Raw genomic sequence first — 57,671 nt, 5'->3', positions numbered from 1 at the left:
ATAATACCATGTCCGTCTGGTAATTGAACAGCTGTATCTTTAATACTTTCGATACGTTGTACTTCTTGTAGTTTATGATTGTACACGAAGTAACGAGGATCTTCCTGGAAAGGTTTGATTTCTAAAGTGATTAAGTTTCCTAAATCACCATAGCGAAACTGACCGTCATCTAAGGTTTGATCTATATGTTCAACAGGCTCAGAAAGAATTCCTTTTCCGTCGTCTGTATTGTCTTCAATTTTTATGGTTAAATCACCACCAATGGTTTCCACAAAAACTTTGTCAAGAACAGAAATGTGAGAATGCGTTCCATAGCGATGCATATCACGAGTTACTTCTTGCCATTTGAATTCATGTTGCGTAGGAAATTTGTATTCATGTTCACTACGATTATCTATATACTGAAGTTGATTATCGTTAATTAACCATTTAAAGGTTTTAATATCCTTTGTGTTTTCGCTTAATTGAAAAACCATGTGTAAATAGTTTCCAATGATGGCAAATTTTGAGAAAATGGTATTTCTATAGTATTTATATAAGTTGGTAAAATCACTGATGAAAGTTTCATCATGAATCATGTCTAAAGACTGTAAATGAAAATGATTTTCTTTAAACTCATAAATACTAAATACATCTGAAAGTTTAATATCTGTACGTAAACCAAAATGTACGTTATATCCAAAAATTGAAGTGTTTCCAAAAGAAACAATATCTCTTGCGATACAGTTATTTTCAGTGTTTATTCTATCGTTAGCAATTAATTTGGTTTCTATATTACCAAAAACATGTTTTCTTGCATCATTTAGCTTATGTAATCGATCTTGTAGTTCTTGCTTTTGTTTTTGCAATCTACCTTGAATGATTTCATATGTTCCTCCGTCTAATTGTTGATTGTTTTGGTTTTCCATGTATTTTTTTGTGTCAATTCTTTGATGTCACTTCGAGTGAAATTATTTGAGTGAAAAAGAAGAATAATTTAGTTTCGAGAAGTTTTCGTTAGTTGAATTAATCTCGATACGATTTTACTTCGTTATCACTTCGTAAAAATCACCTGAATCAACATTTTTGTTTTGAACTTTATTGTCACTTCGAGTGAAATTATTCGTAATGAAAAGGAGTATAATTTTTTATCGAGAAGTTTTCGTTAGTTGAATTGTTCTCGATACGATTTTACTTCGTTATCACTTCGTAAGAATCACTTGAATCAACATTTTTGTTTTGAACTTTATTGTCACTTCGAGTGAAATTATTTGAGTGAAAAAGAAGAATAATTTAGTTTCGAGAAGTTTTCGTTAGTTGAATTGTTCTCGATACGATTTTACTTCGTTATCACTTCGTAAGAATCACTTGAATCAACATTTTTGTTTTGAACTTTATTGTCGCTTCGAGTGAAATTATTCGTAATGAAAAGGAGTATAATTTTTTATCGAGAAGTTTTCGTTAGTTGAATTGTTCTCGATACGATTTTACTTCGTTATCACTTCGTAAAAATCACTCGAACTGACATTTGGTATTTTAATCAAATTTCTTTTTTGCTAAATTAGGTAGTAATTCATATTGATTATTTATTAAAGCTTCTTTTTTGGCTTTAGACCATTTCTTAATTTGTTTTTCTTTTTCTATTGCTATTTCAATATTCGTGAATTCACAATAGTAAACTAGTTGTATTGGTCTTCTAAAATAAGTATAACTACCTTTATGTAATCCTTTTTTATGTTCTAAAAGTCTTTGATTAAGATTTGAAGTTACTCCAGTGTAATATGTTTTATCAGAACATTGCAAAATATAAACATAGTAAACTGTCATAACTTTTTTGAACTTTTATTGTCACTTCGAGTGAAATTATTCGGAATGAAATGAAGAATAATTTTTTATCGAGAAGTTTTCGTTAGTTGAATTGTTCTCGATACAATTTTATTTCGTTATCACTCTATAAAATCACTCGAACTGACATTTATATTTTTATATTAAGACAACTTCTTGTCAGATAATCCTAATCCTTTAGCAAGGTTAAAAAGGTTACTGAATAATCCTTCTTCATCAGAAGTGTTAGCTCTATCTTTTAAGTCCATTAAAAGATTTGCTACAGTTAAGTTTTTGATGTCTTCAGAAGAGATTCCGTATTTGTTGGCGAAATCTTTTACTTTTTCTAATAAGTTTCCTTTAACATCATCACTACCTAAAATAGCATCTTTTACATCTTGAATATTATCACTATGTTGAACTAATCTATCGATTCCTTTAGCCTTAGTAATTTGTCCGATAATTTGATCGAAGAACATTGTTTCTCCACCAACGATATCAATATTGGCAGCTCTTAAAGCATCACCAATAACTTGTGCTTGTGCATCTGCGATATCTTTCTGGATTTGAATTTGAGCTAAGTCTACTTGCAATTCTTTCTCTAAGCGTAACTTGAACTCTTCGTGCTCTTTACCAACACCGTCTAATTTCTTCATTGCTTCAGCTTTCTCTTCGATACCAGCAGCATCTGCAATTGCTTTTTCTTTAATTACTTGCGCTTCAGCTAAACCTTCTTCTTTAATAGCTTCAGCTTTAGCTAAAATTCCAGCAGCTTCAGCTTTCGCTTTTTTCTCAATAATTGTAGCTTCTACTAATCCTTGACGTTCATTAGCATCTGCTTTTGCATGCATCACTTGTGCTTCAGACATACCAATTGTAGCTTCTTCTTTAGCTTTTGCTTCTGCTAATGTTTTACGAGCTTCTGCTTCTTTTTCACTTGCTTCTTTTTGAGCTTGAGCTTCAATATTAATTTCCTCAGCTTTTTGTTTAGCAGCTTCTTTTTGTGCTTCAGCTTCTTTAATAGTTTTAATTAATGCTTCTTCTGCATTAGCTTCAGCAATAGTAATTTTAACTTGTTTCTCACGATCTGCAGTTTTGAAAGCTTCGATATCTTTCATGTTTTCTTGCTCTTCAACTACACCTTTCTCTAACATTACGCGATCACGTATCACATCTTGAATGTTTTTCTTTTCTACTTCAACGACTTTCTCTTTTTCAATTTGTGCTAAAGTTACAATACGCTCTCTCTCTGTAGCTTCTAACATTCTGTCTTTTTCTACTCTTTCAGCTTCTACTGCATCTGTTCGTAATTTGTTTTTCTCAGCAACGATAACTTGACGTTGTTTGTTTTCTTCTGCTACTTGTAGTTTTTCTTCAGTTGCTATTCTTGCACTTTCAGATTTTAAACGCTCTTCCTCAGCTACTTTTAAAGTTTCTGCTTCTTCACGAGCTTTAATATTTGCAATTTCACGTTTTTGTTGTTCTTCTTTTTCCGCTAATTGCTTGTCTAATTCTAAGATTGCTTCGCGAGCTTCCACATCTTGTTTACGAATTACTTTTTCTTCGTCTCTTTTAATTAAGTTCGCTTGGATATTTTGTGCTGCTGTTAATTCAGTAATTTTCTTAATACCTTCTGCATCTAAAATATTATCAGGTTTCAAAAAACTAACAGGAGTTTGTTCTAAATAATCAATAGCACAATCTTCTAAAGTATATCCGTTTAAATCTGTACCAATAATATCAACAATTTCATCTCTAAATTCACGTCTAGCTTCGTATAATTCGGTGAAATCAAACTTTTTACCTACAGTTTTTAAGGCTTCAGAGAATTTTGCTTCAAATAATTCTTCCAAAGTTTCTATATCAGAAGCTCTTTCACAACCAATAGTCTGAGCCACCATTTTAATAAAATCTACTTCATTGTTAACACGAACAAAGAAAGCTACTTTAATATCTGCACGCATATTGTCTTTACAAACAAGTCCGTCGTCTCCAATTCGTTCAATTTGAATTTTCTTTACAGAAATATCCATGATTTCAACACGGTGAAAAACAGGAACTACATACATACCTCTATCGGTTGCGACTTTTGTTCCTTTAAATCCAGTACGAACTAAGGCTTCTCCTTGTGGTACTTTCTTGTAAAACATTGCAATAATTGCAAAGTATACTATAATAATGAATAGAATTATACCAAGGCCAACACTTAAAAGTTGAATAATTGAATCTGTCATAGTAATTAATTAGTTTTAGTGATTTTTATTTGTTTTAAATTTAATTTTTAAAAGTTTATATCTATGCTACCTGATTTATATTCTTGTGCATAATAGAATAGTTTATCGTTGCTTTGTTTGATAATTAGTATCTGAGAATTATAACTTATTTCTTTTCCATCTAAAGATTTTATATTGATATTAAGTGTATTTCCATCTACTTTAATTTCAGCCCTTCCTAACTTTTTATCAGATATTTTAGATAAACTTGTTCCTTTTCGTCCAATAATTTCTGCTGGTGCATCTCCATCCTGATTAAGATTTTTAAAAAATGCTTTAAAAGGAGTAGTGAAGATTTTTGTGACAAATAGTGAAGGGAAAAAACTTCCTAACATTATAATGAAGCCAAAAGTACTATTGTAGCTATGAGTAATTGTTGTACCTAAAGTAGTTATAAGCCACCATATGAAAATCCAAGATGTAAATGTGAACATAAATGGTAAACCAACAAAGTTGAAGTAGATTAATAGTACTTGCCACCATTTTAAAGGTTTTCTTCTTTTGCCTACAATATCTTCTTGATTAACTTCTGTATTAGCTACATCATGAAAGTCGATATCGCTTCCTTCGATACCAGTACCTATATTAGAATCTAAGTCTACATCAATATCAGCATCTACATCGACATCGATATCTACGTCTACATCAACATCTAAATCGAAGTCTACACCTGAGATCATGGTAATAAGCCAATAAGTCAAAAGTAGAATTAAAAGAATGGTTAATGTGATGTTTACATTAGAAAATACAATATCGGTTAATGTCATAGCTAGTTAGTAATATGTGTTAGTTTTTTATTCTATAAATTCTAGTTTTTGTTTTTCAATTCCTCTAAATTATCAAATGATTTCTTTAATCTTTTTGTCATTTTATCTAAATCAGAAGTTTTACCTGATAATTTGATTTCAAAATTATCAATTTTAACTTTTGAATCGTCTATTTGAGCTTTATTTTCATAAATAAATGCAATTGTAATTTCTTGATCATCGTCATTCTCTTTAAACATTTCTTTTAAAGTGTTCCAATTAAAAGTTTGTAACTTTTCTATACTAGATGTCTTTAGTTCAAAGTTTGTAGTAGCAGACTTAGATTTTTTCTCTTCAGTATTTTGACCATAAGAAGTAAAATTTAATAAAGAAAGAATGGTAATTAATATAATTTTCGTTTTCATAGTTTTTAGTTTGTGGTAGAAGAATTTAATCTTCAAAACCTAATTGTTTTTTTAATTGAGCCAAATTATCTTCAGCGGTTTTATTTTTAGTATCAGTAAGCTCGTTTAACTTTTGATCTACAGTTTTCGATGATTTAGACAAATCTCCATAGGCCTCAGCTAAAGCTTCTTCTTGTTGTACTTTTTCTTTCATGCGCTCTAGCATAGCAACCGTTCCAGAACTATCCATTTCAGCCATTTGCTTATTCAAGTTTTTTGTTGCTTTAGAAACTTTAACACGAGCTTTAAGAGTTTTTAATTCATTTTCCCATTTACTTATTGTTCCTTTAATTTCTTGAACATTTCCTTCTAATTGAGCAACAGAATTGTCAAAGCTAGTGGCTTCATTTTTTGCATTTTCTATTTGCAAATGTATTTCTTGTTTCTTTAGTAAGGCTTGTTTAGCTAAATCATCTGCTTCATTGAACTCTAATTCACCATTTTTAGCCTTAGTAAGTACTAACATGGCTTTTTGTTCGTAATCATTGGCTTTAGCTGTAAATTCTTCAATGTCATTTTTAGCTCTAATAGCAAGAGCTTTAACTTGTGCTAAAGATTCGAGAGATTTTTCAAGATCAACACGCAAATCGCGAATACCTTGTTCCGTCATTTTAATAGGATCTTCCATATTGTCTATTGCAGCATTGGCTTCTGCTTGTCCTATTTTAAAAAGTCGTTTAAAAAAATTCATAATTTCTAATATTTTGAGAAATTAATGATTTGCTCAGAGTATTCACTAAGTAACAAACTTAAAGAATTTAAACTGGCTTCTAATTCATTAATATCTAAGTTTTCTAATTGTAATGTGTCTCTAAAAATGACACGTTCACCTGTTTCATCAAGCACAAAAGCTCCATGAATTATATCTCTATTTTTTTGAAGTAATGCTTTAAACATAGCTTCGTTTGGTTGTGTTGCTTTAAAAATAAATTGTTCCATGACTAGTATAGGATAAGCAACACCAATAATTAAGTTTTTTATTCCAAAATTCTCTTTTTCAATAACAAAAATCCCATCAGATTCGATCTCTTTACTAATTGTAAAGTTTAATTCTAATAAAAAGTTTTTCGTTTTATTAAAGTGAATGTTCATTAGCAATTGGTTATAATTAGATAGTTTATATATTGATTTTCTTTTAAGGTAAAATAATAGATACCATAAATACTGCAAAATGTAAAGTTAATAGAATCATAATAAAATAGTTAATAGTTAAGTGACCTTTTTTTTCTAGAAAAATTAGCAATTTTCGTTTTTATTAGCTAATATTGTTAGTGTAAAGATACTAAATATTTTAATATTTGCAAATAAAATTAGCAAAACATGTCTTTTTTTGGAAGAAACATAAAAAAAATTAGAGGAGTAAAAGGATTGAGTCAGAAATCTTTTGCGGAATTGTTTGATTTAAAGCGAGCTACATTAGGAGCGTATGAAGAAGGTAGAAGTGAGCCTAAAATAGAAACGATAATTAAGATTGCTAATTATTTTAGCATTTCAATTGATAGTATGCTAACTTCTGATTTAACAGTGAATGAATTATTGCGTTTTAAAGAGGATTTAATTCTTGATAATAATGTACACGAAAAGGAAAGTTTTGTTAATATACCTTATGTTTCTGAAAAAAATGTTGAGAATTATTGTAAGCATTATAACAATCCTTCTTTTTTAAATGACTTGTCAATAATTAGTTTACCAATAGAAATTGATAAAATTTTACGAGCATTTACAGTTACAAATTTAGAAATGACAGATCATGACAAAGGTTTGTATCCTAAAGATATTGTTATTGCAGAAAAAATTGCAGAAGAAGATTTTGAAAATTATGGAAATGGAGAGGTAGTTATTGCTGTTTTAGAGAAAGAAATTATACTAAGAAAAATTTACTTTATTTCTGACAAAGTGGTTTTTAAAGCAGAACACAAAAATATTGAAGAAAAAATTTTTTCGAAAACAGATATAAAAGAGTTATGGCAAGCAAAGTATACTTTTATAAAGCGTTTGCCTGAAATAGGTGATGAGGTTGAAAATAAACTACTATTCTTAGAGAAAGAATTATTGAAGCTTAAAAATCGAGGTTAAGCTTTATAATCATTATTAATTCCTAAACTAAAACCAAACCTAGTTTCATTTTCGCTTCCTAATCTGTGAATAGCTATTTTACCAAGTCCTATTTTACTAAATTCGTTAAAGGTAATATCTTCTTCTTCGAAAAAGAGTGTTCCTTTATATGGTTTTTTTGGAACATATTCACTGGTATTAATATTTTGGTAAACATTAATAGAGACTACTTTGTTATCGTCTTTTAAACTACTTGATATTCCAAAATCATCCCAGATAATATATTTATTGCTTGAGTTGATTGTTCTTGAAGGTTCACCAAAAATTTCGACTAAATTTTTAAATTCAGTAGGAAAAGTAAGTGGAGTTCCATTAACTAATATACTGTCTGTATTACAGTTTATAATAAAGTATTTTTGTTTCTTCTTCTTAAAAATAGTAAACATAAAATTAATTTATGATTTTTCTACTAGAACAAAACTATAAAATAAATAGAGTATAAACTGTATAAAAGAAGTAATTTTTAATAGATATTTTTTAGTTTATTAATAGTAAGTTAATACTGTTACTTTTAATTAAATTTGCTATTAGAATTTACACAGATTTTAAACATTAAAGTATGAATATACCTCAAACTAGCTTTCCCAGAGTAGTTATTATTGGTGGAGGTTTTGCAGGATTAGCCGTTGCAAGAGGTTTAGAAGATAAAGAGTTACAAGTTGTTCTTTTAGATAAACATAATTACCACACATTTCAACCTTTATTATATCAAGTTGCTACGGGAGGTTTAGAGCCAGATAGTATTGCTTTCCCTTTAAGAAAAAGATTTAATGATATCGAGAACTTTTATTTTCGATTGGCTGAAGTTTCAAGGATTGATTCTGAAAATAAAAAAGTAAAAACTTCAATAGGTAGTTTAAGCTATGATTATTTAGTTATTGCTACTGGTTCTACAACTAATTTCTTTGGTAATAAAAATATTGAAAAACATACCATGGAAATGAAGACGATTCCTCAGTCTTTAAATATTAGAAGTCTAATTCTAGAGAATTTTGAAGAAGCTTTATTGACTTCTGATTTAGAAGAACGAAAAAAGTTAATGAATTTTGTGATTGTCGGTGGTGGACCTACAGGAGTTGAATTGGCTGGGGCATTAGCGGAAATGAAAAAGGAAATTTTACCAAAGGATTATCCAGATTTAGATATCCGTTTGATGAAAATCAATTTGATTCAAGGTGCAGATTGTCTTTTGAAAGGTATGAGTTCACAAGCTTCAGAGAAAGCAGAAGATTTTTTAATCAAGTTAGGTGTTGATGTATGGAAAAATCTAAGAGTTCAGAATTATGATGGAGATACAGTAACTACCAACGGAGAAGATCATTTTAAAGCAAGTACTGTAATTTGGGCAGCAGGAGTTAAAGGAGCTTCTATAGATGGGTTGCATGCTGAATGTGTTGTTGAAAGAGCAGCAAGATATAAAGTAGATGAATTTAGTAGGGTAGTTTCTGTTGATAATATTTTTGCTATTGGTGATGTTGCGTGTATGAATACAGAAGCTTTTCCTTATGGACATCCAATGATGGCGCAACCAGCAATTCAACAAGGAAAATTATTAGCTAAGAATATATTAGCGCTTCAAAATGGAAAAAGCATGAAGCCTTTTGTTTATAATGATAAAGGGTCTATGGCTACAATCGGTAGAAATAAAGCTGTAGTAGATTTACCTAAATGGAAATTCCAAGGAGTTTTTGCTTGGTTCGTTTGGATGATAGTTCACTTATTTTCACTAATCGGTTTTCGAAATAAGGCAGTAGTGTTTTTAAATTGGATGTATAATTACATACGTTTCGATAGAGAAACAAGACTAATTATCCGTCCGTTTAAGCAAAAAAATAAATACTCATTTGAGAGTGATAAATAAAAAAAATCCCAAGTAATTAACTTGGGATTTTTAGTTTTGTTTTAAACTTATTTATTCGACTCCTGTTGAAATCGTAGAAATAGAATTGTCTTCATTAACAATGATCTCGTATTCGGAGCAAAAATCCATTTCAACAGTTTCTACAACTTCTATATCGTTCTTTATTACAATAGTAAAAGTTATTGTTCCAGAATCGTAACTTCTGAACTCTGAAGATTTACCAGATTCTACATTGTTAAGATTTTCTGTATTACCTCCTGAAGTTTTAATTTGAACACTTACTTCTTCAGTTCCCATGTTTGTAATGCGAGCTCTTGGGTTTTCGTTTTTACAATCTGAGCAAGAAGTGAAGTTAAAAGTTAAAATTAAAATTAAGAAAAAGGAATAAAATCTTTTTAATAATTTCATTAATCAGTATATTTTGGGGTTATATTTTGCGAATATAATATTTTTAAAATTAAAAGAAGTTTTTGATTGTTAACAACAACCAGAATTTGGATCACAACTAAAACCTTGACTTTGAATTTCTGATAATTTTAATTTAGGTTTTTGTTTTGGTGAAATACCGCATTGGTCTTCGGCTAAACAAGCTGTAGCTGTATTCACTAGTAGGAAATTTTTTCCATCGAAATCTAAATCATATTTACCGATAGTTGTTCCTTGGTATTCAACTTCTATTTCTACATCCTTAAGGTTTAAAGTCTTTTCAGAAAGTTCTATAATATGAATTAATTTTTCAGGATGTAACCTATGATTATAATCATTAGCATTCCATAATTGAAAATTTATTTTTTCTTCTTTACGGAGTACTCCTCCACAATCAATAAAATGCTTGGTAATTTTTCCAACTTCTGTTACATGAAAATGTTCAGGAACCAAATTGCCATCTGGCAATTGAAAAGCTATAGTGTTTAATTCTTTTAAGTGTTTTTTTATTTCGGTAAGTTTCATAATCGTTTAATTTAATTGAGATAAAACAAAATACATTTCAGACGCAATTTGATTGCTTCTTTCTAAATATGTTTGAATTTGTTTGTCGGTATTGTCAGAAATTTTTGGGTCTTCATAAGTGATAGCAATTCTTTTATCTGTACCAGACACGAACGGACATCCTTCATCAGCTTGCGAGCAAGTCATCACTGCAGCAAACTTTGAACTTGGGTTAAAGGAATCGTCATAACGTTTAGAAAAACCAATAATAGGATGAGAAACTTCATCATATTTAATTGCGTAAACGGGATTTGTATTTTCACTAATAATGCTTATTTCAAAACCTTGATTTTTCAATGTTTCTGCAATTGGATGTGCTAAAGCAGTGGCTTCTGTACCACCAGAATAGGTTATGATATTTTTGATGTTAAAATGATTCGCTAAAGTTTGCATCCATATCTGGCCTAAATGACTTCTTCTAGAGTTGTGAGTGCAAATAAAGTTAATGCGTATATCTTCTTTTTTAGTTCTTTTTTCTTTAATGTAAGTTATTAATGGTTTTAATTTTTCTTTTCTTTCATTAGTAATTTCCAGAGAAGAAATTTTTTCTATTGTTTTAATTAAATCCGTATTCATTGTAATATTACGATTAATATATTCAAATTTTTTTAGCAGCATTTGTTGATGGATGTAGAGAATATTTCTAAAAATTGATTTAAAATAGTTCTGATTTCTTCCCACTTTTCATTATTAATACAGTAACAAATACTTGTTCCTTCGATATTTCCTTTTAAGATTCCAATACTTTTTAATTCTTTTAAATGTTGAGATATAGTAGGTTGTGCTAAACCAATTTCATTGACTAAATCACCACAAATACAGGTTTTTACTTTAGATATATGTTCTAAAATAGCTATTCTTGCAGGATGCCCTAATACTTTAGCTATTTGAGCTATATCATTTTGATTTTTGGAAAATATTTCAGATTTAGTTAATCCCATACTTTAATTGTATATTGCAATATTACGATAAAATAAACTAGTAAAAAAGAAAAAAATAGATTTATAAAGTTTTTATAAACTTTTTTATTTGGTTTTCAGCTATATCATCAATTTTACTTCCATCTTTAGAGAACCAAACATGTATGTCTCCAAGGTAATTCATTCCTAAATATTTAGCACTTTCTATAAAAGGCATTTCAAAACCTTGTCTTCTGTCATTTTCTCCAGAATTGCTAACCATGGCCATATTTTTGCCTCTTAGTTTTCTTCCTAATTCTTTCTGATAATGCAATAGATCTGATAATCTATCGAAAAATACTTTTAAAATTCCACTCATTGTGTACCAATATACTGGAGTAGCAAAAATGATAGTGTCATATTTTTCTGTAATTTTTTGTAGCAATGGAAGAAAATCATCATTTGCATTTTTGAAATCGTAATCAAAATGCCCAATATTATAATCTAATAAATCAATAATATCAAAATTCGAATCTCGGTTTAATAACTCTATTATTTTTTTTGTGTTTCCATTTTTTTTGGAACTAGCTTTAATAATTACTGTTGTATTCATTGTTATAATTTTTTAGGAAATTTACTCAGAATACAAGTATTTGTTTTTTTAGATTGATTGCTAATTCTGATGATACTCAAGAAAAAAACAATTGAAAAATAAAGGAGTTTAAAAATCTTTGTGTTATAGTTTTATTTGAACACCAAAAGTAACTAATAAGTCTTTGTCTTTAGTTATTGCAATTAATTTTAGCTCGTCTTTTGGTTTAATAATATCGGGGATAAAAAGTGTTATTTTTCCTTCTTTTTCAATTAGAGAAACTATTTTTTCAAGAACAACAATATTAGTATTTGTTAAAGTTCTATTCCTGTTTTCTCCTCTTTTTACAGGTGTAACACGTTTATCAATGGTTAAAAGAAAGTGAATGTTATGCTTTTTTGTTTTTCCATCCACTTTATAAGAAAAATTTACTTTTTTGTTTTTAATTTTTAAGTCTGTTATTTCTATAGTGTTAGAATTAGATCCTCTGTGTAAAATTTGTTTAATTCTTCTTTCTATTCTCACTTTATCAGAACCAACAAAATGTTCATCACCATTTATAACTAATTGAGGGGTGTAAATAGAACTACTTAAAAATTTTTCAGCATAGTCTCGTTGTTTGTTAGTATAATCTTTAGAAGCAAAAGGATCTTTCCAACCGATATAATCCCAATAATCAACATGGTAAGCTAAAGGAATTATTTTATCACTATTATTGTTGTTTTTAATTTCTTCTAGAAGTTTGTCTGCAGGTGGACAACTAGAGCATCCTTGTGACGTAAACAATTCTAAAACAACTACAGGTTTTTCTTGTCCATTTAAACTAAAAAAAGAAATAAAAAAGATAAAAATGAGTCGATAATGCATAAAGAATAATTTAATTTTCAAATTAGTAGTTTTTTTAACAAAAGACTTACACTATCGCTTTAAGACCTACTATATTTTTTTTACATTTATAAAATCAATAATAGAATGAAGATGAATATAGAGAAATATAAGGTTAATGGAGAAGTAAAATTAAAGAAGAAGAAAACTTTAGAGTATATTGAAGATGCTGAAAAGAAATTAAAAAAAGTAAGAAAAAAAATAGCCGACTTACAAAATACAATGTATGCAGAAGGTAAATATAGTGCCTTAATTTGTTTACAAGGTATGGATACTGCAGGTAAAGACAGCTTAGTAAGAGAAGTGTTTAAACAATTTAATGTTAGAGGAGTAGAAGTACATAGTTTTAAAGTTCCTACTGAATTAGAATTAAAACATGATTTTTTATGGAGACATTACATTGCACTACCATCCAAAGGTAAAGTTGGTGTTTTCAATAGAACGCATTACGAAAATGTACTAGTTACGAGAGTACATCCAGAATATGTGTTTTCAGAAAATATTCCTACAGTGAAAAGTTTGGAAGACTTAAATGATGAATTCTATCATGATAGAATGGATCGTATCAATCAATTTGAAAAACATATAGCAGCGAACGGAACTATTATTTTAAAGTTCTTCTTACATCTATCTAAAGAAGAACAAAAAAATAGGTTATTACGTCGTTTAGATATTCCTGAGAAGAATTGGAAGTTTTCAGCTGGAGATTTAAAAGAAAGAAAACTTTGGAACGAATATCAGTTTTGTTATGAAGATGCTATAAACAGAACATCAACAGATCATGCGCCTTGGTATATAGTACCCGCAGATGATAAACCAACAGCTCGTTTTATAGTAGCACAAACTATTTTAGAAGTTTTTGAAAAGTATAATTTTAAAGAACCTACTTTAGATAAAAAACTTTTAGATAAAATTAACGAGTTTAAAGAAGAATTAAATAACGAATAATAGCGTTATTATTGACATCTTTGTACATTTTAAATAAGTAAAACACTACCATTAAAAATTTTTTAATAACTATATGGAGTTAAACCTGAAAAAACCTATCGTTTTTTTCGATTTAGAAACAACTGGAATTAATATAGCCACTGACAGAATTGTAGAAATTTCTATACTTAAAATATTCCCTAACGGAACACAAGAAAGTAAAACATGGTTGGTAAACCCTGAAATAGAAATACCGCAACAAGCTATAGATGTTCATGGAATTACGAATGAAAAAGTTGTTACAGAACCAACATTTAAAGAATTAGCATCTAAAATAAACGAGATGATATTCGATTCAGATCTTGCTGGATTTAATTCAAATAGATTTGATATTCCGCTTTTAGCTGAAGAATTGCTAAGAGCTGGAATCGATTTTGATATGGAAGAAAGAAAAGCCATCGATGTACAAGTAATTTTCCATAAAAAAGAACAACGAACTTTAAGTGCAGGTTATAAGTTTTACTGTGGTAAAGATTTAGAAGATGCACACTCTGCTGAAGCAGATACATTAGCAACTTATGAAATCTTAAAAGCACAATTAGATAAATATGAAGATATAGAGAATTCAGTAGAAGCGTTAAGTGAATTTTCTTCACATACAAAACGAGCTGATTTCGCAGGATTCATATTATTTGATGAAGATGAAGATGAGATATTTGCTTTTGGAAAATATAAAGGAAGAAAAGTAGAAGATGTTTTAAAAGAAAATCCTGGATACAATTCATGGATTCAACAAGCAGACTTTCCATTATATACTAAAAAAGTATTGCGCCAAATAAAAGAACGAATGAGTTCGCCTGAAACGCCTGAAATGACAGATGAAGAAAAGTTAAAAGCGTTACAACAAAAATTTAATTTAAGATAACAATGTACATACCTTATAACGAATTACCGAACTCTGCAAGAGTTTGGGTGTATCAAGCTGATAGAACATTTACTCAAGAAGAAATAGAAGTAATTTCTGCAAGAGCCTTGTTATTTATTGATCAATGGACCAGACATGGTGAAGATTTAAAAGGATCTTTTGCTATAAAATATAATCAGTTTATAATTTTAGCAATAGATGAAAACTTTAATTCAGCTTCTGGTTGCTCTATTGATGCTTCAGTACGTTTTGTTAAATCTATAGAAGAAGAGTTCAATGTAGATTTAATGGATAAAATGAACATTTCATTTAAAGACAATGATAATATCAATGTCGTAAAACTTTCAGATTTTCAAGAGTTTGCTAAACAACAGAAAATAACTGCTGCTACAGTTGTTTTTAATAATATGGTAAACACTAAAGAAGATTTTGAAACCAAATGGGAAGTTACAGCAGACAAAAGCTGGCATAGCCGATTTTTGGTATAAGAATTGTTTAAAGTAAAGTAATCCCCGATGTTTTATAAGGAAATTTAAAAACTCGTTAAATTAACGTGTGAACGATTTATATGAAGAAAAAGATACTATTATTAGCTGTAATTTTTACAAGTGTTATTAATGCTCAGCAGTTAGATCCGTTACGAGCAAAACAGTACATTTTACAACAAGAATGGGTAGATAGTATTATCGATTCAATGTCTATTGAAGAAAAAATAGGACAGTTGTTTATGGTGCAAGCATATTCTAATAAAGATGCTAAACACGAAAAATTTATTTCTGATTTGATTACAAAACATCATGTTGGAAATTTAATTTTTATGAAAGGAACACCAGAAAAACAAGTAGCACTTACTAATAAGTATCAAAACTTAACTAAAAAAGTTCCGTTATTAATTGGTTTCGACGGAGAATGGGGATTAGATATGCGATTAAAAAATACATATCGTTTTCCTTGGAATATGACTTTAGGAGCCATTCGAGATAATAAGTTAATTGAAAAGTTAGGGGAAAGAATTGGAGAACAATGCAAACGAGTAGGAATTCATATTAATTTTGCTCCGGTTGTAGATATTAATACAAATCCAGACAATCCAATTATTGGAAATCGTTCTTTTGGAGAAAAGAAAGAAAATGTTGCAGAAAAATCAGTAGCTTTTACAAAAGGAATGCAAAATGCAGGTGTATTAGCAAATGCAAAACATTTTCCAGGGCATGGAGATACAGCTACAGATTCACATTTAACATTACCGTCTATAAATTTTACATTACAACGATTAGATTCAATCGAATTATATCCATTCAAAAGACAATTTGATGCAGGTGTAGCAAGTGTAATGACAGCACATTTAAGTATTCCTTCTTTAGAATCGAATATTAATTTACCATCTTCATTATCTAAAAATGTAGTTACCGATTTATTACAGGATAAATTAGGTTTTCAAGGTTTAGTTTTAACTGACGGATTAAACATGAAAGGAGCAGCAAATTATGCTACAGCTGCCGAAATTAATTTGGCTACTTTCTTAGCAGGAAATGACATTTTGTTAATTCCTCAAGATATTCCGAATACAGTAAAAGCTTTTAAAAAAGCTTTAGAGAAAGGAGAATTAAATGAGGAAAGAATTAATAAGTCGGTAAGAAAAATTTTAAAAGCAAAATATTTAGTCGGTTTACAAAAGTTTGATACGATTAAAACGGATAGTTTACTTGTAGACTTAAATACTGCTAAAGATGAATTACTGCATCGAGATTTAATTAAAAAATCATTAACTGTTCTAAAAAATACAAGAGAAACATTACCAATAAAAAAGTTAGAGTTAAAAAATATAGCTTATGTTGCTTTAGGAGACGATAAAGGAGATGATTTTGTTAAAATGCTTCAGAATTATACTAAAGTAGATGTAATTTCAGCAAAGCATTTAGATATACTAACTAAAAAATTAGAAGACTATAATTTAGTAATTATAGGTTTTCATAAATCGAATAAAAATCCTTGGAAATCGTATAAGTTCTCTAATCAAGATTTAGTTTGGTTACAAGAAATATCAAGAAACAAACGTGTTATACTTGATGTTTTTGCAAATCCTTATAGCTTATTACAAGTTAAAACATTTACGAATATTGATAATATTATTGTTTCTTATCAAAATAGTAAGTTAGCACAAGAACTTTCTGCTCAAGCAATTTTTGGAGCTTTTGAGATTTCAGGAAGACTTCCGATAAGTATTAGAAATGAATTTCAAACAGGAAATGGAATGATTATATCTCCATTAAATCGCTTTGAATATACCATACCAGAAGCTGTAAATTTATCAAGAGATACATTAAAATATGTAGATCGTTATATTGATACTATTTTACAGCAGAAAATGGCTCCGGGAGGTCAGATTTTAATTGCGAGACACGGAAAAGTAATTTATCATAAAACTTTTGGTTATCAAACTGATGCTAAACGAAGAAAAGTAAAAAAAACTGATGTTTACGATTTAGCGTCTTTAACTAAAATTTTATCTACTTTACCAGCTGTAATGAAATTAGAAGAAGATAGAAAATTATCACTTCAATCTGATTTAGTTGATTTACTTCCAGCTTATAAAGACAGTAATAAAGAGCACTTAAATATCAAACAAATCTTATCACATTATGCTCGATTGAAATCGTGGATTCCATTTTATACAAGAACAATTGATTCTATAACTGGTAAAGTATCAAAAGAATATTATAGAACTAAAAAATCGAAGCAGTTTCCGATAAAAGTAGCTAAAGATTTATATTTAAATAAAGATTACAAGGATTCTATTTACACTAGAATTAAAGACTCTGATTTACGAGAAAGAGTAGGATATAAGTATAGTGATTTAGGATATTATATACTTAAAGAGGTTGTAGAGAAAAAGTATAAAAAACGTTTAGATAAAGTTGTAGAAGATGAGTTTTATGCATCTCTAGGTTTAAATAGAACTTCATATTTACCTCTTGAAAAATTTAATTGGAAAGAAGTTGTTCCTACAGAAAAAGATGATTATTATAGAGAACAATTATTAAGAGGTTATGTTCATGATATGGGAGCTGCAATGCAAGGTGGAGTAGGAGGTCATGCTGGTTTATTTGCGAATGCAAACGATGTAGCAAAAATTATGCAAATGTATTTGCAAGGAGGAACTTATGGAGGTGTAAAATATTTTAGACCAGAAACTATTGAGAAGTTTAATACAAGGTATTATCCTCAAGTAAGAAATAGAAGAGGTTTAGGTTTCGATAAACCACAAATAAATCCTAGAGAAAAGCCAACATGTGGTTGTGTTTCTGAAAATAGTTTTGGTCATAGTGGTTTTACAGGAACCTATACTTGGGCAGATCCAGACACAGGAATTCTATATGTCTTTTTATCGAATAGAGTTTATCCGACTATGGATAATAGAAAATTAGTTAAAAGTAATATAAGAACTAAAATTCAGAAGGTTATTCAAGACGCTATTGTGAATTAAATAGTAATTCAACTGTTTTGAAGAATTATCAACTATTAAAAAACAAAATTCTACAAGAAGGTATTTTAACAAAACAGAAAACCTTCAAAAGAGATGAGTTCATAAAAGTTAAAGGATCTAAGGATACTAATATCTATTTTATAATATCTGGTAGTTTAAAAGTTTTCTTTACCAATAATACAGAAGAGCATGTAATGTATTTCGGGTATAAAAACTCAATTATCACTGCAATAGATTCCTTTTTATCTAATTCAATTAGTGATCTTGAAATAAAAGCACTAAAAAAAACTGTTGTTTTTTATCTTTCCAAACAAGAGTTTTACAATTTTTTAGATACGAATACCGAGTATTTAAAATTGTGGAATGAAATATTACAAGAAATTATATTACATCAATTTGAAAGAGAAAAAGATTTATTACTAACTTCTCCAGAAGAAAGGTATCAGAAAGTATTACATCGAAATCCAGAACTTTTTCAAGAAATTCCTCATAAACATATTGCAAGTTATTTAAGGATGGCTTCTGAAACATTAAGTAGAATTAAAAAAACGTGACTTCAGTCAATATTTATATTTTCTCTTGTTCGTTTCTTTGAGGTATTAAATTTAATGGAATGGATAATTTTACTATACAATTATTAGCTATAAAAGATGCTGAGATTTTCTTTGAGTTAATTCAAAACAATAAAAGTAGATTAGAAGATTTTTTTGCAGGAACAATAAAATATACCCAAACTAAAGAAAGTACTTTAAATTATTGCAGAACGATAGAAGATAAAATAAAACTAAGGACATACTATCCCTATCTTATTTTTAATAATGAAAAACTGATTGGTTTTATTGATTTTAAAAATATAGATTGGTCTATACCAAAAGCAGAATTAGGAGCTTTTATAGATGTTAATTTTGAAGGGAAAGGCATTATTACTAAAAGTTTTACAACGTTATTGGAAAGTGTGGTTAAAACGCATGGTTTTAAAAAACTTTTCTGTAGAATATCTCAACAAAATGTTAGGAGCATTGCGTTAGCTGAAAGATGTGGTTTTCGTTTAGAAGGTATAATTACGAAAGACTATCGAACTACTAATGGAGAATTAATTGATTTGAACTATTACGGAAAGGAGTTATAGTTTTAGTTCTTAAAGGCAAATTCAATAATATTAGCTCCCATTCGTAATGCTTTTTCTCTGGTTTCTTTAGGATTATTATGAATTGATTCATCTTCCCATCCGTCACTTAAATCACTTTCATAATCGTAAAAAGCAATTAATCTACCTTCATAAAATAAACCAAATCCTTGAGGAGCTTTTTTATCGTGTTCGTGAATCTTTGGTAGTCCTTTTGGAAAATCAAATGTCTGATGATAAATAGGATGAGATGTAGGTATTTCTTGAAAATTAAGTTTAGGAAATACTTTTTTCATTTCACGACGAATATATTTATCTAATCCATAATTATCTGAAATATGAATAAAACCACCAGATATAAGATACTTTCTTAAGTTCTCTACAGAAGCATCATCAAAATAAACGTTTCCGTGTCCAGTTAAAAAAACAATTGGTAAACTAAAAATATCTTCACTATCTGGTGTTACAGTTGCTATATTGTAATCTATAGATGTTTTGGTATTCCTGTTACTAAAATTAATTAAGTTAGGTAAAGATGTTGGATTTGCATACCAATCTCCACCACCACCGTATTTTAGAATACCAATTTGTTGTGCACTCGTATTAAAAGATATAATAAATATTAAAATATATAGTATGTTTTTCATTTGATCTTGATAAGCGATAACCAAGATATAAATAAAAAAAAACACCATTCCCTTCTTATGGTGTTTTTTTTGTGAAGAAAGTAGTAAATATTAATCCCTAAATATATTTACTGGTTTATGTAAGTTTTCATTTCAAATATAGTTAAGTTATTCGTTATTAGACTCCTAAAACGTATGTTTTGGATGTTTTAGGACAACTTTATAAATAAAAAAACACTGTTGTTAAACAGTGTTTCGGCTTTTCCCTCTTCATAGAGAGTTTCCTCTCTATAATTCGTTGTAAAAACTTAATAAAATAAGTTATTGCATAATTCTTACTTTATTAAGTATACATTCAAATATAAAATTGAGAAGACAAATCAAAGTCCTAAAACTTATGATTTGGATGTTTTCGGACTAATTAAGGATAAAAAAAATTAACAATTTGAGTTTTTAAAGGCTAAAGGAGTACATCCAGCGTGTTTCTTGAAAACATCATAAAATGCAGATTTTGAGTTGAAACCAGATTCTAAGCCAATAGAAGCAATAGTATAGCTTTCATATTTAGGATTAAGTAAAAATTTTTTTGCTTGTTCAACTCTCATCTCATTAATATAATCAACAAAACTTTTTTTAGCATTATTATTTATTATAGCCGATAAAGTACTTGTTCCTATGCTTACATCCTTAGATAGATTTTGAAGAGTGTATTTTGGTTGCAAAAATTTTTTATTTGTCTTTACATAAGAATCAACATTTAAAAAGTGTTCTTCATATTTGGTAGAGAGCTCTTTTTCCTCTTGAATTTCAGCTATAGTTTCGTTTTCACTTTCCTCTCTAATATGTTTTCTTTCTTTTAATATTCTCAAATATTTAATTCCCTGATATCCTAAAATGAAAATAATTACAGTTGTAGATATTCGTAAAGGATAGTAAGAATAAATAAAACCAGAGAAGTTTAAACTGAATTTAATAACTAATGCAAAAACCCATAGTAAATAAACAATACCTGTGAGTTTAAAAAAGTTATAAATCCATTTTAAGTTATCAAAAGAAAGTATTTTTTGAAAAAGCTGTTCTTTATTTCGAAGAACGTAATAAGAATAAACAAAAATACTAATAGAACTAATAAAACTAATAAGTTCCTCAAAAGACGTATAACGTTCGTAAATATAATTTAGTTCTTCCTCAGTTGCTCCACCAGTAGACGAAAATATAACAAAGCTAATTTGCGCTATGCACATTAGTAGAAAAACAAAAATAAAATATTTAAGTATCTTTTTTTGATGATTTACTATGTCTAAATAATTAACTAAAAAAGCATAAAAGAAAGGACCACTTAAAAAATGCCAAGGAATTTGAATGTAACTTAGCATGAATTTATGCTGAAATAAGTTTAAAGCTAAAGCCCAAGATTGAAAATTGTTAAGAGCAATAGTTAATATCATTAAGTTTAAGAACAGTAAGCTTTTATTCTTTCCGTATTTAGAAAAAAACATGAAAAAACTTAGGCAAAAACCTAGTAAAGCACTTCCTAATAAAAATACATTGAAAACATCCGTTATGTTAAATGCTGGTAGCATAAATTGATCTTTGGTTGGGGTTAGGGGGATATAAATTTAATAAAATAAATCTTTTTATAAAATTTATATTCTGGGTACTTTCCTCCTAATTTGTAGTTTATATACTAAAAATGTAAAAAACTAATATGCTGTACAGCTGTTAATGCAGCAGTTTCTGTTCTTAAACGACTTTTTCCAAGAGATATAGGTTTGAAATTTGTTATTGAAGCTATGTTTACTTCTTCTTCAGAAAAATCTCCTTCAGGACCAATTAAAATTGTAATGTTGGAGTTGAATTTAGAAATTGTATTCAAACTTATTTTTTCTGAAGGATAACAATGAGCGATAAATTTATCTCCAGAATTATCTTGTTTAATAAATTCCGAAAATTTTATAGGTTCATTAATAATAACCGCATTGAATTTTAATGATTGTTTCATAGCGGCTAACATTATTTTTTGTAACCGTTGTGTTTTTACAATTTTTCTTTCAGAATTATGGCAAATGATTGGAGTTATTTCATCGATACCAATTTCAGTAGCCTTTTCAATAAACCATTCTAAACGATCCATATTTTTAGTTGGCGCTATAGCTACATGAAGATGATAATTCCATTCTTTAGTTCTTTGCTCAAAACCTACTATTTTAGCAATACATTTTTTATCACTAGGTATTGTTATAATAGCAGTAAAAACTGTTCCTTTACCATTGGTTATAATGAGTTTATCGTCACTGTCTTTTCGAAGTACTTTAATAATGTGACGACTTTCTTCTTTATTAAAGATGATTTCTTTAGTTTCCTTTGTTATTTCTGGATTAAAAAATAGTTGCATTATAGGTTTAATCGATAAGTTCGTCTTCTTTTATGTGTAACTGGTTGAAAATCTTTCCAAATTTTGAAAATGGCAGTATTATCTTCTAATTCAGGAGTTCTAATACAATTTTGAATTCCTTTAGCTGTAAATGTTCTGATATTTTCTCTAAAAATGATTGCAGTTACTCCTTTGTTTTGATAATCTGGATGTACACCAATTAAATAGAAAGTAATGTCTTTAGCGTATTTTCTTGCTTTTAATAAATGAAATAAACCAAATGGAAATAATTTTCCTTTAGCCTTTTGTAAAGCTTTAGAGAAAGAAGGCATAACTATAGAAAATGCGACCATTTTATTTTCACTATCTACAACAAATTTAATGTATTCAGGATTGATAAATGAAATGTATTTTTTCTTGAAAAACTCTATTTGGGCATTAGAAATTGGAACATAAGTAGATAGCTTTGAGTAAGTTTTACTAAATAACTCAAACATTTCATCTACATAAGGCATAATATCTTTGGTTTTTGTAAACGTAACCTCTTTTAAGTTATATCTCTTTTGAATTAAGTTTCCTGCTTTCTCGTATTTCTTTGCATTTACATTTTTAAATTCAAATTTGTTCTCTAAATATTCTTTTTCTTTAACAAAGCCTAACTTTTCTAAATGATCTTTGTAATAAGGAAGATTGTACCAAGTAATCATAGTTCCAATATGATCAAATCCTTCGATTAAAACCCCTGTCTTATCTAAATTATTAAAACCTACAGGACCTTCTAAATATTCTAATCTTTTTTCTTTTCCTATTTCCTTTGCTTTATTTATTAAAGCCTTGGTTACTTCAATATCATTAATAACTTCAAACCAACCAAATCGTATTTTTTTTATTCCTTGTTTTTCAACTTCGTAGTTATTAATTATAACAGCAATACGACCAACTACTTTTTTATTTCTAATAGCGACAAAAAGCCTAGCATCAGCATGTTCGAAAACAGGATTAATATTACTATCGAAATTATTTATTTCATCATTAATAATAGGAGGGACCCAGTATTTATTGTCTTTGTATAAAGAAAAAGGAAATAAAACAAATTGTTTTATTTCCTTTCTTGTTTTTATTTCCTTTAGTTGAATCATAAAACAAATGTATGATTTCTATTGTTCTTCTTTTTGTTCTTCTTTGTCTTTTTCTTTTTTCTTTTTCTTTTCCTCTTTCTTTTTTTCTTCTTCCTCTTCTTTTTTGAGCTCTTCTTCTAATTTTTTAATTTCTTTTTCTAGTTTTTCTTGTTCTTTTTTCTTTCGTTTTTCTTCTTTCTCTTTTTCTCTTTGAGCTTTTCTAAGTGCTTTTTCTTCGGATTTTTTCTTCTTTTTAGCTGCTTTTTTCTTTTCCTTGGTAGTTTTCTTTTTAGCCTTTTCGTCTTTTTTAGTTAAGTCATCTAAAATTGACTTTTGACGAGTTCTACCTCTTGGTTTTTCATTAATATCTTCTGTAGTTTTACCTTCTTCTAGTTGAGGTTCTGTTTTGTCTTTCTTTTTAAAGATGCCTTTAATCTTATCAAACATTCTTCCAAAGAAACCTTTGTTATAGGTTTGAACTTCATCGTCTTCTATTTTATTTCCAAATTCATCAAGTTCTTCAAACTGATCAACATGTCTATCTAATCTATAAGAAACTCCAATACTTCCGTAGAAACCAACAGTTTCTTCTTGAAATGTTGCTCTAAGAGATGAATTTATTTGTAAATTTTTATTAAATAAATATGCTGCGCCAGCTCCTAAATTACTTTGGTTTTCTTGTTTGTTAAATAAAGCTTGATGTTCTGCAAACCCAGACCATTTTTGATTGAAATTGTATGTGCCTGTAACAACGTAAGATAATTCAGGTAAATATCCTCCTATATAATTGTAGTGTATATTAGTTACTACATTAAGTTTATGAGAAAATTCGTTTTGTAGTAAAACCCCAAATTTAGGAGTAATACCACCTCTTGCATGAAAATCATTTAAAAGTGAACCAAAGTTAAGCCCGCCATATACCGCAACATGAGGAATCCATCTTTTCCAGTCAAAAGAATGTCTTTTTTTCCAACTTCTTATTTCTTTAGATTTATCTTGGTATTCAGGTTTAAAAACTAAATACTTAGCTCCAATAGTTAATCGTCCTAGACCAAATTGTGATCTAGTAGATTGAAATACATTTGTAAAAGCAAATTGATTGCTTTGTAAAGCAGTTGTAAGACTAAATTCTAACTTTTCATCTATAGCTCCCATTCTAAAATGTAAATCTAAACCTGTAGCTCTTGGATTACTAAAAGTAGGATTTTGAGCTTCAAATTGCCTATGAAAGATACTAGTTTCAAGTTGATAAACACCAATACCAACACTGTATGGACTTTCAGAAAATCCTGGTCTATTTGAATTTATGACATCGGTATATTGTGCAAATAAAGGAAATGCAACAAATAGGGAGAGTAAATAAAAAAGTCTTTTCATCATAATCAACACGTACAATTTACAACAGTTACAAACATACAGTAAAAATATCAATCCATTAAGTTTACCAAACTATTAACGCAAGGTTTTGGCTCAAATTGTTATTTTTGAATGATTTTTAGAAAAACTATTAACAAGATACTATAATATAAATTATATGGGTTTAATTAAAACACTTCTTATAATTGGTATAATATACTATTCATTCAAATTTTTAGCAAAATTATTTGCTCCTTATTTAATGAAAAAAGCTATGAGTAAAATGGAAGAGAAAATGAGAAATCAGAATCGCCAGAGTACTGCAAACGATATTAAAGTTGGAGAAACAATAATCGATAAAAAGCCAAATTCAAATAAACAAAGCGATAAATCAGTAGGTGAATATATTGATTTTGAAGAAATAGATTAACCATGAAACTTACGAAGTATTTACCTCACGTAGGAGCAATTATATTATTTGTAGTTGCTTCTTTATTATATTTTAACCCTGTTTTAGGAGGAAAACAAATCAAACAAAGCGATATCACTCAGTATATTGGTATGGCTAAAGAGATGAATGATTTTAGAGCAGAAGAAAATAAAGAACCTTATTGGATTGGTAATGCTTTCAGTGGAATGCCTTCATATCAAGTAGGGGCAAAGTTTCCAAACGATTTTGTTAAAGAGTTAGATTATTTTTTACGCTTTCTACCGAGACCAGCTGATTATTTATTTTTATATTTCTTAGGTTTCTTTTTATTATTAAATGCTTTAAAAGTAGACTGGAAACTTTCTGTTTTAGGAAGTTTGGCTTTTGGTTTTTCAACGTATTTGATTATAATTTTTGGTGCAGGACATAATGCTAAAGCACATACAATAGCATACATGCCAGCTGTAATTGCGGGAGTATTGTATGTTTTTCAGAAAAGATACTTATTAGGTTTTATAGTTACTTCTTTGGCCATGGCTTTAGAGATAGTAGCTAATCATATACAGATGACTTACTATTTAGGTTTTTGTATTCTGATTTTAGGAATTGTAGAAGCGATAGATGCTTTTAAGAATAAAGAATTACCAACTTTTGCTAAACAAGTCGGTGTTTTACTAATAGCTTTTATTATTGGTGTTGGAATGAATTCCACTCGCTTATTATCAACTAAAGAGTATGCTAACTATAGTACAAGAGGAAAATCTGAATTAACTATAAATCCAGATGGATCTCCTAAAAAGAAAACAAAAGGTTTAGATAAAGCTTATATTACAGAATATAGTTATGGTATTTTAGAAACTTTCAATCTAATTATTCCTCGTTATATGGGAGGAGGAACAGTTGAAAAATTAGGCGAAGATTCTGAATTTTATAAAACTTTAGAAAAAAACGCAGGTAAAGCTGTTGCTAAAGATTATTCAGAACAAGTATTAACTTATTGGGGCGAACAACCAATAGTAGAAGCGCCTGCATATATTGGAGCAGTAGTTTGGTTTTTATTTTTCCTTGGGATTTTCTTTGTAAGAGGAAAACTGAAATATTGGTTAGTTAGTGCTACGATTTTTTCTTTATTACTTAGTTGGGGTAAAAACTTCTCGATCTTAACTAATTTATTTATCGATTATGTACCACTTTACAATAAATTCAGAGCAGTTTCTTCAATACAAGTAATTGCCGAATTATGTGTGCCTTTATTAGGTGTTTTAGGTCTCAAAGAATTCTTTAATAGCAAACAAACTGCAGAAGAAAAAACAAAAAGATTAATAAATGCAGTGTTAACTACAGGTGGAGTTATTATTGCAGGGTTAATTTTTGCGCACATGTCTTCTACCTTTGAAGGAATAAGAGATGAGCAGTATAAACAATTACCAGCATTAATTGAATCTTTAATAGCTGATAGAAAATCCATGTTATTTACTGATACGTTAAGATCTTTAATCTTAGTAATATTTTCAGGAGGAGTTTTATGGTTGTTTTTAAAAGACAAAGTAAAGTTAACACCAGTAATTATTACCGTTAGTGTTTTATTACTTTTTGATTTACTAAGTGTAGATTTAAGATATGTTAACAAAGACGATTTTACTTCAGCTAGAAATGTAGAAAGACCTTTTATTGCAAATGAAGCTGATAAAAAAATATTACAAGACAAAACTCGTTTCAGAGTAGCCAACTTTTCTACCAACTTAATGAATGAAGGTAGAACTTCTTATTTTCATAACTCAATTGGAGGGTATCATGCAGCTAAAATGATGCGTTATCAAGAGCTATTCGAATATCAAATCGCTCAGAATAATTTGGAAATGTTGAATATGTTAAATACGAAATACTTCATAGGTAGTGAAACAGACATTCAACTAAATGATAAAGCTAATGGAAATGCATGGTTTGTTTCTAAATTAGATATAGTAGATTCAGCGAATGATGAAATGAAAGCTTTAAAATCGATTAATACTAAAGAAGAAGCTGTTATTAGAAAAAGTGATTATTCAGGTACAGCTACTTACGCTAAAGACTCCTTATCGTTTATTCGTCTTGAAAAGTATGAACCCAATCATTTAACATATAAAAGTAAATCTAGGAATGAACAGTTTGCAGTTTTTTCTGAAATCTATTATAAAGACGGTTGGAATGCTTATGTTGATGGTAAATTAGAACCACACTATCAAGTAAATTATGTTCTAAGAGGTATGAACCTTCCTAAAGGAGAACATAAAATCGAGTTTAAATTTGAGCCAAAAGTAATTCAAACAGGAAGTAAAATATCTTTAATCTTCTTAGCTTTATTTGTTTTGGTTTGTATCGGATGGTATTATTTAGAAAGAAAGAAAACTACTCCTTTAGATTCTTAATGTAAACTGAAGGAGTAATATTCATATATTTTTTAAAAACTCTAGTAAAAGCAGAAGCGTTTGTATATCCAACTTCTTCTGCTAATGCTTGTACAGAATAATTACGATATACTTTATCATTGTTTAGCTTTTCTACAATATAATCTATCTTTTTTTTACTGTAATATTGTTTAAATGTTTCGTTTTTATTTTTATTGAAAACAAACGAAATGTAAGTAGAATTTGTTTCTAGTGCTTTAGCTAAAGTGTTTATTGTGAAATCTGATTTCAAAAAGCTAAGCTCATTGTCTAGAGTGTCAATTTTAGCTAAAATTTTCTTCTCAAGTTCTTCGTCTATATTATATTCAACTTTTTGAGGTTCTTTCTCTTTTGGAATTTCAATTTTAATATCTTCTTTTTCCTCTTCTTTATTCTGAATACCAACAATTTCTTTTTTGTATTTTTTTCTTTTGTAAAGAAAGAATCCAGAAGTGATTAATAAAATGAAAATACAGACTAAAATGATATTCGTGTATTTATTCTTCTCACTTTTTATTATGGATTTATTAAGCTCTTTAACTTTTTCGATATCGTTATCGTATAACAATTGATAAGTTTTGTCTTTACGTGCTCTAGTTTCATCAATTTCTTTAATAGTTAATTCAGAATATTTGTAAGCACTATCAAGTTTTTTGTTTTTAAAATATTGATCCGATAAAATATTATAGCCAGTAATTAATGAACTCTTTCTGATATTTGGAATTCTAATTAATTTATGAGCATAAAAAATAGCTGAATCTATCTTCTTTAAGTTTTCAAAACATATAGCTTTATTTAAAAAAGCTTCCTGACGATATTCATGGCCATTACTAATTTTAGAATATGAATTTACTAGTTCTAATGCTTTTTTAAATTTTCCTTTAGTAATGTAAATTTCGGTCATTTTAAAAGCATACATTAATTCAGTGTCAGAATGTGGAGGGATAAAAAGTTTCGCGTATTTATAAGCTTTGTTATAATAATGAACTGTAGAGTCTAAGAGTTCTGGTTTTCTTTTATTTTTACTTAAAAGAAGATAAGTCTTTCCTAATAAATTATTAATGTTAGTTTTTTTTGAAATTAAATAATTAAAGTTAACTGTGTCTAAGTTGTCTTGGTTTTTCTGATTAACAACTTTAATTAACTTTAGTAAAATATTTTTAGAATCATCCTCTAATTTCAATTCATTTTTAATTAAAGCTTTAGACATTTCAATGGTAGTCAAATAATGAAATTTATCAATTTTTTCATCATCGATAGATTTCATATAATTTGAAAACTTGATTAATTCATTATATGCTTTTTCAAATTCTTCTGTGTTTTTATACACCCAAAATAGTCTGTTAAAAATTGATATCTTCATTTTAATAGCACAAACATTTGTCTGCTCTTTAACAGATAGGGAATCTAAATATATAAGTGATTTTTTAGTTAATTTTTTTACTTTTTTATAATTTTTAAGCTTGTAGTAATAATATATTATTGCATTTTTAGAACTTAAATTAGTGCATAAATTTTTTGATGTTGCATTTATATTAGCATAGTAATATAAACTATCTAAATTTGAATTTTTAAATTGATCTAATTTTGCGTTTAAATCTTCTTTTGAGTCGATTTGAGCATAGCAAAAACTATAGATGAAAAAGAATAAAAAGAGTATTTTTTCTTTCAATTTACAGCGGATTATTTAGTTGTTTTTTCTTCTTTTAGCTAAGAAGTTTATATACATTTTATAAAAAGTGCAATATAAAACTTTTTAAATATTCTTAATAGAATTAATTTCGTAAGCCTGAAAAGTAAAAGAAATTTGATACAGGGAAAATGGCGATATGAGAATTTTCTTAAGGAGTTATGTAACTCCTTTTTTTATTTTATAACTTTTAGGTAAAGTTCTATTTATAATCAATAGATTTGTTTTGTTAAAGATTATGTTTTTAAAATGTACAAAAAGTTACCCAAAAACAGATACAATAAAACATTAAGTTTACTGAAAAAAGTACTACCTGCACCAGCTACAGTTTTAGATTTAGGAGTAAGAAATCCATTCAGTGAAATTATGGAAGAGAATGGGTATACTGTTTTTAATACTAATGGAGAAGATTTAGATTTAATCCCAGACCTTGTTAAAAACTATAAAGTAGATGCAGTTACTTCTTTTGAAATTTTTGAACATTTATTGTCTCCTTTTACAGTATTGAAAGCTATAGAGTGTGATAAATTAATAACAACAGTTCCTTTACGTTTATGGTTTTCTACTGCTTACAGAAGTAAAACAGATATGTGGGATAGACATTATCATGAATTTGAAGATTGGCAATTTGATTGGTTATTAGAAAAAACAGGTTGGATGATTAAAGAAAGAGATAAATGGACTAATCCAACGAATAAAATAGGAATAAGACCTTTGTTACGAAAATTTACACCTAGGTATTATGCTGTTTATGCAGAACGAAAAAAGTAGTTATGAAAATAGGTATGATATTGGATAATGTTTATCCACCAGATCCTAGAGTTGAAAATGAAGCGATAGAACTTATTAAAGAAGGACATGAGGTTTACTTGTTTTGTCTTTCTTACGATAAGAATGAAAAAGTAAAAGAGGAAATTAATGAAATTAAAGTCAGAAGGTATACTAGTAATACTTTAGAATATAAGTTATCTGCTTTAGCATATACTTTTCCTTTTTACAACATTTTAATGAGTTCTAAAATAAAAGATTTTATTAAAAACACTTCAGTTCAAGTCATCCATATTCATGACATACGAATTGCAGGAGCTGCTTTTTTAGCTAACAAAAAATTTAACTTACCAACTGTTTTAGATTTACACGAAAACAGACCAGAAATAATGAGGTTTTATCCTCATATGCAAAAGCTTTATGGGAAATTATTAATCTCAATAAAAAAATGGATTAAAAAAGAGGAAGCATTTGTAAAAAAAGCGAGTAAAGTTATTGTTGTAACAAAACATGCAAAAAAAGAATTGGTCGATAGAACTCAAATTCTAAAAAGTAAAGTTGCAGTGGTTCCTAATACGATTAGATCATCTTTTTATAAAGAAAAAAATGATTTAGAAATTCCGTTTAAGAACCAAAAAGAAGATCTGACATTACTTTACCTTGGAGATACAGGTGAACGTAGAGGTTTAAGAACAGTAGTATCATCTTTAGTAAAACTAAGAGATGAGAAAGGAATAAAAAACATAAAGTTTGTAGTAGTAGGAAAAACTAGTCCGTATTTAGAAAGAATGGTTTCAGATCATAACATTTCGGATCAAGTTAAGTTATTTGGTTGGCAATATGATACTACTTTTCCAAACTGGATTAGAGAATCTGATGTTTGTGTTTCTCCTCTGCATAAAAATATCCATCACGATACTACATATGCAAATAAGATATTTCAATATATGAGTATTGGAAAACCTCTATTAATTAGTGACGTTTTAGCACAAGAAGCTTTAATGAAAGAAACAGAAGCAGGATTAATTCATAAAGCTAAAGATGTTAATGATTTTACAGAACAGTTACTGAAATTGTATTATGATTCTAGTTTAAGAGAAAAACTAGGGAAAAATGGTCAAAGTTTTGTTAGAAATTATTTTACATGGGATAAAACTTCTGGAGAATTAATAGATTTATACAAAAATTTAAATTGAAAGTATTAGTTATAACATATTATTGGCCACCAGGAGGCGGACCAGGAGTTCAACGTTGGTTAAAGTTTGTAAAATACTTGAGAGATTTCGGAATAGAACCAGTTGTTTTTACTGCAGAAAATCCTTTTTATCCAACAGTAGATGAAACTTTAATACAAGATGTTCCAGATGGAATAAAGATTGTTAAATGTCCGATTTTCGAACCGAATAATATTGTAGCTAAATTCAAGAAGAATGAAACTCAAAGAAGTGCAGGTTTTTTAGACCCTAATCCTTCTTTAATATCAAAGTTTCTTTTGTATATAAGGGCGAATTATTTTATTCCAGATGCTAGAAAATTTTGGGTAAAACCAGCAGTAAAAATGCTTATAAAATATCTTTCTGAAAATTCAGTAGATGCAGTAATTACTACTGGACCACCTCATAGTTTACATCTCATTGGAAAAAAACTAAAAGAAGTTACAGGAATAAAGTGGATTGCAGATTTTAGAGATCCTTGGACAAGTATTGATTATTTTCATTTATTACCTTTAACAAATTCAGCAAGAAAAAAACATTTTAGATTAGAGGAAGAAGTTGTGAGAGCTGCTGATCGTGTGATTATGGTAAGTAGTAATGCTAAAAAAAAGTATGAAGACTTTAATGAAAATATTGATGTTATCACTAATGGTTTTGATACCGAAAAGGGTTTAGAAGAGGTAAAGATTGAGTTGGATAAAAAATTCAGTATTACTCACATTGGAACAATGAATTCAGAAAGAAATCCGAAAGCCTTTTGGGAAGCTTTATCTGAAATTAGTGAAGAGAATTCTGAATTTACTGATGATCTGGAACTTAAATTTATAGGTAAAGTTGATGATTCAGTTTGGGAAAATGAAATTGAATCAAGAGGATTTAAAGATGTTAAAAGAGTTAGTTATGTACCACATTTAGAAGCTAAATTATATCAAAGAAAATCTCAAGTACTTTTAATTGTTGTAAATGATTATCCGAGTGCAAAAGAGATGATTCCAGGTAAAACTTTCGAATATTTACAAGCAAATCGACCAATTTTAGGCTTTGCACCAGAAGGCGGTGATTTAGCAGAAATTTTATCTAATACAAATTCAGGTGTGGCTGTTGATTTTAGAAATAAAGAGCTGGCTAAAAAATCAATTTTAAATTTATATTCAAACTTTAAAAAAGGAAATTTAGAGTCAACATCAAAAGGAATAGATAGTTTTCATAGAAGAAAATTAACTGAAAAACTATCTGTTATTATTAAAGATTTAATTCAAAACTAATTTTGGGAATAATTTTTAAACAATCTTTCAGGAATACCATAGTCATTTACTTTGGTTTTATTATCGGGGCAGTAAACGCTATAGCTTTTTATCCTAATATCCTAAAAGAAGAATATCATGGTTTAGTAACTTTTTTGTTATCAGCATCTAATTTAATAATGCCATTAATTGCTTTTGGTATTCATAATACGATTGTAAAGTTCTTCACTTCATATAAAACTAAAGAAGAGAAAGATCGATTTTTATCTTCAATAATTATTTTTCCATTATTTATTGCGTTGCCAATAGGGTTTTTCTGGGATGCTTTTCATGAGTTTATAATTTCACGTTTAAGTCCTAAAAACGATGGTAAAGTAGAAGATTATACTTTAGTTATTTATATTGTAGCAGTAAGTTGCGCTTATTTTGAAGTTTTCTATTCTTGGTCGAAAGTACACTTGCAAACAGTTTTAGGAAATATATTAAAAGAATTTTATAATAGGGCAGTGGTGTTTGTTTTATTAATAGCTGTTTTCTTAGGTTTTATTAATAAATCAGAGTTTATATATACACTAACTGGTTTTTATATTTTTAGAACATTAATAATGATGTTCTTTGCCTTTAAAACATATTCACCAAAGTTCAATTTTAAACTCCCTGTAAATATTAAAGAGATTTTAAAATATTCTGCTTATGTTTTTTTAGCAGGAAGTGCAGGAGCTGTTATTATTGATATAGATAAATTGATGATACCTGGTAAAGAAGCAATTAAAGTAGCAAGTTATTATACAGTAGCAGTATATATTGGGTCATTTATAGAAGCTCCAGGAAGGGCTTTAGCACAAATTTTACAACCTTTAACTTCTAAATCTTTAAACGAAAATAATGTAAATGAAGTAGAGAGTTTATATAAAAAGAGTTCTATAAATTTATTAGTCATTAGTGGATTATTTTTTCTTTTAGTGAATTGTAGTATTTCTGAATTATTTAAAATGATGCCAGAGGGTTATGCAGGAGGTGAGTTAGTTGTTTTAATGATTTCTTTTGCTAAAATGTATACAATGTCTCTTGGGAATAATAGAGATATTATAAATAACTCGAAATTTTATAGAATGATTCTTCCAATCGGGTTAGGAATGGCATTGTCGGTTTATTTTTTAAATAAATTATTTTATTATGAAATGGATTTCGGAACTAATGGTTTAGCCTTGGCTACATTAATCACGTTGCTAGTTTTTAATTCCGTGAAATTATGGTTTGTAAAAGCAAAGTTTGATATGAACCCCTATACAAAAGAAACAACTAAAATATTTATTATTATTATCGGATTCTTTGGTTTATTTTATTTCTGGAATTTTACAACGCCAGAAATTTATATTAGTAAATTACCAATACATAATTTAATAAATATTATTATAAAGAGTATTTTAATAACAGGATTGTACTTGTTTATAGTATTAAAACTTAAGATTTCAGATCAACTTAATTTCTTAGTAAGAAAAGTTAAAGATAAAGTAGTTAAATAATAAGAAAGACCTGCAATCGAATCCATGGGGGAAAGCAAGTCTTTTCTTTGTTACTAATTATAGGGAATTATTTGATTACAAAAGTATGGCTAAAATCACATTTTATTGATAAACATAGGTTTATAATTTAACTAGAGTATAGTTTTTTTCTAATTCTACTTAATTGTACTGGTGTAATATTTAAATAACTCGCAATTTGATATTGTGGAATTAAGTTTTCAATATTAGGAATTCTTTTCTTCAGCATTTTATATCTGTTTGTAGCATCCAATAGAGAAAGCCTATCTAATCTATTTTGTAAATAATAAATTGCAGCTTGATTCAGTCTGTCTATAAATAAGAATAACTCATTATTCTTTTGTGCTATTTTTAAAAGCTGATCTAAATTACCTGTAAAAATTATAGTATTAGTTAAGCACTTAAAATAATCTATAGAAATACGTTCTGTTAGTTTTAAATCAGATAAATTAACAAAAACATTTTTTTCAAATAAAATAGCTCTAATATATTCTTTATTTGCATTTTGATCTTGAGAATAATTTGCTACAATTCCATTAAATATAATATGGAATTTTTTAAAAGGTGTATCATCTGCTTTTATAAGATCACCAGCTTTTAATTCTTCTTTTTGAAGTAAATTGTTAAATTCCTGTATAGTTTCGTTAGAAATATCTTTCATATAAATCTTACAGAAATCAAAAATAAAGTTGTCATTCATTTTACTGAGAGTACATTTTTTTTCTAATTCTACTTAATTGTACAGGAGTAACGCTTAAATAACTTGCTATCTGATATTGAGCGATTAAATTTTCTATATTAGGGATGTTATTTTTTAAAGCTAGGTACCTTTGAGTAGCATCCATAAACGATAGTTCATCTATTCTTTTTTGTGATTTTAAAAGCGCGTGTTCTAAAATTCTATTGTATAGAATAGATAGTTCATGATTTAAATGTGTTTGTTTTATAAATTCTAAATAACTACCTTGATATACAATGCATTTAGATAAGCATTTATAGTAATTTACATTTCTATCTTGATTTTTATTTAAAGATGAGATATTAGTGAAAATTGTTTTGTCGTCATGAATTGCTCTTATATATTCTTTTTCACTTAATTTATCTTGGGCAAAACTTCCTATGATGCCAGATTTTATAATGTAAAATTTCTTTACTCTAGTTTTATTTTTAATGATAACATAATCTTTAGGATACTCTTTTAAAGATATAAAGCTAGAAAATAATGCAATAGCTTCATCAGAAAGATCATTTACATACGATCTTAACAAAGATGTAATCAAATCAATTTCCATCATGTGTTAAAAATTGAAGTTATATTGGGGTTAATGTTTAAATCTTCGTATCCTCTAAATACGTCAAAGCATTTGGTCCTTCCATAAAAAGAAGATCCAAAATTGATAAATTAGATATATATCCATGTTTGTGATCAAACATTTGGACATATTCTTTAGTTTCCACAAAAACACCATTCTTTGCGATTGCTAATTCCCTATAATCGTTTAGTAACGGTGTCATTTCATACGTTTTTGTTTTCGAAAATTCTTGAGAAATTTGCAAGGCATCGGTAATAAATAAAAACGTATCTATATTTAAATCAATTAAATATACATAATTTTTGTTGAAAATTCTAAAAATATCATGTTCAAAAAACTCAAAGTAAGGAGATGATTGATATGCTGTTTTAATAGATTTAAAGTGTTGACTTTGCCATGGAAAGTCATTTTCTATCAAAGTATCCTTAGTTTTTTTTCTGCCAGAAGTATTTTTAAGGTGTTTTACAGGAATATTTAAAGAAAGTTTTCCGTTGGCCCCATAAATGTAACATCTGTTTCTATAAGTTTGTTTCTGAAAGTTATCTTCCTGTTCAAAAACTACTTTGTCTGATTTTAAAATTGCCGCGTACTGGCTAATAGGTGAAAAATATGTAGGTATAAAAAGACTCAAAATTCTTATGCTTTTTTCTTTTTTGGCATAAATACAAAAGCTAAAATTCCTAAAGCTGCAGCTATACCAAACCAAAAATATGATTTAGATTCTCCGTTAGTTACTGTTGTAAACATTCTATCCCAACGAATTTTTCCAGTGTCTTTATCATAACTAAACCAAACCATTACAGGAGTACCAATAACATGATCGAAAGGAACATAGCCCCAAGCTCTTGCATCTAAAGAGTTTTGCCTGTTGTCTCCCATCATCCAGTAATAATCTTGTTTAAAAGTATATGAATCTGCTTTTTTTCCGTTGATATAAATATCGTCACCGAAATAAGTTAATTCATTTTTCTCGTATTCTTGAATTATTCTTTTATAAAAAGGAATACTTTCAGCATTTAAAGCTACTGTTGCCCCTTTTTTAGGAATGTAAATAGGTCCAAAATTGTCTCCAGACCAAGGATATTTAGGGTTGTGAGGAAAAATACTATCATCATAATATCCTTTTGGAGTATTTGTTTTTTCAATACTCTTAACTTTAGGATTTTTCTTAAAAGCAGCTGCTTCAGCATCTGTTAACGTTAAATAATACCTTCCATCATTAAATATTTTAGCTTCCCTAATGTTATAACGTTTAAAATCACCAGCAGATAATTGTTCTCCATTAGTGTCTACAATAAAGTTCCACTGTGGCTTAGCACTTTTAGGAAGTATAGTTCTCTTACCGTTGATATAAATATAACCATCCTTAATCTCTAAACTATCACCAGCAATACCGACACAACGCTTAACTAAGTTTGTTTTTTTGTCGATTGGTTTGTAATAATTTCTGTCAGAAGTAAGGATATTCATGTTTCTTAACGTATCTGCAGGCTGACCAAAAACTACAATATCATTTCGTTTGATTTTCTTTAAACCAGGTAGCCTCATGTAAGGCAACTGTAGTTTATTTATTAAAGAGTTATTTCGGTTCTCATAATCATCGCTAAACATATAAGATTTAGTTCCTAAACCAGGAATACTATCGTGAATCATAGGTAATGAAACTGTAGTCATAGGAACTCTAGATCCATAATGAAATTTACTAACGAATAAGTAATCACCTATTAATAAAGTTTTTTCAAGAGAAGAAGAAGGAATTACATAAGGTCTAATAAAATAGTTGTGTACTATGGTTGCTGCGATAATAGCAAAAGCTATAGAACTAACCCATTCACCCGCAGTTGTAGGAGCTTTTAAGGCTCTTTTTTGATCATATTGTGAATCATTAAAATATGAAATGTAGAAAATGTAAAATCCTAAAGTAATTATAGCTAAAATCGAATCTTTTGTAGATTTAAATCCAAAGCTACGGCAAGTTTCTATCCAAATTACAGGAAACATAATAAGGTTTACTGTTGGTATAAATAATAAAATTACCCACCATTTAGGTCTTTTTAAAATACCTAATAAAACTATAGCGTTATATACAGGTACGGCAGCTTCCCAAGCTTTTCTTCCTGCTTTAACATATAATTTCCAAGTTCCTAAAAAGTGGATGAATTGGATAATTAAAAATAAAATAAACCATCCTGTAAATGACATAATTTCTCTAGTTTAGTTTTTTATCAATATAAAGACGCAATCTACATTTTTTCGTTAAAATAGCTAGTCTACTTTAACCAATGTTTAACACATCTTTCATGGTGAATACTCCTTGTTTGTTTTTTAACCATTCTGCAGCAATAACAGCTCCTAAAGCGAAACCTTGTCTGTTATGAGCTGTGTGCTTTATTTCAATGGAATCAACTACAGAGTTGTAATTAATTGTATGTGTACCAGGTACATCAGGAGTTCTCACTGCTGTAATTGGAATAACTTCTTCAGAAGCTTCTCCATCTAACTCCCAAGATTTTCTGTTGGTATGATCTATTATTCCTTCAGCTAAAGTAATTGCAGTACCACTTGGTGCGTCGAGTTTTTTAGTATGATGAATTTCTTCAATATCAACTTTGTATTGATCTAAAGAAGCCATCATTTTAGCTAATTGATTATTTAATTCAAAAAATATATTAACGCCTAAGCTAAAGTTTGAAGCATAAATAAATCCTCCATTATTTTCTTTACATACAGCTAAAGCATCATCATATTTGTCTAACCATCCAGTAGTTCCTGAAACTACAGGAACATTATTTTTAAAACAATTTGTGATATTGTTGTAAGCTGCGCTAGGAATACTGAAGTCTATAGCTACATCTGCTGTTGTAATATCGTAACTTTCTTCTCCATTATCTCTAATTACGATTTCATGACCTCTTTGTTGGGCAATTTTTTCTATTTCTTTACCCATTCTTCCGTAACCTAATAAGGCTATTTTCATCTTAAAAAGTATATTTTAAAGTTAAACCTAGTTTTGGTGTAGTGTCGTAAGCATCTCTACTAGGTATTGCAGCTGGACTTAAAGATAAATCATCACTGTCGTCAAATTGAATTAAATGAGCTGTAACACTGGCTTCAACTATTTGCAAAACATAAATAAGTACTGTTGTTAGTAGTGATAAATCTCTATTTTGTCTTAACTGGCGTTGTGCACTTTCTAACCCAGCTGTTGAAATAATTTCAGTTCCGTCTGCTAAAGTAAATTCATCTGGTAATCCTGCACTTCTTTGTCTAAAAGCTGTCCTAAATCGGTCGTATTCATTACTATTATCTATAAAGAAATAAATACTAGTTGCCATTCCTCCATAAATAAGAGGTAATTGCCACCAATATCGATTATTATATATTTGGCCAGCTCCAGGAATTATAGCGGAGTAAAAAGCCGCTTTTGAAGGTGATAAAGGATTGTATTGTACTTTAGGCGACTTCAGTTGTAATTGTGAAACTTCTTGTACCTGAGTAGAATCTTTTTGTGCATACAAATTAGTACACACTAAAAATAGTATTATGTAATAAAGTTTTTTCAATTCTATTTTAGCAAATCTTTTATTCTATTAAAGTCTTCTATGGATGTAAAAGGAATAGAAATTTTTCCTTTTCCATTATTTCCTACAGTAACGTTAATTTTAGCATCAAAAAATTGATTAAAATCTTGAATACTATTTGTTATAGAAGATGGTAAAGTTTTTTTCTTACTAGCTTTTGCTAAATTTCCTGATTTTAATGCTCTTACTAAATCTTCTGTTTGTCTAACAGATAATTTATCTCGCAAGATTTTTTCATAAATTTTAAGTTGATCCGACGGATTTTCAACATTAATTAAAGCTCTACCATGTCCCATAGAAATGAATGCATCTCTCATTCCTGTTTGGATAATAGGATCTAACTTTAATAAACGTAAATAGTTAGTTACTGTAGATCTTTTTTTACCAACTCGAATACTTAATTGTTCTTGAGTTAATTTGATTTCGTCTATTAACCTTTGGTAAGACAAAGCAACTTCAATTGGATCTAAATTTTTCCTTTGAATGTTTTCCACTAACGCCATTTCTAGCATTTCTTGGTCGTTAGCTATACGAATATAAGCAGGTACAGTAGTGTTACCAACTAATTTAGAAGCTCTAAAACGTCTTTCTCCAGAAACTAATTGAAATTTGTCTTCAGCTAATTTTCTAACAGTAATAGGTTGAATGACACCAAGTTCCCTGATAGAATTTGCTAATTCTTGAAGTGCATCTTCATCAAAATAAGTTCTTGGTTGAAAAGGATTTACTTCAATTAAATTTAAATCAATTTCAATAATACTACCAACAACTTTATCTGCGTTTTTATCTGAAGCAGAATTAACTTCTGCAGTTTCTTTTAACAAAGCTGATAATCCTCTTCCTAATGCTTGCTTCTTTGTTGCTTTTGCCATTTTATGAGTTCTTATTTATAATTTCATTTGCTAAGTTAATATAATTTACAGCACCTTTACTTGTGGCATCATATGAAATTATACTTTCTCCGTAACTCGGAGCTTCACTTAAACGTATATTTCTGTGAACTATTGTTTCAAAAACCATAGAGTTAAAATGCTTTCTTACTTCATCTACTACCTGATTAGATAAACGTAATCTAGCATCATACATAGTTAATAGTAAACCTTCGATTTCTAGTTCTTTATTATGTATTTTTTGAACACTTTTAATCGTGTTTAATAATTTCCCTAATCCTTCTAAAGCAAAGTATTCACATTGAATAGGTATAATTACAGCATTAGAAGCTACTAAAGAATTAAGTGTTATCAATCCTAATGAAGGAGCACAATCGATTAAAATATAATCGTAATCGTTTTCTAATTCTTTTAATGATTTCTTAAGCATATATTCACGCTCAATTTTGTCAACAAGTTCAATCTCAATAGCAACTAGGTCAATATGAGCAGGCACTAAATCAACATTAGGAGATTCTGTTTTTACTATAGCTTCTTTTACGGTGGCAGTATGTTCTAAAACTTGATAAGTTCCAATATCAACACTATCTACATCAATGCCTAACCCAGAAGTTGCGTTTGCTTGGGGATCTGCATCAATAAGTAAAACTTTTTTTTCTAATACGCCTAAAGCCGCGGCTAAGTTTACAGAAGTTGTAGTTTTTCCAACTCCTCCTTTTTGATTTGCTATTGCAATGATTTTACTCATACTTCTCATGTATTTACCGAACGTAAAAATACAATTATTTATGACTTAATAAATACTAAAATATTAACAAAAAAAATAATAGTGGTTTAAGGATTTCTTCACTGTTTTTTTTGAGGGGGTTTTCACTATTTAAAATAGGATTTAACATGCTATGTGAAATTCATCTTGAAACTATGTTTGCAGTGTTGTTTTTATCAATCAACTTAAAAAAACAATTGTTTTAAAGGAGTGATCAACCTTAAAATCGCGGAAGCCGAAAAGCGCATGAGTAGGTGAAAAACTAATTAAATAAAATTTATAATGAAAAAAATGTTTTTTTTAATCATGATGGCAATCATGGTTATAGGATGTAAAGATGAAGAAATTATTAAAGAGTCAAATGAAACAGAAAAGTTAGCTGCTATTTCTAGTAAAGGAAGAGAAGTAGGAATGCTAAGGTTTGGTTCTGTAAGAGAATTGGAAGCTTTTGTAGCTGAACGAGTTGAATCTAAGTCAGATTTATTAGATGAGGCAAGAGCCTTTTCTGATAAAGGAATTTACAATCCTTTATTGATGGTGTATAACTTAGAGGCTGAAGAAGCAAAAGAATTAGGAATTGAAGAAAAAAATATCCCTACTGTTGCTTCTGATGATGATATGTTATTATTGATGTTAAACCAAGATGGAGAAATAGGTATAGAAGATAAAATCTTTAGAATCGATGAAGATTTTGTATATACTTATGTAGAAGGTGGAGGTGATGAAATTGATACTTTTCTTGAAAAATATAATGGAGGAGGTATTAAAATGGAAAATGGTCAAACAATTGAATTCAGTAAAGGATTAACTGTTTACAAACATGATAATGCTATTAAAGATGGTAGAGAGAATCTTGTAGCTAGAAATCAAACAGGTTTTGATAATTTCAATAATAACCATAGAATGAAGTCAAGACAATTTCATGGATATTGGGTGTTTTACAGTTCTATTGGGGCTAAAACTTTAGTAGAGCAGCGCAGAAGATTTTTATGGTGGTCTTGGTGGAAAAATATCAGAGCAAATAATAGTTTACAGTTTGAATTATCATACAGAGTAAATTCAACATTTGGTTTCCCACCTGTATTTTTAAATGCATCAGGAAGTAGTGGATGTACGAATTGTAACCAACATCAAAGAATTTATAATTGGTCTGTTGGTTTTCCAGCAGCTCCAAATGTTTACGTTCCTTTAGATGGAATGACTAGACATCAAGCAACTTGGAATGGAATAACAAGAACAAGAACATTATTCTATTAAGTTTTAGTAATAATTGTTTAGCAAAAAAAAAAGTCCTGATGAAATTTCACCAGGACTTTTTTATTTTATATCAAATTGAAAATAATTATCCGTTTAACATTACTGGCATAACTAACATAGTAACGTGTTCTCCTTCTTCAGTACCGTCAATTGGAGTTAAAATTCCAGCTCTATTTGGTAAGCTCATTTCTAATTGAACATCATTAGCATTCAAATTGTTTAACATTTCGCTTAAAAAACGAGAGTTAAAACCAATTTGCATATCATCACCCTGATAATCACAATTTAAACGCTCATCAGCTTTGTTTGCGTAGTCTAAATCTTCTGCAGAAATATTTAACTCAGTACCAGCCATTTTTAAACGGATTTGATGAGTTGTTTTGCTAGAGAAAATAGAAACACGTTTTACAGAGTTTAAGAAAGAAGCTCTGTCTACTGTTAATTTATTTGGGTTTTCCTTTGGAATTACAGCTTCGTAATTTGGGTATTTACCATCAATTAAACGACAAACTAATACTACATTATCAAAAGTAAATTTTGCGTTAGTGTCATTGTATTCAATAGTTACATTTTCTTCAGAACCTCCAAGTATACCTTTTAAAATATTTAAAGGTTTCTTAGGCATAATAAATTCAGCAGACTTATCTGCAGAAACATCAGTTCTAGTGTACTTTACTAATTTGTGAGCATCAGTAGCTACAAAAGTTAATTCTTTAGAGTTAAACTGAAAAAACACGCCACTCATTACAGGTCTTAAATCATCATTACCTGCTGCAAAAATGGTTTTAGAAATTGCTGTAGATAAAACATGTGAAGGAACATCTGTGCTGCTTGGAGAAGGTAATTCTATCGCTTTCGGGAATTCTTCTCCATCATAGTAAGCCATGTCATATTTTCCTTGTTCTGAATTAATTTCAATTGTATTTTCTCCTTCAGTTTTGAATGTTAAAGGTTGATCAGGGAAAGTTTTTAATGTATCTAAAAGTAAACGAGCATTAATTGCAATTGAACCTGTATCTGTACTTTCTACATTTACAACAGCGCTCATAGTTGTTTCAAGATCCGAAGCAGAGGCTTTTAGTTGGTTTTCTGAAAGTTCAAATAAAAAGTTGTCTAAAATAGGCAAGGTGTTATTGCTGTTGATTACTCCACCTAAAATTTGTAGTTGTTTTAGTAAATGTGAACTAGATACAATAAATTTCATTGTTTTTTTCTAAAGAATTTGATGTACAAAGATATTCTATTCCGTTTATTTTAAAAATTATTTTATCAACATTGTTGTTCTTATTGTTGATTAGTTGAAAAGATAATTAATACCAATACTTCCATATATGTTTCCACTAGGAACTTTAACGCTTTTTAATTTCTTGGTATGATGAATAATAGCATACTTAAAATTAAATCTGTTGGCTGTGAATTTAAAGCCTAATTCTGTAGTTAATACAATAGGTTTAAGTTCGTATGTGATTGGATTGTTTGTATTTAAAAAGCTTCCTTGTATTGTGGCGTCATAAATTGCATATCGAAGCATAGGATTCACATAGAAAAGAACTTCAATTTCGTTGTTGAAATCAGTGATTTTATTATTTAGGTTGCTGTTAAAAGCTGTACTGTTGGCAATATTTTGTAGTGGTTTAATTCCAATTCTAGATAAAAAACCAGTAGAAATATCAGAAAATACAGTTCCTACATTAGCTATATTCATCCAATTGAAGTCAATATATTTTGATGTTGCGAGTTGTTTTGTGAATTCTACACTGAAATTTAAAGCAAAAGCATCTTGTATTTGATATTTCCATCCTGTAGCAGGTTCAAAACCATAAATATCATGAACAAAATTCATAGATTCTTCACCAAAAGCTGAAGGGCCAATCACTCCAACTTCGCTATTAATTCTTAGAAAAGAATTCTTTTTAAAGAAATAACTAATGCCGAATCCACCAAATAAATAACCAGCAAAAGGTCTATCATGTTCGCTTAAAAATTGAACATTTGCTTTAAAAGGAGAGTATAGTTTTTGTCCAATCTGAAAATTATAAATCTTTTTTTGAATTTTATCTGATTTCTTTGTGCTTAAGTAAGAGTAGTTTAAAAAAGCACCGTTAGTATAGTACCTGTCCTGATAGAATGATATGTATAAATCATTGTCGTTAACAAAACTGAATTGTTTTGAAAATTTTTCCTGACCATAGCAACTAATAACAAGAAAGAGTAATAAAAATGTTTTTTTCACTAGACGAAAATAACAAAAAAACATGATAGTTTTCTAATGAAGAATTTTTAATTTAGTTGAAGTTTTATTGAGTATGGATAATAAAGTAAAAATTACTGAACAAGATTTTTTGAGGATTAAAACAAATGAAGAGCTGTTAGCTTTTATTGATGAGAATAATATTCCGTTTAAATCTGTAGAAAAAGATTTAGCTTATGAAAAAGAGCTTAAAAAATTACAGATAGAATTAGTGAAACTCCAGCAATGGATAGCAAAGAATAATAAAAGGGTTGCGGTTATTTTTGAAGGTAGAGATGCGGCAGGAAAAGGAGGTAACATAAGAAGGTTTATGGAACATTTAAATCCTAGGTCTTCTCGATTGGTTGCTTTGAATAAACCTACAGAAGTAGAAATGGGGCAATGGTATTTTCAGCGTTACATAAAAGAGTTGCCAAATCCAGGAGAAATTGTTTTTTTTGATAGAAGTTGGTATAATAGAGCAGTGGTAGAGCCTGTTATGGGATTTTGTACTGAGGCTCAGTATAGGAAATTCTTGGTTCAGGTTCCAGAGTTTGAGCATATGTTGTATGAAGATGGAGTTGTGGTAATTAAGTTCTGGTTGTCGATTACTAAAAAGGAACAATTAAAAAGATTTGAAGCTAGAATGGATAATCCGTTAAAGCATTGGAAATTTAGTCCTGTAGATAAAAAAGGTCAAGAGTTATGGGATAGATATACTTATTATAAAGGAGAAATGTTCACCAATACTCATACTACTTATTGTCCTTGGACTATTATTAAAACAAATAGTAAGAAAACTGCCAGATTAGAAGCGATTCGTCATGTGTTATCTAAGTTCGATTATGATGGGAAAGAAGATGCGATGACATATTTAAATCCAGATCCAAATATTGTAATGAGGTATTATAGGTCTGTTGTTCAAAACGATTAAAATTTTATGGAAAGTAAAAGGAATTCTAAAATGAATCTATCAGAAAGGGATGTGGAAAATTTAAGTTCAAAAGATGGGCTTAAAGCTATACTTTCAAGAGAACCATATAATATAGATAAAGCATTAAGATATGTTAATTATCTGCATAAACTTGAAGAATTACAGGTTGAGTTAATTAGGTTGCAAACTTGGGCAATTGAGCATAACGAAAGGATTATAATTTTATTTGAAGGTAGAGATGCAGCTGGAAAAGGCGGTGCGATTAGAAGAATAACAGAAAGGATAAATCCACGTCATATGAGAATTGTGGCTTTACCAAAGCCGACCGAAGAGCAAAAAACACAATGGTATTTTCAGCGTTATGTAGAACAATTTCCAAAAGCTGGAGAGTTGGTGTTGTTTGATAGAAGTTGGTATAATAGGGCAGTAGTTGAACCGGTAAACGGTTTTTGTTCAGAACAGGAATATAAAGTTTTTATGAAGCAGGTAAACGGATTTGAAAAAATGATTTTACAATCAGGAATTCGTTTAGTGAAAATTTATATGTCTATTTCTAAAAAGGAACAACAAAAACGTTTTGATGATATTAAAAATGATCCTCTTAAGCAATGGAAGATGACTCGTGTAGATGAAAGAGCTCAAGAACTTTGGGATAATTATACGGTGTATAAAAAGAAAATGTTTAAAAAAACGAATACAGAATTATCGCCATGGAAAATCATAAGAGCTAATAGGAAAACAGAAGCTAGAATAGAATGTATAGAACATATCCTAGATAGTATTCCTTATGATAAAAATACTGAGATTTAAAAAATGATAAAAAAGATTACTTTTAAGAAAGTAATCTTTTTACTTCTTCAAAAACTAAAAATAATTCACCAGCAATTTTTTTGCTAGTTTCTAAATATTTTTCGTTTTGAATATCTGTATTGTCAGCTATTTTAGGGTCTGTATATGGTAAATGAAATCGATGAATTGCATCTGGAATAAAAGGGCAGTTTTCATCGGCATCATCACAGGTAGTTATAGCTAAATATGGGTAATCATTATTTTGATTGTCGTAAGTTTTAGAAAAGCCCTTAATAGATTTTTTAGATCCTTTAAATGAAATTAAATATAAAGGATTTTGATGAGAAAAATCTTCAACGCTAAAATCAAAACTTGTTTTTTGTAAGCATTTTACTGTGTTTCTATGAAAAGCAGTGGTTTCAGTTCCGCCTGAATAAGCAAAAATGTTGTTAAGTTTAAAATATTCTATAGCGAAAAAAGACCAAACTTGTGCCATTTGACTCCTTCTAGAATTATGTGTGCAAATAAAATTTAGGTTGATTTTGTCTCTGTCCTCTAATTCTTCTGCAATCTTGTCTGCGATTGAATACAATAAATCTTTCCTCTCTTCTGAAACAATTAAATCTTTCTTGGAGTCTTCAAAAAAAACTTTAGTTTCGAAATTAGTAGTTTTTATCATTATTTTAATAGTGTTTTAAGGGGACTATAAGTGTATTTTTGCTATTATTTATTAAGTACAAAAGTAATAAAGAGATCTGTATCTTTTTTTTAATTTAAAGTTAACTATGTGTTTAGGAATTGGTAATAAAGTAGCTGTTTTAGATGATGTTATTAAAGGTGTTGTGGTTAAAATTAATAAAGATGAAGTTCTTATTAGGACAGACGATGGAATGGAAATGTGGTTTGTTTCTTCAGATTTAGTGAAGATAGGTGTAGAGCAAAATAAAATATCTGGATATTCTAAAAATGATAATCGATTTTTAAGGCAAAAAGAAACTGTAGATGCTGGTAATAAAAAGAAAACTTCATTCATTAAAAATAAAAATGAAGTTGTAATGGAGGTCGATTTGCATATAGAAAAATTAGTAAAGTCTAGGAAAGGAATGGATAATTATGATATACTTTCTGTTCAAATTGATACGGCTAAACGAAAAATAGAATATTGTATTCAAAAGAAGATTTCTAAAATTATTTTTATTCATGGGGTTGGTGAAGGTGTTTTAAAATCTGAGCTACATTATTTATTAAATAGGTATCCTGTTAAGTTTTATGATGCGTCTTATCAAAAATATGGATTAGGAGCAACGGAGGTTTATGTGTATCAGAATCAATAAATCTGTATTTTTGTACATTATATATAAGGTATGAAAAAAGTCTATTTTGATAATGCTGCTACTACACCAATGCTGAAAGAAGTGGTAGATGTGATGATGGAGTCAATGAATAATAACTATGGTAATCCTTCTTCTATTCATGAAATGGGAAGAAAGGCTAAGGTTGTTTTAGAAACTGCTAGAAAAAAAATAGCAGGTTTTTTAAATGTTTCTTCTGCTGAAATTGTGTTTACTTCAGGAGGAACTGAAGCTAATAATTTGGTGTTACGAAATGCTATAGAAAACCTTAATGTAAAACGTGTTATTACTTCAAAGATAGAGCATCATGCTGTTTTGGATGTTTTGTTAGAGTTGAATAAAACGTATGATTTTGAAATAGAGTATGTTGAACTTAATGATAAAGGAGAAGTTGATCTAGAAGATTTAAAAACAAAATTAACTAAAGGTGAAAGATTAACTTTAGTTAGTTTAATGTGGGTGAATAATGAGCTTGGTAATATTTTACCTGTTGAAAAGGTGGGCGAGCTGTGTAGAGAAAATAATGCTTTTTTTCATACCGATGCTGTTCAGGCTGTCGGTCATTTTCATATTGATTTAAAGAAGTTGAATATTGATTTTTTAGTGGCTAGTGCACATAAGTTTCATGGACCTAAAGGTGTTGGTTTTCTTTATGTAAGGAAGAATCTTTCTTTTAAATCGATGTTTTTTGGTGGAGGTCAGGAAAAAGGAAAGCGATCTGGGACAGAAAATTTACATTCAATTTTAGGTATGCAAAAGGCATTAGAGATTTCGTTGTCTGATTTAGATAGTGATATGATAAAGATTAAAATGTTAAAACAACACTTTATTTCTGAATTGGGAAATGAAATTCCAAACGTTTTATTCAATGGGGTTTCGCAAGATTTAGAAAAGTCATCATCTACAATTTTAAATGTAAGATTTCCTGTTGAAAATAAAATGTTATTATTCAATTTAGATTTGAACGGTGTTTTTGCTTCTGGGGGAAGTGCGTGTCAAAGTGGAGCCTCAAAAAAATCACATGTACTTGTTGAAATCCTAAATGAAGAGGAAATTCAAAAATCATCTGTTCGTTTTTCTTTTAGTAAGTTTTCTACTAAAGAAGAGGTGGATTTTATTGTTGAAAAACTAAAAAGGTTAATATCTTAGATTTCTGCTGTTTTTTTAAGAGATGTTTTACGAGTGGGTTGGTGTTTTTTTTAAACCTCTTAAAAGGTCTAATTTTAATTTTCTTTTATAGTTTTTTATGATTCGAATTATTTTTTAAATAGTTTTTAGTTATTTCACTATGATTGAATTTTTATTTCTTTAAAAATACTTTAACTTATTGTTGAGTTTTCTGATTGATTTTTGATTGATGCCTTAAATGAATTATTTTTTTGTTTTAAAAAGTGACTTTTTTAAAATAAAAGTTTCTAAAAAAAATAGTAGGTAATATATTTTTTAATTATATATTTGCATACGAAATATGTTCCCCCCGCTTTCAAGTTTAATAACTTGTAATAAGGGTCTTTACTTTGAGATAATTATACGGAGGGAAATATTTTTTACTTCTCTACATATTTTCATATATAAGATTTTTTTACATTTTTTTAATATTTGATAGCTGATTAAGAGTATAGTTAAGTAAGTTTTCAAATCAGAAGTTATCATAATGAGAAACTTTTACCCTTTTAAATCCCCAAAAGTGAGGTTGTTCTTTGCTTTATTGTTTTTTGTGTCTTTTTCACAAGTTTTTTCACAAGTAACTATAGCGGATGCAGATCAAAATGTGTCTGGTACTATAACATTTACAGATACAGGTGGAGCTGGTGCTAATTACACAAATAACGAAAATCATTCAATCACATTTACTTCAACAACTGGTGGTCCACTTGTGGTTGATTTTAGTTCGTTTTCTGTTGAGAGTACAGGATTTGGTAGCTGTTATGATTTATTGTCTATTTACGATGGTAGTGATAATACAGGTACTTTATTAGGGCAATTTTGTGATGATTTCCCTCCTCCTACAGGCTTTATAAGTTCAATAGGAACTCAATTACATTTTGTGTTTACTTCAGATAATATTGAAACAAGGGCAGGGTGGGTTGCTTCTATTTATCCATCTCCTGCAGACCCTGTTTATCCTAATACAGATGGAGATGCTTATGATAACTCAGTAGATGCAGATGATGATAATGATGGTATCTTAGATTTTGTTGAATTAGGTACGTGTTCAGGTACAGTTGTTATCGATTGGAGTACATATTATACTTCTGGTGATAGTTCTGGAGGAACTGTTTTAACAAATGGGCAAGATCCTTTAACAAGTCCTAATTTAACAAGTACTAATGGTGTAGGGGTAACTTTGCAAAGAGAAGTTACAACTGCATTTGCTAACCAACAATATAGAATTAATGATGTTTATGGACCAGCAGGAGATGGTATTTATACCTTACTTCAAAGTTCGTTAACCCCTGGGACAGGTGAGTCTATACAGAGATTTATATTTGATCAACCTGTTTTTGATTTAGCATTTACAATTTTTGATGTAGATACAGGGGGTAATTTTACAGATCAAATAGATGTTATTATTACGTTAGCAGATGGTTCTACTCATACCTTAGATCCGTCTGAATATACAGCAGATGTAAGTCAAACTGTTTCAGGAAATACAATTACTGGAGGAGGAACTGATGTTGATTTTGTTCTTAATGGTATTCAAGCTTGGGTAATTCAGTTCGAATTAAGATATAGAAATGTTAATGCTACACCTTCAGGTAATCAAGGTTTAGCATTTGGAGATTTTTCATTTTGTGCAGCTATAGATAAAGATACAGATGGCGATGGTACTCCAGATTATTTAGATGAAGATTCTGATGGCGATGGTTGTTTTGATGCAATTGAAGGAGGAGGGGCATTAACACTTACTCAAGTAGATGGTTCTGGACGAATTATAAGTGGAGTAGATGGAAATGGAGTTCCAACTCTTGTTGGATCTGGACAAACGGTAGGTACTTCAACTGATATATCCACTGTTGATAATCAATGTGATGATGATGGAGATGGAGTGCCAAACGTAAGTGATATTTGTAATGGTTTTGATGATACAGTTGATGCTGATTCAGATTCTATTCCTGATGGTTGTGATTTAGATGATGATAATGATGGTATATTGGATGAAGAAGAAACGGGTTCTTGTGCTACTGCAATTATAGAAGGATACAGTGTTAAGGTTTATGACGGAATTTCAGGTCAAAATTCATGGAGTGTACTTTCTAGTACAACAACTTTTCCAGTAACTGGTTTTTCTCAACTTGCTACTTTTGATTATGATGAATTTGATTTAACACCGAATGGTTTTAGTATAGATTTTGCTGAGCATCCATACAATCTATTAACTTCAACAGATGGTGATGTTTCTAATTATTCAGGAGGAACTATACCAAATGATGGTTTAGATAATGATGCTGCAATTTTATTTTCTAAGACAATTAATCAAACAGAAGCAGGTATATATAATTTTGATATAGATCATGGAGATGATCATATTTTCCTTTATATAAATGGGGTTAAGCAATATCAAGCTCAAAATGCTTATTCTTCATTTGCACAAGATGGTAGTTATAGTACTCAAATTACTGGTTTAACACTTAATGCAGGTGATGTTTTAAGTGTTTTAGTAGTTGAAGAACACATTATAAATACCGCGTTAGACGTAAGATTTGTTAAAACAGCCAACATAGGAGGAGGTGCACCTACTTGTCCAATTGATACAGATGGAGATGGAATTCCTAATCACTTAGATTTAGATTCTGATGGAGATGGTTGTTCAGACGCAATAGAGTCTGGAGGGATAGATGTTTCTCCAGCTGATGGTAGATTAGATGGAACCGGTTTTAATGGATCAGGCTTAGTTACAGGAGGAACAGGAGGTTATGATGGGGTATCTACAGGAGGAGGAGAATATATAGCAGTTGAATTATCTGTAAATGCAACAGCTTTTGTAGACCAAACAATTGTGGAAGGATCCAGTACTTCTTTTTCAATAACTTCAGCAACAGCATCAAGCGCAACAAGTTATACTTCTGGAACACCAGTTTATGGAACTATTGGTAACGCTAATTCGGGTATTAATTATCAATGGTATATAGGAGATCCGAGTTCAGGAGGGACTATTATAAGTGCTTCTGATCCAAATTATAGTGGAGAAAATACTAATACGTTAAATATTGTTGATGTAACAGGGTTAGATAATACAGAATATTTCTTAGTAGTTTCACATACAGATAATACGTGTCTAGATATTACAAATAGCGCAACTTTATTTGTAAGAAAAGATTCAGATGGAGATGGAATTCCTGATGTAACAGATTTAGATGATGATAATGATGGTATTTTAGATACAGAAGAGTTAGCATCTTGTTCAGGAAGTATTTCTTATGAATATTATGATGGAGTACCTACTGGATTAACTGTAGATAATATTCCTACTTCAAGTCCTGATGCTTCAGGAACTTTTAATTCTTTTGATGTAGATGCTATCATTGCTTCAATACCAGCTGATAATAATTCATACGGTTTAAGATTTAAAGGCTATTTGAATATTGTAACAGCAGGTAATTATAATTTTTATTTAGCTTCTGACGATGGATCTAAATTATATATAAATGGAACAGAAGTAATAGATAATGATGGAGATCATGCTCTGTTAACTGTTTCAAATTCTTACTTTTTGACTACAGGATTACATGAAATAGAAGTCCTTTTTTATGAGAATGGTGGCGCTGAATCATTAGATCTTGATTATGAATTACCAGGAACTATCTCAAGACAAGATTTACCTTTTGCGAATTTATTTTGTAATCTAGATACGGATGGAGATGGTATACCAAACCACTTAGATTTAGATTCAGATAATGATGGGTGTCCTGATGCTGTTGAAGGTGATGAGAATGTAAATCAATCTGAATTAACAGGTGATGATAGAATATCAGGAAGTGTTGACGCTAATGGAGTACCAGTTTTAGTTAATAATGGAGGTACAGCTGATATTGGAGGAGATCAAGGTCAAGGAACAACAATTAATGTGATAACTCCAGATGCTCCTGATGCAGGAACATTAAGTGGAGATCTTTTAGTCTGCGTTTCTTCTTCTGTAACTATATCAACAACAGGTGATAGTGGTGGAGTTTGGAGTAGTTCAAATACTTCAATTGCTACAGTTAATTCATCAGGAGTTGTAACTGGTGTTTTAGCTGGTTCTGTTACAATAACTTATACTGTCGCTTCGCCTGGAGGCTGTGGAGATGATAGTTCAACAATTAATATTACAGTAAATGAGACAGCAACCGCCCCAACGGCAAGTGTTACAGTACAACCTACTTGTACAGTACCAACAGGAACAATTGATATTACGGCTCCAAGTTTAGGAAGTGATGAAGTATATGAGGTAACAGGAACAAGTCCAGTAGTTGCGGCGGTAACCAATACCACTGGTGATTTTACAGGCTTAGCACCAGGAGATTATGCGGTAACGGTGCTTAATACAGTAACGGGTTGTGAGAGTACAGTAGTTAGTTTAACGATCAATGCTGTCCCATCCGATCCAAGTGCCCCAACGGCAAGTGTTACAGTACAACCTACTTGTACAGTACCAACAGGAACAATTGATATTACGGCTCCAAGTTTAGGAAGTGATGAAGTATATGAGGTAACAGGAACAAGTCCAGTAGTTGCAGCGGTAACCAATACCACTGGTGATTTTACAGGCTTAGCACCAGGAGATTATGCGGTAACGGTGCTTAATACAGTAACGGGTTGTGAGAGTACAGTAGTTAGTTTAACGATCAATGCTGTCCCATCCGATCCAAGTGCCCCAACGGCAAGTGTTACAGTACAACCTACTTGTACAGTACCAACAGGAACAATTGATATTACGGCTCCAAGTTTAGGAAGTGATGAAGTATATGAGGTAACAGGAACAAGTCCAGTAGTTGCAGCGGTAACCAATACCACTGGTGATTTTACAGGCTTAGCACCAGGAGATTATGCGGTAACGGTACTTAATACAGTAACGGGTTGTGAGAGTACAGTAGTTAGTTTAACGATCAATGCTGTCCCATCCGATCCAAGTGCCCCAACGGCAAGTGTTACAGTACAACCTACTTGTACAGTACCAACAGGAACAATTGATATTACGGCTCCAAGTTTAGGAAGTGATGAAGTATATGAGGTAACAGGAACAAGTCCAGTAGTTGCAGCGGTAACCAATACCACTGGTGATTTTACAGGCTTAGCACCAGGAGATTATGCGGTAACGGTACTTAATACAGTAACGGGTTGTGAGAGTACAGTAGTTAGTTTAACGATCAATGCTGTCCCATCCGATCCAAGTGCCCCAACGGCAAGTGTTACAGTACAACCTACTTGTACAGTACCAACAGGAACAATTGATATTACGGCTCCAAGTTTAGGAAGTGATGAAGTATATGAGGTAACAGGAACAAGTCCAGTAGTTGCGGCGGTAACCAATACCACTGGTGATTTTACAGGCTTAGCACCAGGAGATTATGCGGTAACGGTACTTAATACAGTAACGGGTTGTGAGAGTACAGTAGTTAGTTTAACGATCAATGCTGTCCCATCCGATCCAAGTGCCCCAACGGCAAGTGTTACAGTACAACCTACTTGTACAGTACCAACAGGAACAATTGATATTACGGCTCCAAGTTTAGGAAGTGATGAAGTATATGAGGTAACAGGAACAAGTCCAGTAGTTGCGGCGGTAACCAATACCACTGGTGATTTTACAGGCTTAGCACCAGGAGATTATGCGGTAACGGTACTTAATACAGTAACGGGTTGTGAGAGTACAGTAGTTAGTTTAACGATCAATGCTGTCCCATCCGATCCAAGTGCCCCAACGGCAAGTGTTACAGTACAACCTACTTGTACAGTACCAACAGGAACAATTGATATTACGGCTCCAAGTTTAGGAAGTGATGAAGTATATGAGGTAACAGGAACAAGTCCAGTAGTTGCGGCGGTAACCAATACCACTGGTGATTTTACAGGCTTAGCACCAGGAGATTATGCGGTAACGGTGCTTAATACAGTAACGGGTTGTGAGAGTACAGTAGTTAGTTTAACGATCAATGCTGTCCCATCCGATCCAAGTGCCCCAACGGCAAGTGTTACAGTACAACCTACTTGTACAGTACCAACAGGAACAATTGATATTACGGCTCCAAGTTTAGGAAGTGATGAAGTATATGAGGTAACAGGAACAAGTCCAGTAGTTGCAGCGGTAACCAATACCACTGGTGATTTTACAGGCTTAGCACCAGGAGATTATGCGGTAACGGTGCTTAATACAGTAACGGGTTGTGAGAGTACAGTAGTTAGTTTAACGATCAATGCTGTCCCATCCGATCCAAGTGCCCCAACGGCAAGTGTTACAGTACAACCTACTTGTACAGTACCAACAGGAACAATTGATATTACGGCTCCAAGTTTAGGAAGTGATGAAGTATATGAGGTAACAGGAACAAGTCCAGTAGTTGCAGCGGTAACCAATACCACTGGTGATTTTACAGGCTTAGCACCAGGAGATTATGCGGTAACGGTGCTTAATACAGTAACGGGTTGTGAGAGTACAGTAGTTAGTTTAACGATCAATGCTGTCCCATCCGATCCAAGTGCCCCAACGGCAAGTGTTACAGTACAACCTACTTGTACAGTACCAACAGGAACAATTGATATTACGGCTCCAAGTTTAGGAAGTGATGAAGTATATGAGGTAACAGGAACAAGTCCAGTAGTTGCAGCGGTAACCAATACCACTGGTGATTTTACAGGCTTAGCACCAGGAGATTATGCGGTAACGGTGCTTAATACAGTAACGGGTTGTGAGAGTACAGTAGTTAGTTTAACGATCAATGCTGTCCCATCCGATCCAAGTGCCCCAACGGCAAGTGTTACAGTACAACCTACTTGTACAGTACCAACAGGAACAATTGATATTACGGCTCCAAGTTTAGGAAGTGATGAAGTATATGAGGTAACAGGAACAAGTCCAGTAGTTGCAGCGGTAACCAATACCACTGGTGATTTTACAGGCTTAGCACCAGGAGATTATGCGGTAACGGTACTTAATACAGTAACGGGTTGTGAGAGTACAGTAGTTAGTTTAACGATCAATGCTGTCCCATCCGATCCAAGTGCCCCAACGGCAAGTGTTACAGTACAACCTACTTGTACAGTACCAACAGGAACAATTGATATTACGGCTCCAAGTTTAGGAAGTGATGAAGTATATGAGGTAACAGGAACAAGTCCAGTAGTTGCAGCGGTAACCAATACCACTGGTGATTTTACAGGCTTAGCACCAGGAGATTATGCGGTAACGGTACTTAATACAGTAACGGGTTGTGAGAGTACAGTAGTTAGTTTAACGATCAATGCTGTCCCATCCGATCCAAGTGCCCCAACGGCAAGTGTTACAGTACAACCTACTTGTACAGTACCAACAGGAACAATTGATATTACGGCTCCAAGTTTAGGAAGTGATGAAGTATATGAGGTAACAGGAACAAGTCCAGTAGTTGCGGCGGTAACCAATACCACTGGTGATTTTACAGGCTTAGCACCAGGAGATTATGCGGTAACGGTACTTAATACAGTAACGGGTTGTGAGAGTACAGTAGTTAGTTTAACGATCAATGCTGTCCCATCCGATCCAAGTGCCCCAACGGCAAGTGTTACAGTACAACCTACTTGTACAGTACCAACAGGAACAATTGATATTACGGCTCCAAGTTTAGGAAGTGATGAAGTATATGAGGTAACAGGAACAAGTCCAGTAGTTGCGGCGGTAACCAATACCACTGGTGATTTTACAGGCTTAGCACCAGGAGATTATGCGGTAACGGTACTTAATACAGTAACGGGTTGTGAGAGTACAGTAGTTAGTTTAACGATCAATGCTGTCCCATCCGATCCAAGTGCCCCAACGGCAAGTGTTACAGTACAACCTACTTGTACAGTACCAACAGGAACAATTGATATTACGGCTCCAAGTTTAGGAAGTGATGAAGTATATGAGGTAACAGGAACAAGTCCAGTAGTTGCGGCGGTAACCAATACCACTGGTGATTTTACAGGCTTAGCACCAGGAGATTATGCGGTAACGGTACTTAATACAGTAACGGGTTGTGAGAGTACAGTAGTTAGTTTAACGATCAATGCTGTCCCATCCGATCCAAGTGCCCCAACGGCAAGTGTTACAGTACAACCTACTTGTACAGTACCAACAGGAACAATTGATATTACGGCTCCAAGTTTAGGAAGTGATGAAGTATATGAGGTAACAGGAACAAGTCCAGTAGTTGCAGCGGTAACCAATACCACTGGTGATTTTACAGGCTTAGCACCAGGAGATTATGCGGTAACGGTACTTAATACAGTAACGGGTTGTGAGAGTACAGTAGTTAGTTTAACGATCAATGCTGTCCCATCCGATCCAAGTGCCCCAACGGCAAGTGTTACAGTACAACCTACTTGTACAGTACCAACAGGAACAATTGATATTACGGCTCCAAGTTTAGGAAGTGATGAAGTATATGAGGTAACAGGAACAAGTCCAGTAGTTGCAGCGGTAACCAATACCACTGGTGATTTTACAGGCTTAGCACCAGGAGATTATGCGGTAACGGTACTTAATACAGTAACGGGTTGTGAGAGTACAGTAGTTAGTTTAACGATCAATGCTGTCCCATCCGATCCAAGTGCCCCAACGGCAAGTGTTACAGTACAACCTACTTGTACAGTACCAACAGGAACAATTGATATTACGGCTCCAAGTTTAGGAAGTGATGAAGTATATGAGGTAACAGGAACAAGTCCAGTAGTTGCGGCGGTAACCAATACCACTGGTGATTTTACAGGCTTAGCACCAGGAGATTATGCGGTAACGGTACTTAATACAGTAACGGGTTGTGAGAGTACAGTAGTTAGTTTAACGATCAATGCTGTCCCATCCGATCCAAGTGCCCCAACGGCAAGTGTTACAGTACAACCTACTTGTACAGTACCAACAGGAACAATTGATATTACGGCTCCAAGTTTAGGAAGTGATGAAGTATATGAGGTAACAGGAACAAGTCCAGTAGTTGCGGCGGTAACCAATACCACTGGTGATTTTACAGGCTTAGCACCAGGAGATTATGCGGTAACGGTACTTAATACAGTAACGGGTTGTGAGAGTACAGTAGTTAGTTTAACGATCAATGCTGTCCCATCCGATCCAAGTGCCCCAACGGCAAGTGTTACAGTACAACCTACTTGTACAGTACCAACAGGAACAATTGATATTACGGCTCCAAGTTTAGGAAGTGATGAAGTATATGAGGTAACAGGAACAAGTCCAGTAGTTGCGGCGGTAACCAATACCACTGGTGATTTTACAGGCTTAGCACCAGGAGATTATGCGGTAACGGTACTTAATACAGTAACGGGTTGTGAGAGTACAGTAGTTAGTTTAACGATCAATGCTGTCCCATCCGATCCAAGTGCCCCAACGGCAAGTGTTACAGTACAACCTACTTGTACAGTACCAACAGGAACAATTGATATTACGGCTCCAAGTTTAGGAAGTGATGAAGTATATGAGGTAACAGGAACAAGTCCAGTAGTTG

General features: G+C 30.5%; 51 protein-coding genes (2 of these 51 only partly in view). 20 read left to right on the top strand and 31 right to left on the bottom strand.

Going from position 1 to position 57,671, the window contains the following annotated elements; genetic code table 11:
• From AC2TEO_RS04700 to AC2TEO_RS04670, 7 genes are all read right to left on the bottom strand, one after another.
• Nucleotides 1–908: the 5' portion of a DNA repair ATPase gene (locus tag AC2TEO_RS04700; RefSeq protein WP_442267002.1), read on the bottom strand. The gene continues 3,949 nt to the left of window position 1, outside the view; the window shows 908 of its 4,857 coding nt (coding positions 1–908); its start codon is at nt 906–908; its stop codon lies off the left edge, out of view.
• Nucleotides 909–1,515: 607 nt separating this feature from the next.
• Nucleotides 1,516–1,806: a GIY-YIG nuclease family protein gene (locus AC2TEO_RS04695; RefSeq protein ID WP_442267001.1), complete on the bottom strand. Its 291-nt coding sequence runs from the start codon at nt 1,804–1,806 to the stop codon at nt 1,516–1,518.
• Between the two features lie 161 nt (nt 1,807–1,967).
• Nucleotides 1,968–4,037: a flotillin family protein gene (locus tag AC2TEO_RS04690; RefSeq protein ID WP_442267000.1), complete on the bottom strand. Its 2,070-nt coding sequence runs from the start codon at nt 4,035–4,037 to the stop codon at nt 1,968–1,970.
• A 47-nt stretch (nt 4,038–4,084) separates the two neighbouring features.
• Nucleotides 4,085–4,843 (bottom strand): hypothetical protein, encoded by a 759-nt coding sequence (locus tag AC2TEO_RS04685; protein ID WP_442266999.1) that lies wholly within the window; start codon nt 4,841–4,843, stop codon nt 4,085–4,087.
• Between the two features lie 41 nt (nt 4,844–4,884).
• Entirely contained in the window at nt 4,885–5,247 is a 363-nt protein-coding gene (locus AC2TEO_RS04680; RefSeq protein ID WP_442266998.1) for a hypothetical protein, read from the bottom strand.
• Nucleotides 5,248–5,272: 25 nt separating this feature from the next.
• Nucleotides 5,273–5,977 carry a PspA/IM30 family protein gene (locus tag AC2TEO_RS04675; RefSeq protein WP_442266997.1) on the bottom strand — a complete coding sequence of 235 codons (705 nt, stop codon included), beginning with the start codon at nt 5,975–5,977 and terminating at the stop codon, nt 5,273–5,275.
• 5 nt (nt 5,978–5,982) lie between these two features.
• Entirely contained in the window at nt 5,983–6,378 is a 396-nt protein-coding gene (locus AC2TEO_RS04670; protein ID WP_299680882.1) for a type III secretion system chaperone family protein, read from the bottom strand.
• A gap of 228 nt (nt 6,379–6,606) precedes the next feature.
• Here AC2TEO_RS04670 and AC2TEO_RS04665 point away from each other — a divergent pair, with 228 nt between their 5' ends.
• Nucleotides 6,607–7,362 carry a helix-turn-helix domain-containing protein gene (locus tag AC2TEO_RS04665; RefSeq protein WP_442266996.1) on the top strand — a complete coding sequence of 252 codons (756 nt, stop codon included), beginning with the start codon at nt 6,607–6,609 and terminating at the stop codon, nt 7,360–7,362.
• On the opposite strand, the gene AC2TEO_RS04660 is transcribed toward AC2TEO_RS04665, so the two are convergent.
• Nucleotides 7,359–7,787: a DUF7738 domain-containing protein gene (locus AC2TEO_RS04660; RefSeq protein ID WP_442266995.1), complete on the bottom strand. Its 429-nt coding sequence runs from the start codon at nt 7,785–7,787 to the stop codon at nt 7,359–7,361. The genes AC2TEO_RS04665 and AC2TEO_RS04660 overlap by 4 nt on opposite strands.
• Nucleotides 7,788–7,960: 173 nt before the next feature.
• Between AC2TEO_RS04660 and AC2TEO_RS04655 the strand changes: the two genes are divergently transcribed.
• A complete protein-coding gene (locus tag AC2TEO_RS04655; RefSeq protein ID WP_442266994.1) occupies nt 7,961–9,262 on the top strand; it encodes an NAD(P)/FAD-dependent oxidoreductase in 1,302 nt (433 codons plus the stop codon).
• A gap of 51 nt (nt 9,263–9,313) precedes the next feature.
• On the opposite strand, the gene AC2TEO_RS04650 is transcribed toward AC2TEO_RS04655, so the two are convergent.
• The 6 genes from AC2TEO_RS04650 to AC2TEO_RS04625 form a co-directional block, all read right to left on the bottom strand.
• Entirely contained in the window at nt 9,314–9,670 is a 357-nt protein-coding gene (locus AC2TEO_RS04650) for a hypothetical protein (protein ID WP_442266993.1), read from the bottom strand.
• 69 nt (nt 9,671–9,739) lie between these two features.
• The gene (locus tag AC2TEO_RS04645; protein ID WP_442266992.1) at nt 9,740–10,213 is read right to left on the bottom strand and encodes a DUF6428 family protein; all 474 of its coding nucleotides are present in this window, start codon (nt 10,211–10,213) and stop codon (nt 9,740–9,742) included.
• A 6-nt stretch (nt 10,214–10,219) separates the two neighbouring features.
• Entirely contained in the window at nt 10,220–10,828 is a 609-nt protein-coding gene (locus tag AC2TEO_RS04640) for an arsenate-mycothiol transferase ArsC (RefSeq protein WP_442266991.1), read from the bottom strand.
• A 32-nt stretch (nt 10,829–10,860) separates the two neighbouring features.
• Nucleotides 10,861–11,193 carry an ArsR/SmtB family transcription factor gene (locus AC2TEO_RS04635; protein ID WP_442266990.1) on the bottom strand — a complete coding sequence of 111 codons (333 nt, stop codon included), beginning with the start codon at nt 11,191–11,193 and terminating at the stop codon, nt 10,861–10,863.
• 61 nt (nt 11,194–11,254) lie between these two features.
• Entirely contained in the window at nt 11,255–11,764 is a 510-nt protein-coding gene (locus AC2TEO_RS04630) for a flavodoxin family protein (RefSeq protein WP_442266989.1), read from the bottom strand.
• A 123-nt stretch (nt 11,765–11,887) separates the two neighbouring features.
• Nucleotides 11,888–12,631, bottom strand: a complete 744-nt coding sequence (locus tag AC2TEO_RS04625; protein WP_442266988.1) for a DUF1223 domain-containing protein — start codon at nt 12,629–12,631, stop codon at nt 11,888–11,890.
• A 90-nt stretch (nt 12,632–12,721) separates the two neighbouring features.
• Between AC2TEO_RS04625 and AC2TEO_RS04620 the strand changes: the two genes are divergently transcribed.
• The 6 genes from AC2TEO_RS04620 to AC2TEO_RS04595 all read left to right on the top strand — a co-directional run bounded on the left by AC2TEO_RS04620 (nt 12,722) and on the right by AC2TEO_RS04595 (nt 19,096).
• A complete protein-coding gene (locus tag AC2TEO_RS04620; RefSeq protein WP_442267743.1) occupies nt 12,722–13,576 on the top strand; it encodes a PPK2 family polyphosphate kinase in 855 nt (284 codons plus the stop codon).
• A 73-nt stretch (nt 13,577–13,649) separates the two neighbouring features.
• A complete protein-coding gene (locus AC2TEO_RS04615) occupies nt 13,650–14,480 on the top strand; it encodes an exonuclease domain-containing protein (protein WP_442266987.1) in 831 nt (276 codons plus the stop codon).
• A gap of 2 nt (nt 14,481–14,482) precedes the next feature.
• Nucleotides 14,483–14,968 carry an ABC transporter ATPase gene (locus AC2TEO_RS04610; protein ID WP_442266986.1) on the top strand — a complete coding sequence of 162 codons (486 nt, stop codon included), beginning with the start codon at nt 14,483–14,485 and terminating at the stop codon, nt 14,966–14,968.
• A gap of 80 nt (nt 14,969–15,048) precedes the next feature.
• Nucleotides 15,049–17,967 (top strand): serine hydrolase domain-containing protein, encoded by a 2,919-nt coding sequence (locus AC2TEO_RS04605; RefSeq protein ID WP_442266985.1) that lies wholly within the window; start codon nt 15,049–15,051, stop codon nt 17,965–17,967.
• Nucleotides 17,968–17,984: 17 nt separating this feature from the next.
• Complete coding sequence (locus AC2TEO_RS04600; RefSeq protein ID WP_442266984.1) at nt 17,985–18,521, top strand: Crp/Fnr family transcriptional regulator; 537 nt, start codon at nt 17,985–17,987, stop codon at nt 18,519–18,521.
• A gap of 59 nt (nt 18,522–18,580) precedes the next feature.
• Nucleotides 18,581–19,096: a GNAT family N-acetyltransferase gene (locus AC2TEO_RS04595; protein WP_442266983.1), complete on the top strand. Its 516-nt coding sequence runs from the start codon at nt 18,581–18,583 to the stop codon at nt 19,094–19,096.
• Between the two features lie 2 nt (nt 19,097–19,098).
• Here the strand turns inward: AC2TEO_RS04595 and AC2TEO_RS04590 are convergent, their stop codons facing one another.
• The 5 genes from AC2TEO_RS04590 to AC2TEO_RS04570 all read right to left on the bottom strand — a co-directional run bounded on the left by AC2TEO_RS04590 (nt 19,099) and on the right by AC2TEO_RS04570 (nt 24,591).
• A complete protein-coding gene (locus AC2TEO_RS04590) occupies nt 19,099–19,740 on the bottom strand; it encodes a DUF4159 domain-containing protein (protein ID WP_442266982.1) in 642 nt (213 codons plus the stop codon).
• A gap of 416 nt (nt 19,741–20,156) precedes the next feature.
• A complete protein-coding gene (locus tag AC2TEO_RS04585) occupies nt 20,157–21,302 on the bottom strand; it encodes a helix-turn-helix domain-containing protein (protein ID WP_442266981.1) in 1,146 nt (381 codons plus the stop codon).
• A 104-nt stretch (nt 21,303–21,406) separates the two neighbouring features.
• Nucleotides 21,407–22,114: a 16S rRNA (uracil(1498)-N(3))-methyltransferase gene (locus AC2TEO_RS04580; protein WP_442266980.1), complete on the bottom strand. Its 708-nt coding sequence runs from the start codon at nt 22,112–22,114 to the stop codon at nt 21,407–21,409.
• A complete protein-coding gene (locus AC2TEO_RS04575; RefSeq protein ID WP_442266979.1) occupies nt 22,114–23,232 on the bottom strand; it encodes a GTP cyclohydrolase in 1,119 nt (372 codons plus the stop codon). The genes AC2TEO_RS04580 and AC2TEO_RS04575 overlap by 1 nt, the downstream gene beginning before the upstream one ends.
• Nucleotides 23,233–23,250: 18 nt before the next feature.
• Nucleotides 23,251–24,591 (bottom strand): transporter, encoded by a 1,341-nt coding sequence (locus AC2TEO_RS04570; RefSeq protein ID WP_442266978.1) that lies wholly within the window; start codon nt 24,589–24,591, stop codon nt 23,251–23,253.
• Between the two features lie 154 nt (nt 24,592–24,745).
• On the opposite strand from AC2TEO_RS04570, the gene AC2TEO_RS04565 reads away from it, so the two are divergent.
• Nucleotides 24,746–24,997, top strand: a complete 252-nt coding sequence (locus tag AC2TEO_RS04565; protein WP_442266977.1) for a DUF4834 family protein — start codon at nt 24,746–24,748, stop codon at nt 24,995–24,997.
• A 2-nt stretch (nt 24,998–24,999) separates the two neighbouring features.
• Nucleotides 25,000–27,405: a YfhO family protein gene (locus AC2TEO_RS04560; RefSeq protein WP_442266976.1), complete on the top strand. Its 2,406-nt coding sequence runs from the start codon at nt 25,000–25,002 to the stop codon at nt 27,403–27,405.
• On the opposite strand, the gene AC2TEO_RS04555 is transcribed toward AC2TEO_RS04560, so the two are convergent.
• On the bottom strand, nt 27,386–28,786 hold the full coding sequence (locus AC2TEO_RS04555) for a helix-turn-helix domain-containing protein (protein WP_484730880.1): 1,401 nt from the start codon (nt 28,784–28,786) through the stop codon (nt 27,386–27,388). The genes AC2TEO_RS04560 and AC2TEO_RS04555 overlap by 20 nt on opposite strands.
• Nucleotides 28,787–29,362: 576 nt before the next feature.
• Here AC2TEO_RS04555 and AC2TEO_RS04550 point away from each other — a divergent pair.
• The 4 genes from AC2TEO_RS04550 to AC2TEO_RS04535 are packed head-to-tail and all read left to right on the top strand — an operon-like array spanning nt 29,363 to nt 33,865.
• The gene (locus tag AC2TEO_RS04550; protein ID WP_442266974.1) at nt 29,363–29,884 is read left to right on the top strand and encodes a class I SAM-dependent methyltransferase; all 522 of its coding nucleotides are present in this window, start codon (nt 29,363–29,365) and stop codon (nt 29,882–29,884) included.
• 2 nt (nt 29,885–29,886) lie between these two features.
• Nucleotides 29,887–31,077: a glycosyltransferase family 4 protein gene (locus AC2TEO_RS04545; protein ID WP_442266973.1), complete on the top strand. Its 1,191-nt coding sequence runs from the start codon at nt 29,887–29,889 to the stop codon at nt 31,075–31,077.
• The gene (locus tag AC2TEO_RS04540) at nt 31,074–32,360 is read left to right on the top strand and encodes a glycosyltransferase family 4 protein (protein WP_442266972.1); all 1,287 of its coding nucleotides are present in this window, start codon (nt 31,074–31,076) and stop codon (nt 32,358–32,360) included. Before AC2TEO_RS04545 ends, AC2TEO_RS04540 begins: the two co-directional genes overlap by 4 nt.
• A 2-nt stretch (nt 32,361–32,362) precedes the next feature.
• Complete coding sequence (locus tag AC2TEO_RS04535; protein WP_442266971.1) at nt 32,363–33,865, top strand: lipopolysaccharide biosynthesis protein; 1,503 nt, start codon at nt 32,363–32,365, stop codon at nt 33,863–33,865.
• 127 nt (nt 33,866–33,992) lie between these two features.
• On the opposite strand, the gene AC2TEO_RS04530 is transcribed toward AC2TEO_RS04535, so the two are convergent.
• The 8 genes from AC2TEO_RS04530 to AC2TEO_RS04495 form a co-directional block, all read right to left on the bottom strand.
• Nucleotides 33,993–34,583 (bottom strand): Crp/Fnr family transcriptional regulator, encoded by a 591-nt coding sequence (locus AC2TEO_RS04530; protein WP_442266970.1) that lies wholly within the window; start codon nt 34,581–34,583, stop codon nt 33,993–33,995.
• Nucleotide 34,584: 1 nt separating this feature from the next.
• Nucleotides 34,585–35,178: a Crp/Fnr family transcriptional regulator gene (locus tag AC2TEO_RS04525; protein ID WP_442266969.1), complete on the bottom strand. Its 594-nt coding sequence runs from the start codon at nt 35,176–35,178 to the stop codon at nt 34,585–34,587.
• Nucleotides 35,179–35,212: 34 nt separating this feature from the next.
• Entirely contained in the window at nt 35,213–35,827 is a 615-nt protein-coding gene (locus AC2TEO_RS04520) for a WbqC family protein (protein ID WP_442266968.1), read from the bottom strand.
• Between the two features lie 5 nt (nt 35,828–35,832).
• The gene (gene lepB / locus AC2TEO_RS04515) at nt 35,833–37,398 is read right to left on the bottom strand and encodes a signal peptidase I (RefSeq protein WP_442266967.1); all 1,566 of its coding nucleotides are present in this window, start codon (nt 37,396–37,398) and stop codon (nt 35,833–35,835) included.
• A 73-nt stretch (nt 37,399–37,471) separates the two neighbouring features.
• Nucleotides 37,472–38,173: a 4-hydroxy-tetrahydrodipicolinate reductase gene (gene dapB, locus AC2TEO_RS04510; protein WP_442266966.1), complete on the bottom strand. Its 702-nt coding sequence runs from the start codon at nt 38,171–38,173 to the stop codon at nt 37,472–37,474.
• Nucleotide 38,174: 1 nt separating this feature from the next.
• A complete protein-coding gene (locus tag AC2TEO_RS04505; protein ID WP_484730879.1) occupies nt 38,175–38,759 on the bottom strand; it encodes a DUF5683 domain-containing protein in 585 nt (194 codons plus the stop codon).
• A gap of 2 nt (nt 38,760–38,761) precedes the next feature.
• A complete protein-coding gene (locus tag AC2TEO_RS04500; RefSeq protein WP_442266964.1) occupies nt 38,762–39,649 on the bottom strand; it encodes a ParB/RepB/Spo0J family partition protein in 888 nt (295 codons plus the stop codon).
• A 1-nt stretch (nt 39,650) separates the two neighbouring features.
• Nucleotides 39,651–40,415, bottom strand: coding sequence for a ParA family protein (locus AC2TEO_RS04495; RefSeq protein WP_442266963.1), 765 nt, complete (start codon nt 40,413–40,415; stop codon nt 39,651–39,653).
• 309 nt (nt 40,416–40,724) lie between these two features.
• Between AC2TEO_RS04495 and AC2TEO_RS04490 the strand changes: the two genes are divergently transcribed.
• Nucleotides 40,725–41,690 carry a hypothetical protein gene (locus AC2TEO_RS04490; protein WP_484730878.1) on the top strand — a complete coding sequence of 322 codons (966 nt, stop codon included), beginning with the start codon at nt 40,725–40,727 and terminating at the stop codon, nt 41,688–41,690.
• Between the two features lie 85 nt (nt 41,691–41,775).
• Here AC2TEO_RS04490 and dnaN read toward each other — a convergent pair whose 3' ends face one another.
• A complete protein-coding gene (gene dnaN, locus AC2TEO_RS04485; protein ID WP_442266961.1) occupies nt 41,776–42,894 on the bottom strand; it encodes a DNA polymerase III subunit beta in 1,119 nt (372 codons plus the stop codon).
• A gap of 90 nt (nt 42,895–42,984) precedes the next feature.
• Nucleotides 42,985–43,923 carry a lipid A deacylase LpxR family protein gene (locus AC2TEO_RS04480; RefSeq protein ID WP_442266960.1) on the bottom strand — a complete coding sequence of 313 codons (939 nt, stop codon included), beginning with the start codon at nt 43,921–43,923 and terminating at the stop codon, nt 42,985–42,987.
• 73 nt (nt 43,924–43,996) lie between these two features.
• On the opposite strand from AC2TEO_RS04480, the gene ppk2 (AC2TEO_RS04475) reads away from it, so the two are divergent.
• Both ppk2 (AC2TEO_RS04475) and ppk2 (AC2TEO_RS04470) read left to right on the top strand, forming a co-directional pair.
• On the top strand, nt 43,997–44,854 hold the full coding sequence (gene ppk2, locus AC2TEO_RS04475; RefSeq protein ID WP_442266959.1) for a polyphosphate kinase 2: 858 nt from the start codon (nt 43,997–43,999) through the stop codon (nt 44,852–44,854).
• 30 nt (nt 44,855–44,884) lie between these two features.
• The gene (gene ppk2 / locus AC2TEO_RS04470; protein WP_442266958.1) at nt 44,885–45,664 is read left to right on the top strand and encodes a polyphosphate kinase 2; all 780 of its coding nucleotides are present in this window, start codon (nt 44,885–44,887) and stop codon (nt 45,662–45,664) included.
• A 22-nt stretch (nt 45,665–45,686) separates the two neighbouring features.
• Here ppk2 (AC2TEO_RS04470) and AC2TEO_RS04465 read toward each other — a convergent pair whose 3' ends face one another.
• Entirely contained in the window at nt 45,687–46,322 is a 636-nt protein-coding gene (locus tag AC2TEO_RS04465) for a low molecular weight phosphatase family protein (protein WP_442266957.1), read from the bottom strand.
• A 106-nt stretch (nt 46,323–46,428) separates the two neighbouring features.
• Between AC2TEO_RS04465 and AC2TEO_RS04460 the strand changes: the two genes are divergently transcribed.
• From AC2TEO_RS04460 to AC2TEO_RS04450, 3 genes are all read left to right on the top strand, one after another.
• Entirely contained in the window at nt 46,429–46,977 is a 549-nt protein-coding gene (locus AC2TEO_RS04460; protein ID WP_442266956.1) for a DUF8465 domain-containing protein, read from the top strand.
• Nucleotides 46,978–47,007: 30 nt separating this feature from the next.
• Nucleotides 47,008–48,144 (top strand): cysteine desulfurase family protein, encoded by a 1,137-nt coding sequence (locus AC2TEO_RS04455; protein WP_442266955.1) that lies wholly within the window; start codon nt 47,008–47,010, stop codon nt 48,142–48,144.
• Nucleotides 48,145–48,649: 505 nt separating this feature from the next.
• Nucleotides 48,650–57,671, top strand: partial view of a cadherin-like domain-containing protein gene (locus tag AC2TEO_RS04450; RefSeq protein ID WP_442266954.1) — the start only. Its footprint extends 18,530 nt past the window's final position; 9,022 of the gene's 27,552 nt are visible here — the first part of the coding sequence; the start codon lies at nt 48,650–48,652; its stop codon lies off the right edge, out of view.

The sequence above is a fragment of the Tenacibaculum aquaeponti genome (genome assembly GCF_057221555.1).
This window is presented reverse-complemented; position numbering and strand designations above follow the sequence as displayed.

Excerpts from the sequence above, each read along its gene's own strand:
- AC2TEO_RS04650 (WP_442266993.1), bottom strand. The coding sequence starts at position 9,670 with ATGAAATTATTAAAAAGATTTTATTCCTTTTTCTTAATTTTAATTTTA.
- AC2TEO_RS04645 (WP_442266992.1), bottom strand. The coding sequence starts at position 10,213 with ATGAAACTTACCGAAATAAAAAAACACTTAAAAGAATTAAACACTATA.
- AC2TEO_RS04570 (WP_442266978.1), bottom strand. The coding sequence starts at position 24,591 with ATGATGAAAAGACTTTTTTATTTACTCTCCCTATTTGTTGCATTTCCT.
- AC2TEO_RS04655 (WP_442266994.1), top strand. The coding sequence starts at position 7,961 with ATGAATATACCTCAAACTAGCTTTCCCAGAGTAGTTATTATTGGTGGA.
- dapB (WP_442266966.1), bottom strand. The coding sequence starts at position 38,173 with ATGAAAATAGCCTTATTAGGTTACGGAAGAATGGGTAAAGAAATAGAA.
- AC2TEO_RS04605 (WP_442266985.1), top strand. The coding sequence starts at position 15,049 with ATGAAGAAAAAGATACTATTATTAGCTGTAATTTTTACAAGTGTTATT.
- AC2TEO_RS04495 (WP_442266963.1), bottom strand. The coding sequence starts at position 40,415 with ATGAGTAAAATCATTGCAATAGCAAATCAAAAAGGAGGAGTTGGAAAA.
- AC2TEO_RS04630 (WP_442266989.1), bottom strand. The coding sequence starts at position 11,764 with ATGAATACAACAGTAATTATTAAAGCTAGTTCCAAAAAAAATGGAAAC.
- AC2TEO_RS04690 (WP_442267000.1), bottom strand. The coding sequence starts at position 4,037 with ATGACAGATTCAATTATTCAACTTTTAAGTGTTGGCCTTGGTATAATT.
- AC2TEO_RS04575 (WP_442266979.1), bottom strand. The coding sequence starts at position 23,232 with ATGATTCAACTAAAGGAAATAAAAACAAGAAAGGAAATAAAACAATTT.
- AC2TEO_RS04500 (WP_442266964.1), bottom strand. The coding sequence starts at position 39,649 with ATGGCAAAAGCAACAAAGAAGCAAGCATTAGGAAGAGGATTATCAGCT.
- AC2TEO_RS04490 (WP_484730878.1), top strand. The coding sequence starts at position 40,725 with ATGTTTTTTTTAATCATGATGGCAATCATGGTTATAGGATGTAAAGAT.
- AC2TEO_RS04680 (WP_442266998.1), bottom strand. The coding sequence starts at position 5,247 with ATGAAAACGAAAATTATATTAATTACCATTCTTTCTTTATTAAATTTT.
- AC2TEO_RS04525 (WP_442266969.1), bottom strand. The coding sequence starts at position 35,178 with ATGATGGAAATTGATTTGATTACATCTTTGTTAAGATCGTATGTAAAT.
- AC2TEO_RS04555 (WP_484730880.1), bottom strand. The coding sequence starts at position 28,786 with ATGAAGATATCAATTTTTAACAGACTATTTTGGGTGTATAAAAACACA.
- ppk2 (WP_442266958.1), top strand. The coding sequence starts at position 44,885 with ATGAATCTATCAGAAAGGGATGTGGAAAATTTAAGTTCAAAAGATGGG.
- AC2TEO_RS04590 (WP_442266982.1), bottom strand. The coding sequence starts at position 19,740 with ATGAAAAACATACTATATATTTTAATATTTATTATATCTTTTAATACG.
- AC2TEO_RS04620 (WP_442267743.1), top strand. The coding sequence starts at position 12,722 with ATGAATATAGAGAAATATAAGGTTAATGGAGAAGTAAAATTAAAGAAG.
- AC2TEO_RS04660 (WP_442266995.1), bottom strand. The coding sequence starts at position 7,787 with ATGTTTACTATTTTTAAGAAGAAGAAACAAAAATACTTTATTATAAAC.
- AC2TEO_RS04585 (WP_442266981.1), bottom strand. The coding sequence starts at position 21,302 with ATGCTACCAGCATTTAACATAACGGATGTTTTCAATGTATTTTTATTA.
- lepB (WP_442266967.1), bottom strand. The coding sequence starts at position 37,398 with ATGTCATTTACAGGATGGTTTATTTTATTTTTAATTATCCAATTCATC.
- AC2TEO_RS04565 (WP_442266977.1), top strand. The coding sequence starts at position 24,746 with ATGGGTTTAATTAAAACACTTCTTATAATTGGTATAATATACTATTCA.
- AC2TEO_RS04635 (WP_442266990.1), bottom strand. The coding sequence starts at position 11,193 with ATGGGATTAACTAAATCTGAAATATTTTCCAAAAATCAAAATGATATA.
- AC2TEO_RS04560 (WP_442266976.1), top strand. The coding sequence starts at position 25,000 with ATGAAACTTACGAAGTATTTACCTCACGTAGGAGCAATTATATTATTT.
- AC2TEO_RS04545 (WP_442266973.1), top strand. The coding sequence starts at position 29,887 with ATGAAAATAGGTATGATATTGGATAATGTTTATCCACCAGATCCTAGA.
- AC2TEO_RS04675 (WP_442266997.1), bottom strand. The coding sequence starts at position 5,977 with ATGAATTTTTTTAAACGACTTTTTAAAATAGGACAAGCAGAAGCCAAT.
- AC2TEO_RS04455 (WP_442266955.1), top strand. The coding sequence starts at position 47,008 with ATGAAAAAAGTCTATTTTGATAATGCTGCTACTACACCAATGCTGAAA.
- AC2TEO_RS04640 (WP_442266991.1), bottom strand. The coding sequence starts at position 10,828 with ATGAATACGGATTTAATTAAAACAATAGAAAAAATTTCTTCTCTGGAA.
- AC2TEO_RS04465 (WP_442266957.1), bottom strand. The coding sequence starts at position 46,322 with ATGATAAAAACTACTAATTTCGAAACTAAAGTTTTTTTTGAAGACTCC.
- AC2TEO_RS04595 (WP_442266983.1), top strand. The coding sequence starts at position 18,581 with ATGGATAATTTTACTATACAATTATTAGCTATAAAAGATGCTGAGATT.
- AC2TEO_RS04550 (WP_442266974.1), top strand. The coding sequence starts at position 29,363 with ATGTACAAAAAGTTACCCAAAAACAGATACAATAAAACATTAAGTTTA.
- AC2TEO_RS04665 (WP_442266996.1), top strand. The coding sequence starts at position 6,607 with ATGTCTTTTTTTGGAAGAAACATAAAAAAAATTAGAGGAGTAAAAGGA.
- AC2TEO_RS04460 (WP_442266956.1), top strand. The coding sequence starts at position 46,429 with ATGTGTTTAGGAATTGGTAATAAAGTAGCTGTTTTAGATGATGTTATT.
- AC2TEO_RS04670 (WP_299680882.1), bottom strand. The coding sequence starts at position 6,378 with ATGAACATTCACTTTAATAAAACGAAAAACTTTTTATTAGAATTAAAC.
- AC2TEO_RS04695 (WP_442267001.1), bottom strand. The coding sequence starts at position 1,806 with ATGACAGTTTACTATGTTTATATTTTGCAATGTTCTGATAAAACATAT.
- AC2TEO_RS04610 (WP_442266986.1), top strand. The coding sequence starts at position 14,483 with ATGTACATACCTTATAACGAATTACCGAACTCTGCAAGAGTTTGGGTG.
- dnaN (WP_442266961.1), bottom strand. The coding sequence starts at position 42,894 with ATGAAATTTATTGTATCTAGTTCACATTTACTAAAACAACTACAAATT.
- AC2TEO_RS04615 (WP_442266987.1), top strand. The coding sequence starts at position 13,650 with ATGGAGTTAAACCTGAAAAAACCTATCGTTTTTTTCGATTTAGAAACA.
- ppk2 (WP_442266959.1), top strand. The coding sequence starts at position 43,997 with ATGGATAATAAAGTAAAAATTACTGAACAAGATTTTTTGAGGATTAAA.
- AC2TEO_RS04580 (WP_442266980.1), bottom strand. The coding sequence starts at position 22,114 with ATGCAACTATTTTTTAATCCAGAAATAACAAAGGAAACTAAAGAAATC.
- AC2TEO_RS04530 (WP_442266970.1), bottom strand. The coding sequence starts at position 34,583 with ATGAATGACAACTTTATTTTTGATTTCTGTAAGATTTATATGAAAGAT.
- AC2TEO_RS04685 (WP_442266999.1), bottom strand. The coding sequence starts at position 4,843 with ATGACATTAACCGATATTGTATTTTCTAATGTAAACATCACATTAACC.